Source organism: Streptomyces sp. NPDC054813, assembly GCF_053611365.1.
This window is the reverse complement of the sequence record NZ_JBSHAF010000013.1, coordinates 12946-66272: the sequence shown is the minus strand read 5'-3', so window position 1 is coordinate 66272 and position 53327 is coordinate 12946. Positions and strand designations below refer to the sequence as shown.

Sequence of the window (53327 nt, the reverse complement as noted above, 5' to 3'; positions counted from 1 at the left end):
TCGTGCGCGGCGGGGCGCCCCCCCCCACGCCCCCCGCCCCAGCCGCCGCCCCCCCCCCGCCCCCCCGCCAACCCCCCGTCGCGGCGGAAAAGTGGGGCGGCGGCCGCCGGTTCATGGGGCGGGCGACGGGTGAGTCGGTCGGGCATCTGGACCGGTGTGGCTTGCAGAACAACCGCGGCGCCTCCGGACCTGCGGCGCCTCCGGAACCGCGGTGGACTCAGGTTCCGCTCAGAACAAGCGCAGTTTGTCGTCCTGTACGCCCCGCAGCGCGTCGTAGTCCAGGATCGTGCAGCCGATGCCGCGGTCGGTGGCGAGGACGCGGGCCTGGGGCTTGATCTCCTGGGCCGCGAAGACGCCTCGCACGGGGGCGAGATGGGGGTCGCGGTTGAGCAGGTCCAGGTAGCGGGTGAGCTGCTCCACACCGTCGATCTCGCCCCGGCGCTTGATCTCGACGGCGACGGTCCGGCCGTCGGCGTCCCGGCACAGGATGTCCACCGGCCCGATCGCCGTCATGTACTCGCGGCGGATCAGGGTGTAGCCCTCGCCGAGCGTCTCGATACGGTCGGCCAGCAGCTCCTGCAGGTGCGCTTCCACGCCATCCTTGATCAGGCCCGGGTCCACGCCCAGCTCGTGCGAGGAGTCGTGGAGGACCTCCTCCATCGTGATGATGAGCTTCTCGCCGGCCTTGTTGATGACCGTCCAGACGCCTTCCTCGTCGCCCGCCCCCTCCTTGAGGGTGCACGGCGGCGACATCCAGTTGAGGGGCTTGTAGGCCCGGTCGTCCGCGTGGATCGAGACGCTGCCGTCCGCCTTGACCAGGATCAGACGGGGGGCCGAGGGAAGGTGGGCGGTGAGCCGGCCGGCGTAGTCGACGGAGCACCGGGCGATGACGAGACGCATGGTCGGCAACGCTACTCGACGCCCGGCCCTCCACGCGATTCGCCTGATCGCCCTCGGCCGAGGCCCTGCGGGTCGCGCCTCTTGATCCGTCCTCTCAGCAGGCTCCAGCGACCGATCCTGACGGGTCGCCTGCACACCCCTGTTCAACCCTGGCCGATTGTGTGCCTAAAGGGACCGTCGCATATACGCAATCTCCTGGTGGCGTCACCGTCCGTTGCCTACCGTAGTGAACGGGAGGTCGCTGTGTGTGTACTCAGCGTGTTCGGTATCGCGAACTCCCCATACCTGTCCGGCAACCCCTGCTGTTCGGGGGTGCGAGAGGAGAACCCATGTCGCTCGACGTCTCACCGGCCCTACTCGAACAGGCCGAGCGAGGCGAGGTCGACGAAGCAGATTTCGTCGACTGCGTCCGGACCTCCCTGCCCTATGCATGGGAGATGATCAGCTCCCTGGTGGCCCAGCTGAAGGTGGACGGCGGAGAGTTCGCCGACAACCAGACGCCCCCGCCGGACGAGCAGGCACGCGGTCAGCTGCTGCGTGCGCTCGCGAGTGACGCCATACGCGGCGCCCTGCAGCGGCACTTCGGTGTGCGGCTGGCCTTCCAGAACTGCCATCGTGTGGCGGTGTTCCCGCTGGACGTCTCGGTGGACGCGAGGCTGGCCCGCTTCACCTCGGTGCGCAGTCAGCTCCTGAACCAGTCCCCGGAGCTCCGGGACTGCTGACGCGGAGCTCCGGTACTGCTGACGCAGTGAGCCGCTTGCTTGCCGCTCCACACGCGGGAGGTGCAATAAGTCACTGGGGCGGCAAGCTCCCCGCGGAGGTGTGAGGTCACCGGAGGTGCGGCAGTACCTCGGCACCCAGCCGTCGTACGTTCTCCTCCGTGGCCGCAAGGTCCCCCGAGCCCTCGGTCAGCAGGGCGAATCGGGAGATGCCGGTCCGCTCGGAGGTCGCCGCGAGCCGGTCGGCACACAGCCGCGGGGTCCCCACCGGGTGCAGTCCGCAGAGCAGTTCGGTGTAGGCGAGCGGATCGCGCATCGAGCGGAACCGGCCGTCCACCGTCACATGGGCCTCCAGGCCCTGCTTCAGCCAGCCCGGCATCGCCTTCGTCAGCGTCTCCACGGCGTCGGTGCGCCGGTCGGCGATCTGGCAGACGCCGGCCGAGACATGGGCCGCGCCGAGGATCTCCTCGGCGGGCCGTCCGGCCGCCCGCGCGTGCTGCCGCCACAGCGCGACCATCTCGGCCTTCTCCTCGTCCCCGACATGCATTCCGAGCAGCATCGCCAGACCCTGCTCGGCGGCCAGCCGGACGCTCGCCGGCGAGGTGCACGCGACCACCACCTCCGGCCCCGGCGCCTCCGTCAGCGCCTCCGACGGGCGCGGCACGACCGGGACTTCACGGAACGAGAAGCGCGGCCCGGAGGCCGACACGGCCGGTTCGCGCAGCCAGCGCATCAGCAGTTCGAGTGATTCCGGGAAGCCGCGTTCGTAGGCGTCGAGGCCGCTCCCGAACACCTCCAGATCCACCCAGGGCCCGCCCCGGCCCACGCCGAGTGTGAAGCGACCGCCGCTCGTCACATGCAGCAGCGCGGCCTGTTCGCCGAGTGCCACCGGGTGGACCGTCGGCAGTACGCTCACGGCCGTACCGACCTGGAGACGCCTGGTGCGGCCCAGCAGTAAAGCCGCCAGCGTGACCGCGGACGGGCAGGTGCCGTACGGCACGAAGTGGTGTTCGGCCAGCCAGACCGCGTCCAGACCGGCCTCCTCGGCCACCTCCGCCGTGCGCACCGCCCGGTGCAGCGCCTCCCCCTGGCCCTGGCCCGGGAACTGGGCGGCCAGCACAAAACTACCTACGCGCATCGTTTCTTCCTGCTTTCCTGGCTCCTACCCGGAGCTCCCCCACCGGGCATAACCGTCTGACACGTGCCGAGGACACGGCCTGGCGAAGAGATTTGCGGATTGTCTGGAGAATGGGTCGCCCTGGAGGGGGACTTGTACGGGTTGGTGCCCTACGCGTACCCCCGTGCGCGCGTCGTAGGCTGGACACAGCCCTTGCTTCCTGTATAGCCCCGAGAGGTGTTCCGTGTCCCCGCGTCGCAACCGACCCCAGGGCCCGAATGGAGCCTCCTCCTCCGGACAGAGCTCCGGCCGGAGCGCCGAGGACGACCGCGCGGACCGTTACGGTGGCTGGCAGTCCAGCGAGAGCTGGCAGGGCGAGGAGTGGAGCGTGCGGCATGTGGCGGGTGCCAGCGCACTCGGCAAGACGTACCGCTGCCCGGGCTGTGACCAGCTGATCCCCTCCGGTGTCCCGCACGTGGTGGCGTGGCCGGAGCACTCGGGCGTCGACGAGCGCCGGCACTGGCACAAGGCCTGCTGGAACGCGAAGGACCGCCGCACCACGCGGGTGCAGCGGTCCCGGAACGCGCCGAAGTTCTAGGCCGGAGGCTCTACCGGAGGCTCTGGAGGGACGTCACACGTCCCGCTTCTCCAGGAGCAGGTAGGCGCCGCCGAACGCGACGGCCGTCACGAGCAGGATGATCCACAGCGGGTCCCAGCCCGAAGGGCCGGAGTCGCTGAGGGAGTTGGAGTAGAAGACGCTCAGCTGGTTCGGGATCGAGTACTCGAACAGGGCCGTGCGCACCTTCTCCAGCGACTGCGAGAACATGAACAGCGCGATCACCAGCGGGGCGAGCACCGCGCCGATCATGATGGTGATCGCGCCCGCCGAGTGCCGGATGATCGAACCGATGATCAGCGAGAGCAGCCCGAGCAGCGCGATGTAGAGGCTGACGCCGACGGTGCCCTTCAGCCATTCCCCGCCGGTCGGCGTCCGGGCGACGTCGTTCAGCATCGACACCTGGGTCATGGCCACGAACGCGCTGGCCGCGAGGGTGACCACGAACGCGACCGCGAAGAAGACGATCGCCTTGGCCGCGAGCACGCGCGCGCGGGAGGGGCAGGCGACCATCGTCGTACGGATCATTCCGGTGCCGTACTCGGAGGCCGTGGTCAGCACGCCCAGCGTGATGATGCACATGCTGCCGAGCAGCAGCCCGAAGAAGCCGAGCGACAGCGCGTTCTCGCCGGACAGGTCGTCGGACGAGGAGGAACTGCTGACGACCGAGGCGGTGAGGAGGCCGATGCCGACGACGAGCAGGACGAAGACGCCGAGCGTCCAGATCGTCGAACGCACCGAGCGGATCTTCGTCCACTCGGAGGTGACGGCGTGCCCGAGGTGGGTGCGCACCACCGGGATCGGCGAGGTGTAACCGGGGTACGGACCGCCGGGCGCCGCCTGCCGGTCGGACGCGGCCGGGGCTGCCTGCGGCATCGGGGGCTGGTGGGTGCTCATCGGGCGTCCTCGGGCTTGGTCAGGTCGGCGGGGGCGGAAGCGGGAGCGGGCGCGGGCGCGGGAGCCTGCTGTGACGATTCAGCGGGCACCGGCGCCGGGGCGGCGTAGGGGTTGGGAGGGGCCTGAGGTGCCCCGTAAGGGGCCTGCGGGGCGCCGTACGCGCCTGCGGGCACCCCCTGCGCGCCGTAGGGCCCTGCGAACGGCTGGCCGCCCTGCTGGGGCGGCGGCGGGGCGTACCAGCCCGGCTGGCCCTGCCCGGGCACCGGCATCGGCGGCTGCGCGCCGGGCGGCAGCGGCTGCTGGAGGCCGGCCTTCTGGTCGATGCTGGACCGGTAGTCGACGGCGCCCTGCGTCATCCGCATGTACGCCTCCTCCAGGGAGGCCTGGTGCGGGGAGAGCTCCCACAGCCGTACGTCCGCCTCGTGCGCGAGGTCGCTGATCTGCGGCAGCGGCAGGCCGGTCACCCGGAGCGCCCCGTCCTGCTCGGGCATGACATGGCCACCGGCCTCGGTCAGCGCCGAGCTGAGCTTCTCGCGCAGCTGCGGGTCGCTGTCCGGGGTGCGCACCCGCGCGAAGTCGGCGGAGTTGGCCGAAATGAAGTCCGTCACACTCATGTCGGCGAGCAGCTGGCCCCGCCCGATGACGATGAGGTGGTCGGCGGTCAGCGCCATCTCGCTCATCAGATGGGAGGAGACGAAGACCGTGCGGCCCTCGGCGGCGAGCGACTTCATCAGGTTGCGCACCCAGAGGATGCCCTCCGGGTCGAGGCCGTTGACCGGCTCGTCGAAGAGCAGCACCTGCGGGTCGCCGAGCAGCGCGGCGGCGATGCCGAGGCGCTGGCCCATGCCGAGCGAGAAGCCCTTGGAACGCTTGCCGGCCACGTCCTGGAGGCCGACCACCCCGAGCACCTCGTCGACCCGGCGGGCCGGGATGGCGGACAGCTGGGCCAGGGAGAGCAGGTGGTTGCGGGCGGACCGGCCGCCGTGCACCGCCTTGGCGTCGAGCAGTGCGCCGACCTGGCGGGCGGCGTTGGGCAGCCGGCGGTAGGGGTAGCCGCCGATCGTCACCGCGCCCGCGGTCGGGTTGTCCAGACCCAGGATCATCCGCATGGTCGTCGACTTGCCCGAGCCGTTGGGCCCGAGGAAGCCGGTGACGGCGCCGGGCCGCACCTGGAAGGAAAGGTTGTAGACGGCGGTCTTGTCGCCGTAGCGCTTGGTCAGGCCGACAGCCTCGATCATGCTCCGCACCCATCGAAAGGATCAGGACAGCAGGGCAGACGCCCCCGTAAGGGTTAGGAGGATATCCGGGCGCTGACGGTTCCCATCAAGAGCTGGCAAAGCCGGTCCGTATCGGTCCGGTCACTGGGCATCCCGTTTCTTCAGCAGGACATACCCGCCGGCGAGCACGGCGACCACCCACAGCCCCATGATCCCGAGCCCGCCCCAGGGCCCGTACGGGACGTCGTCGCCGACCCTCGGCACCACCTGCATGATGTGGCCGCCCGCCTGGTCCGGCAGGAACCGGCCGATCTTCTTGGTCGCGTCGACGTTGCCGAGGATGTTGGAGATCAGGAAGAAGAACGGCATCAGGATGCCGAGCGACAGCATCGGCGAGCGCAGCATCGTGGCCACACCCATGGAGAACATCGCGATGAGGGCCATGTAGAGCCCGCCGCCGATGACCGCGCGCAGCACCCCGGTGTCGCCGAGGTACGCCCGGTGGGAGCCGAGCATGGCCTGCCCGAGGAAGAACGCGGCGAAGCTGGTCACCATGCCGACGACCAGCGCCAGGCCCGTCGCCACCGCGATCTTGCTGAAGAGGAAGGTGGCGCGCTGCGGTACGGCGGCCAGCGAGGTGCGGATCATGCCGGTGCTGTACTCGTTCGACACCACCAGCACCCCGAACACGATCATCGCGAGCTGCCCCAGCGTCAGCCCGGCGAAGCTGATGTTCGTCGGGTCGAAGGAGAGCCGTTCCCGGGCGGGCATGTTGCCGAACTGGCTGTTCGCCAGCGCGGAGAGCAGCATCCCGAGCGCCACGCTGACGACCACGGCCAGCGACAGGGTCCACACGGTCGAGGAGACCGACCGGATCTTGGTCCACTCGGACCGTACGACCTGCGTGACGACCGCCATCACGCCCCCTTGTCCCAGCCGGAACCCCAGGCCTGCGGCACCGGGGCCGAGTCGGCGTGCGCGTGGTACTCCACGGACTCCGCCGTCAACTGCATGAACGCCTCTTCCAGCGAGGCCTGCTGGATGCTCAGCTCGTGCAGCACGATCCCGTGCTGCGCGGCCAGCTCCCCGACCGGCTCGGACTTCCCGCCCTCCACCTCCAGCGCCCCGGTCCCCGTCTCCACGACGGTGATCCCGGCCCCGTGCAGCACGTCGAGCAGCCGCTCGCGCTGGGGGGAACGGATCCGGACGTACGACCGCGAGTTCGTCCGGATGAAGTCCGCCATGGAGGTGTCGGCGAGCAGCCGCCCCTGCCCGATGACGACGAGGTGATCGGCGGTCAGCGCCATCTCGCTCATCAGGTGCGAGGAGACGAACACGGTCCGGCCCTGGGCGGCCAGCGATTTCATCAGATTCCGGATCCAGTGGATCCCTTCCGGGTCGAGTCCGTTCACCGGCTCGTCGAACATCAGGATCCGTGGATCCCCGAGCAGCGCCCCGGCGATCCCGAGCCGCTGCCCCATGCCCAGCGAGAACCCCTTGGCCTTCTTGCGTGCCACCGCCGTGAGTCCGACGGTGTCAAGGACCTCGGCCACTTTGGCCTGCGGAATCCCGTTGCTCTGCGCGAGGCACAGCAGATGGTTGAAGGCACTGCGCCCGCCATGCACGGCCTTGGCGTCGAGCAGCGCCCCCATGTACGTCAGCGGGTCCTTGAGCTGCTCGTACCGCTTGCCGTCGATCCGCACCTGGCCGGCCGTGGGGTGGTCGAGCCCGAGGATCATCCGCATGGTGGTGGACTTCCCGGCGCCGTTGGGCCCGAGGAAGCCGGTCACGATGCCGGGCCGCACGGCGAAGGTGAGGTCGTCGACCGCGGTCTTGTCGCCGTAACGCTTGGTCAGGCCCGCCAGCTCGATCATGCGGTCACGCTAAGACCGGCCCACGGGGGCTGCCACCGGAGGGGGCCGGGGGAGCGCCGTCGTCGGGTGCGGCGCCGTGGGGGCTGGTCGCGCAGTTCCCCGCGCCCCTGAAGGGGCGTCAGGTGCGGCGCCCAGGAAAGGGGCGCGGGAACTGCGCGAGCAACCACATCCCACCCGCACTCGCACGACAAAGGCCCGCACCCCCCGAAGGGAATGCGGGTCTTTGAACGTCGGTCGTTACCAGTCCGCGCTTACCGGGACTGCTGGGCCGGAACCCCACGGGAGATCGGCTCGTCCTCCGCCGGAGAGCTCGCGGCGGCGACCGCCGCACCCGTCAGCGTGGCCAGCATCTCGCGGACGTTGGTCAGCTGGGCGTTGATGCTGTCGCGGCGGTTGGTCAGCGCGGCCAGCTCACGCTCGGATTCCGAGCGGATCCGGTCGGCCTTGGCGTTCGCGTCCGCGACGATGTCCTCGGCCTGACGCTGAGCCGTCTCGACGGTCTGACGCGCCCGGCGCTCGGCGTCGGTGCGCAGCTTCTCCGCCTCGAGGCGCAGCTGCTCCGCGCGGTGCTCGATCTCGGCGAGGCGCTTCTCGGCCTTCTGCTGACGCGAGGCCAGGTCACGCTCGGACTGCTCACGCCGCTTGGCGAGGTTCGTCTCGAAGTCGGCGGCGGCCTGCGCGGCCTTCGCACGGGTCTCCTCGAAGAGCGCGTCCGCTTCCTCACGCTTGGACTGCGCGTCCTTCTGGGCCTCGGAGCGCAGCTGCGACGCGTCGCTCTTGGCCTTCTCGACGATCCGGACGCCCTCGTCCTCGGCCTTCGCCTTGCGCTCCGCAGCGAACGATTCTGCGTCGTTGCGCACCTGCTGGGCCGCCGACTCGGCGAGCTCACGGTGCTGCTCGGCCGCCCGGCGGGCCTCCTCGCGCAGGTCCTTCGCCTCCTCCTCGGCGAGGCGAAGGATCTTCTCGACACGCGCGCCGAGGCCGGCGTACGACGGCTCTGCGTCGGTGACCTGGGCCTGGGCGTTCTGCGTCTCGAGGTGGAGCTCCTCGATGCGCTTTTCCAGAGCGGTGATGCGGGCGAGAGCGCTGTCACGGTCGGAGACGAGCTTGGAGATGCGTTCGTCCACCTGAGCGCGGTCGTACCCACGCCGCACAAGCTCGAAGCCGTAGGGGGAAGTGTCGCTCATGGGGTTCCTGTCGAGTGAGACCGGTGAGGTGATAGGTGGAATCCTAGGGGCCGAAGCGGTGTGTCATCGAGCGGATACGTGTTTGATCTGGAGAATGACACCCCTTTTGGGTGGCTAGCTGTGAGATCGCTTGCCAAAGCCTCTGTCAAATGTTCGGTCAAAAGCCCCAGAAGACTACAGAACCGACACTGTTCTCTAACCTTCTGACGACTTGCCACCCGATCGAGGGGCGCCCACCGTGCTGCCCGCCTTGACTCCGCCGTCCTTGTTGGACGACGGGGTCTCGAAGGATTCCAACGCCTCCAGAACGTCCTGGACACGGGAGATCTCGCCGTTGATGTTCTCGCGGCGGCGCTCCAGGATCTCCAGCTCGCGCTTGCCGGCGTCGACCGTGGCCCGGGCCTCGCGGATCGCCTCGGCCTTGAGCTCCTCGGCCTCCCGGACGAGCGTGGCCTTCTTCTGCTCGGCCTCCTTGAGCAGCCCCTCGGCCTTCTTGACCGCGGCGATCCGGACCTTGCCCGCCTCGGAGCTGGCCTCCGAGACCAGGTCCTTGGCCTTGGCCTGGGCCTTGGCGAGCTGCTCCTCGGCGGCCTTGATGAGCGCGTCGCAGCGGTCGCCGGTGGACTTCATGGTCTCGGCGGCCTCGCGGCGGGCGCGCTCGTGCAGATCCTCGATCTCGCTGGTGATGCGGTCGCGCAGCTCCTCCGCCCGCTCCCTTATGGCGGTGGCGTCCCGGCGGGCGCCGACGAGCAGCTCGTCCGCGTCCGTGCGGGCCTTCTCCACCAGCGAGTTGCCCTCGACCGTGGCCTCGGACACCAGCCGGTCGGCCTCCTTGCGGGACGCGCCCACCATGCTGTCGGCCTGCGCCTCGGCGTCCGCGGTGGTCTGGTGGGCCTGCTGCTGCGCCTCGGTGAGCAGCTTGTCGGCCTCGGCGGCCGTCTCGTTGATGAGGGTGTCGACCTGCTCGGCCACGTCCTGACGTCGCTTGTTGGCGTCCTTGCGGGCCTCGTCGAGCGTCCGCTCGGCCTCCTCGCGGGCGGAGTTGAGCATGCGCTCGACCGCCGCCTCCGCGTCGGCCTTGAGCCGCTCCGCGTCGTTTCGGGTCCGCTCGGCGTGCAGCTGGGCGGAACCGACCGTCTCGGCGGCCTCGGCCCGCAGCCGCTCCGCGTCCCCGGAGGCGTCCGCGATCAGCTTCTCCGCCTTGGCGATGGCGTCCGCGCGGACGCGGTCGGCCTCGGTGATGGTCTCGTTCTGCAGCCGCTCGGCCTCGTTGCGTGCCTCGGTGATGAGGGTGTCCGCCTGGGTCGCCGCGTCCGAGCGCAGGCGGTTGGCGTCCTCACGGGCCTCGGCACGGGTGCGCGTGGCGTCCTGCTCGGCCTGCGCGGTGGTGTCGGAGGCCTCGGTGCGCACCTGCTGGGCGTGCGCCGCCGCCTCCGAACGCAGCCGCTCCGACTCCGTCATGGCGTCGGTCACGGTCCGCTCGGCCAGCGCCTTCGCCGCCTCGGACGCCTCGGCGGCCTCACGGCGGATCCGGGCCGCGTCCTCACTGGCCCGCTCCCGTTCGGCGTAGGCGTCCGCGCGGACCCGGTCCGACTCCTCCTCGGCCTCCCGGCGCGTGCGGTCCGCGACATGCTCGGCGGCCGAACGCAGCCCGGCGATCTCGTCCTGCGCCTGCTCGTGCAGCCCGGAGACCGAGTCCCGTACCTGCTGGGCGTGGAGCTCGGCGGCCGACACCATCTCGGTGGCCCGCCGGTCCGCCTCCTCGACCAGTCGTACGGCTTCGGCCTGCGCCTCCTCGACCCGGTTGCGCGCCTGAGCCAGCAGGTCCTCGCTCTGCTCGCGGGCCCGCTCGCGCTCCTGGTCGGCCTCCTGGCGGGCGGAACCGAGCAGCTCCTCGGCCTCCCGGCGCCGCCGGGTGGCCTCCTCCTGGGCGGCCGCCAGCGTCTCGGACGCCTCGGTGGACAGCCGTTCGGCCGCCGCCTGCGCCTCGGCGCGGACCCGGTCGGCGGTGTCCTGGGCCTCCTGCTTGAGCCGCTCCGCCTCGGCCGCGGCCTCGGACCGCAGCCGTACGGCGATGGACTCGCCCTCCGCGCGGGAGGCGGACGCGTCGGCGGCGGCCTCGTCGCGCAGCCGCTGCGCCTCGGTCTCGGCCTGCTGCTGCAGCGTGCGGATGCGTTCGGCGGCCTCGGAGCGCAGCCGGTCGGTCTCCTCGCCGGCCTCCCGGCGGATCCGGCCTGCCTCCTCACGGGCCTCGGTGAGCGACTGCTCGGCGTTCGCGAACCGCTCCTCGGCCTCGGTGTGCAGCCGGGTCAGCTCCTCGGCGGCCTCCGCGCGCCGGGCCTCGACGCCCCGCTCGGTCTCCTCGCGCAGCTCGCGCGCGGCCCGCTCGGCGTCCTCCTTGAGAGCCTCGGACTGCTCCAGGACCTCGGTGCGGTGCCGGTCGGCCTCCTGGCGGGTGCGCTCCAGGGTCTCCTCGGCCTGCCGGCGCAGCGTGGTCGCGCGCTCGATGGCCTCGGTGCGGACCTTCTCGCTGTCCGTGGTGGCGGTCTGCCGCAGCTCGTCCGCGTCGGCCTTGGCCTTGGCGAGCAGCTCCTCGGCGGACCTGGCCCCCTCCTCGATCTGCTGTACGGCCTCGCGCCGGGCCTCGGCGCGGATCGACTCGCCCTCGGCGACCGCCTCGGAACGCAGCTGCTCGGCCTCGCCGCGCAGCCGGCGGGCCTCCTCCTGCAGCTCGACCGTCTTGGCGCGGTACTCCTTGGTGTCGTCCTTCGCCGTGCCCTTGAGCTGCTCGGCGATGTCGTGCGCCTCGGCGCGCAGCCGGTCCGCCTCGGTCTCCGCCTCGGTGCGGATCCGCTCGGCCTCCTCGGCGGCGGCCTTGGTGGTGTTCCTGGCCTCCTCGGCCGCCCTGTTCAGGACGTCCTCGGCGGTCTTGGCGGCCTTGGACAGCTGGGAGGCGCTCTCCTCGGCGGTCAGGGTGCGGGCCTTCTCGGAGGCCTCCGCGATGATCTTCTCGGCCTCGGCCCTGGCGTCCGCGACGACCTGCTCGGCGCTCGCCTTGGTGGCCTCGGCGTCCTTGGTGGCCTCGCTGACCAGCCGGGCGACCTGCTCTTTTGCCGTACGGGTGCGCTGCTCGTTGGTGGCCTCGGCGCTGGAGAGGGCCTTCGTGGCGTTCGCCTCGGCCTCGGTGACCAGCTTCTCGGCCTCGGACTGCGCCTTGCGCAGCGCCTCCTCGGCCTCCGCCATCCGCTGCTCGGCGGCCCGGCTCAGCTCACTGGCCTGCCGGCGGGCCGTGTCCGACTCCGTCGCGGTGGAGCTGCGCAGCTGCTCCGCGTGGTCGGTGGCCTCCTGGGCCTGCGTGGACGCGGCGTTCAGCAGCCGCTCGGCGTCCCGGCGGGCGCGCAGCAGCAGCTGCTCGGCCTCCCCGCGGGCCGCCTCGGCGTCGCTGGTGACCCGCTGCCGGGCCTCGGTGGCCAGCCGCTCGGCCTCGGCGCGGGCGGCGGCCATGGCCTGCTCGGCCTCGGCCCGCGACTCGTCGAGCAGCCGCCGGGCCTGGGACTCGGTCCGGGCCCGCAGCTGCTCGGCCCACGCCACGTTCTCGTTGACGTGCGACTCGACGGTCTGCCGGCGCTCGGCCAGCTCCTGGTCCAGCTGCTGGCGGCGGGTCACCGCCTCCTGGTGCAGCTCGGCCTGGAGCCGGGCGGCCTGCTCGGCATGCTCCTGGAGGATGCGCTGGGTCTGCGCCCGGGCCTCCGCGGCCACCCGCTCCGCCTCCTGGCGGATCTGGTCGGCCTGCACCTGGGCGTTCCGTAGCAGCTGCTCGGCGTGGTAGCCGATGTCACCGCCGTCGAACGCGGGCCGGGACATGATGGTGCGGCGCGCCTCGTGCAACTTGGCGCGCAGCACCTCGACCTGGTAGCCGAGGTCCTCGGCATGCTGGATCGCCTTTTCCCGCTCGGTCTTCAGCCGTTTCATCTCGGCCTCGAACCGAGAGAGGTGGTCGACGTCAGCCGCCGGCTCTCGCTCCTGGCTCTCGTAGCCCCGCACTGCGCGGTCCCATCCGTCCCCTGGTCGCAACCTTCTCCGAACGAGCTCCGTCCATCCGCCGAACGGGGCCCCCGGGGAATGGTGTCAGATCAACGGCGGAGCACGGGCTGCTGCCCCGACGCTCGTCCCCCGAAACCCGGACCCCGGCATGCGGCCGCCCCGGCCCTGCGAACGTGCGAAGGGACGACCGGCCCCAACCCTACCGGCCCATATGTACGAGAGTCAGTGCTCAGGTGACTCAACAGCCGCCGATGTGACCAGTTCTGTCAGTACTCCGTGGCAATCCTTCGGATGCAGGAAGGTGATCCGCGACCCCATGGAGCCGATCCGTGGCTCCTCGTACAGAACGCGTACGCCCTTGGAACGGATGTCCGCGGCGTCACCGTCCACATCCGCCGTACCGAAGGCGATGTGGTGCACCCCCTCGCCGTTCTTCGCGAGCCACTTGCCGACCGCCGAGTCCTCCCGGGTCGGCTCCAGAAGCTGCAGGTAGGAGGCGCCTCCGTCGGACGTCTCGTTGATCTTGAGCATGGCCTCCCGCACGCCCTGCTCCTCGTTGACCTCGGTGTGGAACACCTCGAAGCCGTACGTGGCCCGGTAGAACTCGACGGTCGCGTCGAGGTCGTGGCAGGCGATCCCGATGTGGTCGATTCGCGTCAGCATGGATTCAGTGCAGCGCCACCGCGATGGTTACGCAACGTGCCAGCGATCACACTGACGGCCCGATGACGGCACGGAGTGCCACGCAATACATTCGAAGTAAACCCTCGTTCACTCCTCGGCAGTGCAGCCGGTAAGGGGATTCGCAGCTCATGACTTCTGGAACCACCGGAACCACCTCAGTGATCGTCGCGGGCGCGCGGACGCCCATGGGACGACTGCTGGGCTCGCTGAAGTCCTTCTCCGGAGCCGACCTGGGCGGCTTCGCGATCAAGGCCGCCCTCGACCGCGCGGGGATCGGCGGCGACCAGGTGCAGTACGTGATCATGGGTCAGGTGCTGCAGGCCGGCGCGGGCCAGATCCCGGCCCGCCAGGCCGCCGTGAAGGCCGGCATCCCGATGAGCGTCCCGGCGCTCACCATCAACAAGGTCTGCCTCTCCGGCCTCGACGCCATCGCCCTGGCCGACCAGCTGATCCGCGCCGGCGAGTTCGACATCGTGGTCGCGGGCGGCCAGGAGTCCATGACCAACGCCCCGCACCTGCTCCCCAAGTCCCGCGAGGGCTTCAAGTACGGCGCCATCGAGATGCTCGACGCGATGGCGTACGACGGCCTGACCGACGCCTGGGAGAACATCCCCATGGGCGAGTCGACCGAGAAGCACAACACCCGCCTCGGCCTCGGGCGCGAGGAGCAGGACGCGGTGGCCGCCCTGTCCCACCAGCGGGCCGCCGCCGCACAGAAGAACGGCGTCTTCGAGGCCGAGATCACCCCGGTCGAGATCCCGCAGCGCAAGGGCGAGCCGGTCGTCTTCAGCAAGGACGAGGGCATCCGCGGCGACACCACGGTCGAGTCGCTGGGCCGGCTGCGCCCCGCGTTCACCCGCGACGGCACGATCACGGCCGGCACCTCCTCGCAGATCTCCGACGGTGCGGCGGCCGTGGTCGTGATGAGCAAGGCCAAGGCCGAGGAGCTGGGCCTGGCCTGGCTCGCCGAGATCGGCGCCCACGGCAACGTGGCGGGACCGGACAACTCCCTGCAGTCCCAGCCGTCCAACGCCATCCAGCACGCCCTGAAGAAGGAGGGCCTGGAGGTCGGCGACCTGGACCTCATCGAGATCAACGAGGCCTTCGCCGCGGTCGCCGTCCAGTCAATGAAGGACCTCGGGGTGTCCACCGAAACGGTGAACGTCAACGGCGGTGCCATCGCCCTGGGCCACCCCATCGGCATGTCCGGCGCCCGTCTCGTCCTGCACCTCGCCCTGGAGCTCAGGCGGCGCGGCGGCGGGGTCGGCGCGGCCGCGCTGTGCGGTGGCGGCGGCCAGGGTGACGCGCTGATCGTGCGGGTGCCGAAGGCCTGAGCACGTTTCTCTGAGCAGGCGGAAGCGAACGGAAGCGAACGGAGCTGTGATGCAGGACGTCTCCTCACTGGTGGCCCAGGCCAGGGAGGGCCGACCGCGTGCGGTGGCCCGGCTGATCTCCCTGGTGGAGGGGGCGTCTCCGCAGCTCAGGGAGGTCATGGCGGCACTCGCGCCGTTGACGGGCAATGCGTATGTCGTCGGCCTGACGGGCTCCCCGGGGGTCGGCAAGTCGACCTCCACCTCGGCCCTGGTGACCGCCTACCGCAAACAGGGCAAACGGGTCGGCGTGCTGGCCGTCGACCCGTCCTCGCCCTTCTCCGGAGGCGCCCTGCTCGGTGACCGCGTCCGCATGTCCGACCACGCCTCGGACCCCGGCGTCTACATCCGCTCGATGGCCACGCGAGGCCACCTCGGCGGCCTCGCCTGGGCCGCCCCGCAGGCCATCCGCGTCCTGGACGCGGCGGGCTGCGACGTGATCATCGTCGAGACGGTCGGGGTGGGCCAGTCGGAGGTGGAGATCGCCTCCCAGGCGGACACGTCCGTCGTCCTGCTGGCCCCGGGGATGGGCGACGGCATCCAGGCGGCCAAGGCCGGAATCCTGGAGATCGGCGACGTGTACGTGGTCAACAAGGCCGACCGGGACGGCGCGGACGCCACCGCCCGCGAACTGAACCACATGCTCGGGCTCGGCGAGTCCCGGGGCCCCGGCGACTGGCGCCCCCCGATCGTCAAGACGGTCGCGGCCCGCGCCGAGGGCATCGACGAGCTGGTGGAGGCCCTGGAGAAGCACCGCGCGTGGATGGAGGAGCGGGGCGTCCTGGCGGAACGCCGACTGGCCCGCGCCGCCCGCGAGGTCGAGACCATCGCCGTGACGGCGCTGCGCGCACGCATCGGCGACCTTCACGGAGACCGCCACATCGACGCACTCGCGGAACGCATCGTCACCGGCGAACTGGACCCGTACCGCGCGGCGGACGAACTGGTCGCGGGGCTGACGGAGAACTGATCCCGACCGTCCGACGGCTCCGGCTGCTATTTTGACCGCATGTTCCTCTCCTTGGCGTAAGCGGGCACCCCGCGCCCCCGGCACCTTCATGTCCCGTGCCGTGGCGCGCACAGGTGTCCCCTCTTCCGCCTCCGACCGAGGAACCGACCCATGTCCGCGCTGACTTCATCGCGCCCTTCACCTGCCCGGCGACCGTCGTACGCCGCCGTCCTGCGCGTCCCGCACGCGCGCCACACCTTCCTCGCCGCCCTCGCGGCCCGCCTCGCCTACGGGACCGTCTCCCTGTCCGTCCTGCTGTCCGTGACCCGCGCGACCGGTTCCTACGCCGTGACGGGGCTGGTGATGGCCCTCTTCGGCGGCTTCGCGGTCGTCCTGCTGCCGGTCCGGGCGACCTTGGTGGACCGATACGGCCCCCGGCGGGCCCTGCCGCCCATGGCGGCCCTCTACAGCGCCGTGCTCTGCCTGCTCGCGGTCCTGACCTGGCGCCCGGGCGCCCCGCCGACGGCGCTCGCCGTCACCGCCGCCCTCTCCGGCTGCGTCGCGCCACCCCTCGGCCCCACCATGCGGGCGGTGTGGGGCCGCCTGGTCGACGACCCGGCGCTGCTCCAGCGGGCCTACAGCCTGGACGGGGTCGCCGAGGAACTGCTGTTCGTGTCCGGCCCGGCGCTGGTCGGCCTGCTGCTGCGCTTCGGTCCGCCGCCGGCCGGGCTCCTGCTGAGCGCGGTGCTCATGCTGGCCGGCACCTGCGCGTTCGTGATGTCACCGGCGGTGCGGGGCGCGACTCCCCCGAAGCGTGCGGCCGGCGGCCCGCCCGCGCGTTTCCCGGCGGCCCCCGTGGTCGCGGCCGCCGGCCTGGGGCTCGCCCTGAGCGGTGCCGACCTGCTGGTGATGGCCTTCGCCGAGCAGCGGTCGTACGGCACGGAGGTCGTCGCCTGGGTCCTGGCCGCGCTCTCGGTGGGCAGCGCGGTGGGAGGCCTGCTGAACGGGGCGGTGGACTGGCGCCTCCCGGCCGCCGAACGGCTGGCATGGCTGACGGTGGCCCTGGGGTCGGCGCTGGCCCTCGCCGGGCTGGCCCCCGGTGGCTGGACCCTGGCCCTGGCCATGACGGCCACGGGCGTGTTCGTGGCACCCACCCTGACGACGGCGTACCTGCTGGCCGACGAGATGGCGGGCGAGTCCGCACGGACCCGGGCCGGCGCGTGGGTGAACGCGGCGGTGAACGCCGGAAGTTCGGGGGGCTCGGTGGCGGCCGGGCTGGCCCTCGGACACCTGCCGGTGGGACTCTGCTTCGCCCTGGCAGGAGCCACGGCCCTGACCTCCGCGGCAGCAGTGGCGGCGGTCACCCGGCTACGCCCCTGACGAGGGACGGCGGACGAGACCTGAACCCTCGTCCGCCGTCGTCAGGTGCCGTTCGCCGTCACGGGCGCCCGCGTTGTCCCCGCAGGTGTTCGGCGATCGGCTTCAGGCCCTTGTCGAGCTCTATGAGTGCCTCCGGCGACAGCAGGTCGATGAAGTGCCGTCGCACGGAGGCGACATGATGTGGCGCCACCTTCTTCATCGTCTCCATGCCGTGGTCGGTGAGGACGGCGAACAGTCCGCGGCGGTCGGACTCGCAGTTCTCGCGGCGTACCAGGTTCGCGTTCTCCATACGGGTGATCTGGTGCGAGAGCCGGCTCTTGGACTGGAGCGTCGCCGCCGCGAGGTCGCTCATCCGCAGCCGGTAGTCCTCGGACTCGGACAGATTCACCAGGATCTCGTAGTCGTTCATTGTCAGGCCGAACGGCTGCAGATCCTTTTCGAGCTGGTACGTCAACAGCCTGTTGACCTCCAGGTGGGTGCGCCAGGCGCACTGCTCCGCATCGGTCAGCCAGCGCGTGGCCGTCTCGGTCTCCATGTATGAAGTCTACCTAAAATGTTGAAAGGCGAACTAGTGAGGGTGGTGTGACTGCGCGCACGCGTTCGATGTCACACTCCGCAGACTACCGCTCACAGCCCGAAGCGACGTTGCAGGTCCCCCAGCTGTCCGGGAAGGCGCGGTGCGCCCGGCTGCTGTGAATGACCTGTGAAAGGCCCTCCTCCGCCGGGTACTCCGGGCTGGTGTGGAACCGCTCCCGTCGCCTGCTCCGCCATCAGGGTCTCGGTGGACTGGAGCAGCACCGTGCCGGCCCCTACGAACTCGAACTGATGCTCCTCCCCGGAGGCCCCGCCGAGGCCTGTCATCGCACGTAGACCGCCCATGACCCCGGTCATGTAACCGTGGTCGTAGTGGTGGCACGGGGAGGGGCAGTCGGCCCATCCCACGAGCGCCTGCGGGTCCACCCGGATCGGGGGTTCCATGAACACCACCGGACCGTTGGACGCGGCCACAAACTTTCCGGTTCCGATAAGGGTCAGAAAACCCGGCACGATCGACTGTTTGAGCGCGAGACTTGGCTGAAAAGCGAGTAGGTTGCCAGAGCGAATGGTCAGGTTGCCCTCGTCCAGATCGTACGAATTGACGTCGAAGGCCCGGTCGGCGAGGAGCATCTTGCCCGAGCCCTCCGCCACCACCCAGTCGCTCGCGTGCAGAGGCGAATGGAACGAAGTGCGCACCAGACGGTCCAGACGGCCGTGTCCGACGCCGTTGAAGTCGATCGAGCCGTAGTAGGCGATCATCTTCCCCTTCTGCAGGAACCACTGGCCGCTCTTGAGCTCCACGCAGAAGGTGTACTTGTTGACGTTGTCGTCGACGGGGAGGGTCATGGGGTCGTGGACGACCGGCCCGGCGGCACCGTACGCGCTCACAGCTTCTCCTCCGACGCCTGGACGTACACCGTGCCGTTTCCGCTGAGCTCCAGCTGGAACGCCTCGCCGGAGCCGCGGCCCACCATGTCCCGCCAGCCGAGTGCGGTCGACAGCTTGTTGCGGACGTCGCCGTGGTGGGCGACGTAGGCCTGCGGGTCGACATGGACCGGGCGCTGCGGGGTGATCGGGATCTCGAAGACCCCGCCGTGGGCCATCACGGCGACCGCGCCCTGGCCCTTGAGAGTGGTCGTGAACAGGCCCTGGCCGGTGACCTGGCCGCGCACCATGCCCATCACACCGCCCTGGGCGCCCATGAACATCGTGCCCTGCTGGAGCGTGCCCTCGAAGGCGAGCAGCCGGTCCGCCTCGACGTAGAGGGTGTCGCCGGTGAGGGTGATGACCTGGACGTGATGGCCGCCGTGCCCGAAGAAGACCGTCCCGCTGCCCTCGACGGTCATCAGCGGGGTGGCCTCGCCCGCCACCCGGCGGCCGATCATGGACATCAGGCCGCCCTGGCCGCCCTGGATGTTGGGTGTGAAGGACACCTCGCCCTTGTAGGCGAGCATCGCCCCGCGCTGGCTGTAGAGCCGCTGCCCGGGCAGGACGGTCGCCTCGACCATCTTGGAGTTCACCTCGCGCAGGGCCATCTCACACATCCCCCGCGATCGTGTTGCGCTCGCTCGGCTGCACGTACACCAGGCCGTCCCCCTCGAACCGGATCTGGAAGGCCTCGCCGCCGCCCTCCCCGAGGAGCGTGCGGAATGTCACACCTGACTGGAAGGACTGGCGGAGGTTGCCCTGGTGGGCGATGTAGGCGCCCGGGTCCACGGTCAGCGGGTACTGCGCGCTCACCCGGAGCACCACCGCCGGGCCGTCCGACATGATCGCCGCCTGGCCGTGGCCCTCGACCGTGGTCGTGAACAGGCCGTTGCCCTGGGAGGCGCCGCGCAGGCCCGTGAAGGTCGTGCCGGTGCGCAGGCCGGCGTCGGTCGCGAGCAGGTTGCTCGACTCGACGTACAGCTTGTCGCCCTGGAGGCCGACCAGGTTGATCTCGGACGCCCGGTCCGCGAACCAGCACGTCCCGTGCCCCTTCACCTCCATCACCGTCATCTGCTCGCCGGTGAGCCGCCGGGTCACCATCCCCCGTAGCCCCTCACCGCCGCCGCTCAGTTTCTTGAACGCCATCTGCCCGTCGTACGCGACCATCGAGCCGTTCTTCGCCTTCACGGCGTCCCCGGTCATCTCGACGGCGAGCACCTTGCTGCCCTGGAGTCGGAACATCGCCACGCTGCGAAGGTAGCCGCAGGCCGACGCCACCAACAGGTCCCACGGGTGGACGCCGTCCCGGACCTGACCCCTAGGGGGCCTGCCGTCGATCGCCGGGGACAGGTATGACCGCGGTGCCGGCCGTCAGGTCGACCATGGACCTCGGCGGTGCCCCGTCCTCCTCGTCGTCGCGCATCACCAGCGCGCTCTGCCGCTCCTTGAGCTCGTGCTGCTCGCCCGCGGAGAGGGCCGTGTGCCGCTGCTCGAAGCCGGTCGCGAAGATCCGCCCCTGGGGTCCGGCGTTCCGCCAGGGCAGCACTCCGGCCTGCCCGGCCTCCCACCCCCGCGCGGGGGCCGTGAGACTCCTTTGCCACAATGGGTGAAAGTTTGTGCTTGCGTTCACAAAGAGTGGACGTCTCTCCCACCGAAGGTGACTCGTGGACATCAAGACCGCCACCGCCATCCGCCGCCTGCGTCTGGTCTCCGCCCCGGAGGCCGTCTCCTTCCTGATCCTCCTCGTCTGCTCGGTGCTGAAGCGGACCACGGACTTCAACGCGGTGCCCGTGATGGGCGCGATCCACGGTGTCCTGTTCATCCTGTACGTGATCTTCTGGGCCGATGCCTGGAACCGCACCAAGTGGTCCCCGGGCACCGCCGCCTTCTACTTCGTCCTCTCCGTCCTGCCGACCGGCGGCTTCTTCGCCGAGCGCAAGCTCAAGCGTGCCGCCGAGGACGCGCTCATCGCCGCCCGTGCCCGCCAGGAAGGGGTCGTGAACGCATGATCGTCGCCTTCTCCGTGACGCCGCTGGGCGTCGGCGAGGACGTCGGGGAGTACGTCGCCGACGCCGTCCGGGTGGTCCGCGAGTCCGGGCTGCCCAACCGCACCGACGCCATGTTCACCTCGATCGAAGGCGAGTGGGACGAGGTCATGGACGTCGTCAAGCGCGCCGTCGCCGCCGTCGAGGCGCGTGCCCCGCGCGTCTCCCTGGTCCTGAAGGCGGACATCCGCCCCGGTGTCACCGACGGCCTCACCAGCAAGGTGGAGACGGTCGAGCGGCACCTCGCCCAGTAACCCGTAGTCGCAGCCGGAAGTCGCCCCCCCCGGTCCCTCGGGACCGGGGGTTTTCTTCTCCCTCGTGATTGAGCGATCGCTCAAAAACCGGTACCGTCACCTCGGAGGGATTGAGCGGTCGCTCAAAAAAACTCAAAAGACCAGGTGACGGGGGTACGACACCAATGGGGCTCTACATAGAGGCGCACATCCGCGCCGACCTCGACGAACTGTGGGCACACACCCAGGACCCGGCCCGGCACCAGCGCTGGGACCTCAGGTTCACCGAGATCGACTACCTCGCGCGCGTGCCGGGCGAACCGCAGCGCTTCCGTTACGCCACCCGGGTGCTGCCGTTCCTCACGGTCGCCGGTACCGGGATCTCGGCGGGGGAGAAGGAGCGCCCCGACGGCACCCGCACCTCCGCCCTGCGCTTCGCCTCCCCGCACCCGCTCTCGCTGCTCGCCGAGGGCAGCGGCTACTGGCGTTACGTCCCGGTCGCCGACGGCGTCCGTTTCCTCACCGGCTACGACTACCGGCCCCGCTGGGGCCGCCTCGGCGCGCTGGCCGACCGGCTCGTCCTGCGCCCCCTGATGGGCTGGGCGACCGCCTGGTCCTTCGACCGGCTGCGGCTGTGGCTGGAGCGCGGGATCACCCCGGAGCGGGCGCGGTGGAACTGGCTGGCCGAGATGACGGCCCGGGCGCTGACGGCCGTCGGCTGCGCCGCAGGCCTGAGCCGGGGGCCGGTCCTCGACGCCCTCTCGCCCACCGTCGCCTTCCTGGTCCCGCTGCTCCTCGTGGTCGCCCTCTCCCTGGCCCTCTGCGCGCCTCCGCTCGCCACCACCCCGGCCGCCCGCCGCTGCCGGCGCACCCCGCCGACCCGGGTGACCGCACCCCGGGTCCTGCACACCCTGGAGAGGCAGCCGTGACGTCCATGTTCCGTACCGTGCTGGGCGACGGTTTCGACCGGTTGCATCCGCAGCTCCGACGGCGCTTCTCGGTCGGTCTGGCGAGCGGTGAGGCCTGCACCGGCCGGGGTGTGATGGAACGGATCTGGCACGGACCGGCGTTCGTGAAGCCGTTCCTGGCGCTGGGCACCACCCGCAACATCCTGGTCCCGAAGGCGGGCCGGAACATTCCGTTCGTGATCGAGAACGTGCCCTACGTCGACACCTACGGCCGTGAGACGGTGACCTTCGTGCGCACCTTCGACCTGGCCGGCCGGCCCCGCCGCTTCGACGCCCAGATGGTGCTCAGCCCCAAGGGCGACCGCATCCTCGACTACCTCGGCACCCACCAGCACCTCGCCAGCGAGCTGCACTTCCACGCCGAGCCCGACGGCTCCCTGCTCATCCGCTCCGGCGAACACCGGTTCAGGGAGGGCCCGGTGGACGTCCGTGTCCCGGAACTCGCCGGTGGCACCGCCGAGGTGCGCGAGTCCTACGACGACCGGACAGGCCGCTTCCGTATCCAGGTACGGGTCGTGAACCGGTACTTCGGTCCGCTCTTCGGCTACCAGGGCTCCTTCGAGGCGTCGTACACCGATGTCCGCCGGTGCGGGGTCCGGCCGGGACTGCGGCCGGTCCGTGAGGAGCCGCGCGCGTGAGCCCGGAGACCGCCAAGTCTCTGGAGACGAAGAACAAGCTGCTGGAGGGCGCGTTGCGGACGCTCACCGAGCAGGGGATCGCCAAGACCTCGGCCCGTACGGTGGCGGCGGCCGCCGGGGTCAACCAGGCGCTCGTCTTCTACCACTTCGGCTCCGTGGACGAGCTGCTCGCGGCCGCCTGCCGGTACGGCGCCGCACAGGCCGTCGACCGCTTCCGCCCCCGCCTCGCCGCGGTCGGCTCGCTCTCCGAGCTCCTCGCCGTGGGGCGGCAGATCCACGAGGAGGAACGCGCGGGCGGCCATGTCGCCCTGCTCGGACAGCTGCTGGCCGGCGCCCAGACCCAGGAGGCGCTCCGCCCCGCCACCGCGGCCGGCCTCGACCTGTGGATCGCGGAGATCGAGACGGTGCTCGTCCGGGTCCTCGCGGCCACGCCGTTCGGCGAGTTCGCCGACCCGGCCGGGCTCGCCCGCGCGGTCGCCGCGTCCTTCGTGGGCATCGAGCTCTACGAGGGCGTCGACGCGTCCGGCGCCCACGCGGCCCTGGACGCCCTGGAGCAGCTCGGCGCACTGGTGGCCGCGCTCGAGTCACTGGGCCCGGTCGCCCAACGCGCGGTCCGCCACCATCTACGCCGCCACACCCGCTAGTCGATGGTGCTGCCTTCACGCCGGGACCCTGACGGGCTCCCGGGGCCGGCCCCCAACGTCGCGGCGCGGTGCCCGGTGTCGGCGCGGTGCCGGGCGGCCGGTGCCGGGCGTGTCGGCCGTGGTGGGGCGAGGTGACCGAAAGCCGAGACACGGCTGACCGGTATATGACCGGCCGGTAGGGTCGGTGGCGTGCCGAAGCCTCTCAGTCTCCCCTTCGACCCCATCGCCCGTGCCGACGACCTCTGGAAGCAGCGCTGGGGAAACGTCCCGTCGATGGCCGCGATCACGTCGATCATGCGGGCCCAGCAGATCCTGCTGGCCGAGGTCGACGCGGTGGTCAAGCCGTACGGACTGACGTTCGCGCGTTACGAGGCGCTGGTGCTGCTCACCTTCTCCAAGGCCGGTGAGCTGCCGATGTCGAAGATCGGTGAGCGCCTGATGGTGCACCCGACCTCGGTGACGAACACCGTCGACCGGCTGGTCAGATCCGGTCTGGTCGACAAGCGGCCCAACCCCAACGACGGGCGCGGCACGCTCGCCACGATCACCGAGAAGGGCCGCGAGGTGGTCGAGTCGGCCACCCGGGACCTGATGGCGATGGACTTCGGGCTCGGGGCGTACGACTCCGAGGAGTGCGCGGAGATCTTCGCGATGCTGCGTCCGCTGCGGGTCTCGGCGCACGACTTCGACGAGGCGTGACCCGGCCCTGCCGCGAGGGCCGACCCGGGACAAGATCTCCCGGAACGGGTGGTTACGCTCGTCCCCATGAAAAAGAGCGTGCTGACCCGCTACCGCGTCCTGGCCTATGTCACCGGTGTGCTGCTGGTGCTGCTGTGCCTGAGCATGATCGCCAAGTACGGGCTGGACATCGACGGTGCGGCCGACGTCACGCGGGTTGTCGCCATCGCGCACGGCTGGCTCTACGTCGTCTACCTGGTCTTCGCCTTCGACCTGGGCTCCAAGGCGAAGTGGCCGGTCGGCAAGCAGCTGTGGGTGCTGCTCGCCGGCACCATCCCGACCGCGGCGTTCTTCGTGGAGCGCAAGGTCACCCGCGAGCTCGACGACAGGATCACCGAGGGCGCCCCGGCCGTGGCCAAGGTCTGATCCCACCGCCGTACGGACGACCGTACGGCGGTTCGCCATCGACATTTACTAGGACGTCCTAGTAAATTCGAGCTATGGACGCAGACGCCATCACGGAGGGCCGCCTACGCTGGCAGGCCCGCTACGACGCGGCCCGCAAGCGGGACGCGGACTTCACCACGCTCTCCGGGGATCCCGTGGAGCCGGTGTACGGGCCCCGCCCAGGGGACACCTACGAGGGATTCGAGCGGATCGGCTGGCCGGGGGAGTACCCCTTCACGCGCGGGCTGTATCCGACCGGCTACCGGGGGCGGACCTGGACCATCCGCCAGTTCGCCGGGTTCGGCAACGCCGAGCAGACCAACGAGCGGTACAAGATGATCCTCGCCAACGGCGGCGGGGGTCTGTCCGTGGCCTTCGACATGCCGACCCTCATGGGCCGCGACTCCGACGACCCGCGCTCGCTCGGCGAGGTCGGCCACTGCGGGGTGGCCATCGACTCCGCCGCCGACATGGAGGTCCTGTTCAAGGACATCCCGCTGGGCGACGTCACGACGTCGATGACGATCAGCGGTCCGGCGGTCCCGGTCTTCTGCATGTACCTCGTCGCCGCCGAACGGCAGGGCGTCGACCCGTCGGTCCTCAACGGCACGCTGCAGACCGACATCTTCAAGGAGTACATCGCCCAGAAGGAGTGGCTCTTCCAGCCCGAGCCCCATCTGCGGCTCATCGGCGACCTGATGGAGTACTGCGCGGCGGGCATCCCCGCGTACAAGCCGCTGTCCGTCTCCGGCTACCACATCCGCGAGGCCGGCGCGACGGCCGCGCAGGAGCTGGCGTACACCCTGGCGGACGGCTTCGGGTACGTGGAGCTGGGGCTCAGCCGCGGCCTGGACGTCGACGTCTTCGCGCCCGGACTCTCCTTCTTCTTCGACGCGCACGTCGACTTCTTCGAGGAGATCGCCAAGTTCCGCGCGGCCCGCCGGATCTGGGCGCGCTGGATGCGGGACGTGTACGGGTCCCGGTCGGAGAAGTCCCAGTGGCTGCGCTTCCACACCCAGACCGCGGGCGTCTCGCTGACCGCCCAGCAGCCGTACAACAACGTGGTGCGGACGGCCGTGGAGGCGCTCGCGGCGGTGCTCGGCGGGACCAACTCGCTGCACACCAACGCGCTCGACGAGACCCTCGCGCTGCCGAGCGAGCAGGCCGCCGAGATCGCGCTGCGCACCCAGCAGGTGCTCATGGAGGAGACCGGGGTCGCCAACGTGGCGGACCCGCTGGGCGGTTCCTGGTACGTCGAGCAGCTGACCGACCGGATCGAGGCCGACGCCGAGAAGATCTTCGAGCAGATCAAGGAGCGCGGGCTGCGCGCCCACCCCGACGGACGGCACCCGATCGGGCCGGTCACCTCCGGGATCCTGCGGGGCATCGAGGACGGCTGGTTCACCGGGGAGATCGCCGAGTCCGCCTTCCAGTACCAGCGGTCGCTGGAGAAGGGCGACAAGCGGGTCGTCGGCGTCAACGTGCACACCGGTTCCGTCACCGGGGACCTGGAGATCCTGCGGGTCTCGCACGAGGTGGAGCGGGAGCAGGTGCGGGTGCTGGACGAGCGCAGGACCGCACGCGACGAGGGTGCGGTGCGTGCCGCGCTCGACGCGATGCTCGGCGCCGCCCGCTCCGGGGCCAACATGATCGGGCCGATGCTCGACGCGGTACGCGCCGAGGCGACCCTGGGCGAGATCTGCGGGGTGCTGCGGGACGAGTGGGGGGTGTACACGGAGCCGGCGGGGTTCTGACGGGTCGCGGGCGGCGGGGGCCGCCGCGGCCTTCGACACCCGGGTACGGTGACCGTGATGAGCTACATATTCACGGTCACCGATACCGACGAGGACGTCTGGGAACCGGCGCTCGCCGTCGGTCAGCTCTTCATGGGCGGTGTCGACGCGCTCAGCTCGCGGATCCTCAAGGTGCCCAGCGGACTCCACGACATCCCCGGTGACTGGGTCCAGATGGACACCCGGCTCTACGGCGAGTTCGTGACCGCCGCTCTGCGCAGGCGGGGCAGGACGGGGCACCCGGAGATGATCAAGCTGATGGACGGTCTGCTGCCCGTGATGATCATGCTGGCCGACAAGTCCGGCGCCGTGGTCACCGCGAGCACGCCGACGGAGCGCGTCTACGTGGACTGGGCCCGTGACCAGGACCGCGTCCTCCAAGGGCATGTGGTGGAAATGGGTGACGGCACCGTCGTCGTCCGCTGAAAACGCTCGACGCCGACTTCGCGGTGGCGGCCGCGGTCACGTCCTGGCGTCGTCCGCCGCGCCCGCCAGGCCCAGCAGCAGGATCCGGGTCAGGCCGCGTACCCACTGCTCGTCCGCCGGTTTGCCGCTCACCAGAGCGCGGTGCACCACCGAGCCGGCCACCAGGTCGAAGATGAGGTCCGCCGTGCGGTCCGCCTCGCACGGGTCGGGCTGCTCGGGCAGTTCCCCGCGCCGCTGGGCGCGCTCCCGGCCCTCCAGGACCAGCCGCTTCTGGCGGTCCACGATGGACGCGCGGATACGTTCCCGCAGTGCGTCGTCGCGGGTCGACTCGGCCACCGCCGCCATCAGCCCGCTCTTCGCCTCCGGGCGGTCCAGGATCGCCGCGAACTGCAGCACCACGCCCTCGATGTCGTCGGCGAGGCTGCCCCGGTCGGGGAGTTCGAGTTCGTCGAACAGTTCCGCGACCGCGTCGACGACGAGTTCGTTCTTGCCGGCCCAGCGGCGGTACAGGGTCGTCTTTGCAACCCCGGCCCGCGTCGCCACGTCTCCCAAGGTGAGCTTGGACCAGCCCAGTTCCACCAGCGCCTGCCGCGTCGCCGCCAGGATCGCGGCGTCCGCTTCGGCGCTGCGCGGGCGCCCGGTACGGCTGGCGGGGGTGCGGCTCTGCATCCCACGACCATAACCGGCGGTTCATGTGACGTCGTGAGGGAGATCACCGGGAAGGGGTGTCGCGCGGGGTCCGCATGGCATTACGCTACGACTCGTAGCGAAAGCTCGTGGCTGACCGCACGGGCGACGACCACGGCGCCGGGTGGGGACCCGGCGCCCGCATCAGACGTTTGTTCGGCCTGGCTTTCACAACGCTTTTCACACACGCGCGGGAACGGGGGAGGATAGGCGCATGCAGCCACGGAACATGTCCATGAGCGGCGTCGTCGACCTCGCCGCGGTGAAGGCGGCCCAGGAGGCCAAGGCCAAGGCCGAGCAGACGCGCGCCGAAACGGCCCGGCACGGTGGAACCGGTGCCGTCGCCCCGGCCGACCTGGTCATCGACGTCGACGAAGCCGGCTTCGAGCGCGATGTCCTGCAGCGGTCCGCCGAAGTCCCCGTCGTCATCGACTTCTGGGCCGAGTGGTGTCAGCCCTGCAAGCAGCTGAGCCCGGTCCTGGAGCGGCTCGCCGTCGAGTACAACGGCCGCTTCCTGCTGGCCAAGATCGATGTCGATGCCAACCAGATGCTGATGCAGCAGTTCGGGATCCAGGGGATCCCGGCGGTGTTCGCGGTGGTCGCCGGTCAGGCGCTGCCGCTCTTCCAGGGCGCCGCCGGTGAGGACCAGATCCGGGGCACCCTCGACCAGTTGGTCCAGGTCGCCGAGGAGCGCTTCGGGCTGACCGGCCTGACGGTCGACCCCGACGCGCAGCCGGGCGCCGCCCCGGCGGCCGGGCCCGCGATGCCCGCCGGTCCGTACGACGCCCTCCTCGAAGCCGCCGTCCAGGCGCTGGACGCGGGTGACCTGGGCGGTGCGATCCAGGCGTACCAGAACGTACTGAGCGACGACCCGGGCAACAGCGAGGCCAAACTGGGACTGGCCCAGGCCGAACTGCTCAAGCGCGTGCAGGGGATGGACCCGCAGCGGGTGCGCAAGGACGCGGCCGAGAAGCCGGCCGACGCCGAGGCGCAGATCGCGGCAGCCGACCTGGACCTGGTGGGCGGCCATGTCGAGGACGCCTTCGGGCGGTTGATCGAGACCGTGCGGCGGACGGCCGGCGACGACCGGGACGCCGTACGGCGGCGGCTCCTCGAGCTCTTCGAGGTCGTCGGCACCGACGATCCCCTGGTCGTTGGCGCACGCCGGGCACTGGCGCGGGCGCTGTTCTGAACACGGTCCTGACCAGTCGCTAAACGTCACGTCCTGTGATGCCGGAGTGAAAGATTTGCCGAGGCGAGGTCACAGCGGCCGCTCTTTACCAAATCTTGGTAATCGCGGTCGCTGTTACTCGCAGTAAATCAGGGGCCTTGATCTGTCTGGCTCTGTCCAGGGATCAACTGTTTTGCTCTGCCCCTGGATGCCACCCAGCGTTGCTCTCCGAGACCAGCGGGTCGTCCTTCGGTTATCCGGCCGTTACTACCCAGTAACGAAGCCCCTTGTGCGGGCGGCGAGAATGCACCACGATCGGCGACGCTCGGTCCATTGCCGTACCCCGACAGCCAGTCGGGCCCGCGGGCTCATCTGGGTCCCCACCGAGCAGAGTCGGCGGCAGTGACGCCGGCTCTTGGGCAGGGGGGTCTTCGCCGCAAGGCGGAGCCTGTCCAGCAGGGTTGTGCGTGATGCGTGTCAGGCGCGACCAGTGGTTGTCGCTCGGGGGTGATCGCCGGTGATCGAGGTGCGGTTCGTGCCTCCGAGTGCGGGCGCTCCCCTTCCGAGGACGTAGCACTTCTCCCATCCCTGCCCGGCTGAGCCGCCGTTGGGGGCGATTCCGGGCCAGGAGATGTACGTCCGAGAAGGAGGAAATATGGAGTCCCAGGTGCGTGGCGGGACCAGATGGAAGCGGTTCGCTGTGGTCATGGTGCCCAGCGTGGCCGCCACGGCGTGTATAGGTGTCGCCCTCGCGCAGGGCGCTCTCGCCGCGTCGTTCAGCGTGTCGGGCCAGCAGTTCAAGGTCACGGCCGACCAGCTCGAAGGTGACGGCTTCGTCCAGTACGGTGCCGTCGACTCGGGTGTCACCCTCGCGGGCGACAAGACGATCCACCCGGTGGCGGTCTCGGCGTTCAACACCGCCAAGATCACCAACCTGTGCCAGTCCGTGGTCACCCCGAACGTCCCGATCTTCGGGAATGTCAGCCTGATCCTGAAGGCCGGCGCCGACAGCAGCAAGCCGGTCGAGGCCAGCAAGCTGTACATCGACCTGGACGACCTGAGCGCCGACGCGACGTTCACCAACATCAACATCGGTGTCGCGGCCGGCAGCTCGACCAAGGGTCCCGGCATCAAGTCGGGCGAGGTCGCCAACAAGCAGACGAACCCGAACGGGTTCGCGCAGGAGGCGGACCACGCCTCACTGTCCGGCGTGAAGCAGACGGCGTGGGCCACCACTGCCGGAACCTTCAAGCTGAGCGGTCTGCACATGTCGATCTCGACGAAGGGTGCGGAGTGCTACTAAGCACCCCGTGACGGGCGGGGGCGCCGACGGCACCCCCGCCCTCCCCCTTCTTCCCGCGGTCTTCACAAGCGGTGCACCACAACGACACCGCCCAACCACAGCAACATCACCACAGCAAAGCCGCACCAGGGAGCTGTTTTCCATGAGCGCCGAGACTTCTGCCGCACCCGGCCAGTTCAGCCGCCGGAGGCTGCAGTTCCGCTCCTGGCGGGGCACGCGGCCGTTCTGGGCCGGTCTGTACATCCTGCTCGCCGGTTTCCCGATCATGTACTTCCCGTACGCGCATCTCCAGATCGGCAACCTCACGGTCGCGATGGCGACCACCGCGGGTGCCGGTTCCCTGATCATCGGCGTGCTGCTCGTCGTCCTCGGCATCAGCGTCTGGTTCCAGAAGCACATCCGCACGTTCGCGGGAGTCGCCGCGATCCTGCTGGCGCTGGTGTCCCTCCCTGTGTCCAACTTCGGTGGCTTCATCGTGGGCTTCCTCTTCGCCCTCGTCGGCGGAGCGATGGCCGTGGCCTGGTCGCCGGGTACCCCGCCGCAGCCGGAGGTCGCCTGGGCGCCGGGTACGCCGCAGCCGGAGGGTGACGTTCCGCCGGAGGGTGACGTTCCGCCGGCCGGGCACCACACCCCCGGCGAGGCCACCTACTTCACGGGCTCGGACGGCGTGGGCAAGGCGAATGACCTGTCAGGAACGAGCCCGCTGAACGGGGCGAACGGGAGGCACAGTGCCGGCTGACGAGGTGACCCACGGGACTGATGTGGACGCGTCCCGTGTGAGAACCGGGCCGCGTCACGCGGCACCCAAGAAGCCGCTGTTCACCAGGTTCCACATGCCGGCCGGCAAGGCGATAGCCTCCGTGGCGATGCCGACGGCCGTGATCATGGGCATGGGCTTCACGTCCACGCTCGCGATCGCCGACACCAACAACACGTCGACGTCGTCGTCGAAGAGCCTTGCCGAGGACTACAAGAACTGCGTCTCCGCGCTGGACTCCGCCTCGCCCTCCGCGAGCGCGAGCGACGACTCCAAGGACTCGGCCACGCCGTCCCCCTCGGCGTCGTCCGATGCCAAGGACTCGACGTCGTCGGGCACGGACAAGGACTCGGGCAAGTCCTCGTCGGCGGATTCAGGTTCCGACGACGCGAAGACTCCGACCCCGTCCGCGTCCAAGTCGTCCTCGTCGTCGGACGATTCGGGCTCTTCCTCGGGTTCCTCCGGCTCCGACGGCACGGCCACCCCTTCGCCGTCCGCCTCCGCGAGCAGCAGCGGCGGTGGCCTGCTGGACTCCATCGGGGACGCCGTCAGCGGCATCCTCGGCGGCGGCAGCACGACGGGTTCGTCCTCGTCGGACTCCACCGCGAGCGCCACCCCGTCGCCGTCGGCCTCGGCGTCCTCCGACTCGGCGTCCTCGTCGAGCAAGGACAGCGGCTCCGACACCGTGTCCAAGACCGTCAAGAAGGTCACGGACACCTTGAAGGACACCACCGACACGGCGACCAAGGCGGCCGACGAGGTCACCAAGGACGCCACCAAGGCGGCCGACGACGCCACCTCCAGCACCTCGCCGAGCCCGTCCGCGAGCTCCAGCACGTCGGCCGACGACTGCAAGGTCGCCACCGACGACGTGAGCGGTGTCGACAACAAGGTGGCGGTGGCGGACGACCCCTGGTACCTGAGTGCCAGCTCGCTGCTGCTGAAGAGCGCCGACTACCAGGGTGTCGTGGAGGTGAAGACGGCCAGCGGCAAGACGAAGAAGGTGCTGAAGTACGTCATCTCCGGCGGCACCGACATCGGTGACCTGCACCAGACGGTCAAGGACACGAACATCGACAAGACCTACCACGTGCAGGCCGCGTCCGGTTCGACGTCCACGATCCGCAACGGCGACACCACGATGTACACGGAGTCCATCTCGGGGAACCTGTTCGGTCTGGTCCCGATCACGTTCACCCCGGACAGCCCGCCGCCGCTGAACATCCCGCTGATCTACTTCACCAACGTGAAGGTCGTCCAGGCGGCTCAGTTCGGTGGCACCCTGCACGTACCCGGGATGCACGTCTACACCACCGACGGAACCGGCTGAGCGCCACCCACAGACCCTTTCGGGAGCCGCGCACAGAGCTGTGGCCCGGTCCTCCGCCTAGCGCGGGGACCGGGCCACAGTGCTGGACGACGGAGGTGATGTGCGGATGACCGGGCTCTTCTACGACCTCGGCCGACACTGAGGGCGCCCCCTGCCGCAGGAGGCGCCCTCAGTGTCGTACAAGGCCCTTTACGGGTGCGTCACTTGTTGATGCCGCCGATGTGGTGGACGCGGAGCATGTTGGTGGTGCCGGAGACGCCGGGGGGCGAGCCGGCCGTGATGATGACGGTGTCGCCCGGGTTGAAGCGGTTGATCTTGGCGAGCTCCTGGTCGACCATGTCGACCATCTCGTCCGTGGTGTTCACGAACGGCACCACGTGCGACTCCACGCCCCAGCTGAGGGTGAGCTGGTTGCGGGTGTTCTCGTCGGTGGTGAAGGCGATGATCGGCTGCTGGGCGCGGTAGCGGGAGAGGCGGCGCGCCGTGTCACCGGACTGGGTGAAGGCGACCAGGCCACGACCGCCGAGGAAGTCGGCGATCTCGCACGCGGCACGGGCGACCGAACCGCCCTGGGTGCGCGGCTTCTTGCCCGGGACGAGCGGCTGCAGGCCCTTGCTCAGCAGCTCCTGCTCGGCGGCCGAGACGATCTTCGACATCGTCTTGACGGTCTCCACCGGGTACGCGCCCACGCTGGACTCGGCGGACAGCATGACCGCGTCCGCGCCGTCCAGGATGGCGTTGGCCACGTCGGAGGCCTCGGCGCGGGTCGGCCGGGAGTTGGTGATCATCGACTCCATCATCTGGGTCGCCACGATCACCGGCTTGGCGTTGCGCCGGCACAGCTCGATCAGGCGCTTCTGCACCATGGGGACCCGCTCCAGCGGGTACTCGACGGCGAGGTCGCCACGGGCGACCATCACACCGTCGAACGCCATCACGACGTCCTCCATGTTCTGCACCGCCTGCGGCTTCTCCACCTTGGCGATGACGGGGACCCGGCGGCCCTCCTCGTCCATGACCCGGTGGACGTCGTTGACGTCCTTGGCGTCCCGGACGAAGGACAGGGCGACCAGGTCACAGCCCATCCGCAGCGCGAACCGCAGGTCCTCGATGTCCTTCTCGCTCAGCGCGGGCACGTTGACGGCCGTGCCGGGCAGGTTGATGCCCTTGTGGTCGGAGACGACACCGCCCTCGATGACGATCGTCTTCACCCGCGCGCCCTCGACGTCCAGGACCTTCAGCTCGACGTTGCCGTCGTTGATGAGGATCTGGTCGCCGCGCGAGACGTCGCCCGGCAGGCCCTTGTAGGTCGTACCGCAGATGTGCTTGTCGCCCGGGACGTCCTCGGTCGTGATGACGAACTCGTCACCGCGCTCCAGCTCGACCGGGCCCTCGGCGAAGGTCTCCAGACGGATCTTCGGGCCCTGCAGGTCGGCGAGGACTCCGATGGCCCGGCCGGTCTCCTTGGAGGCGGCCCGGACACGGTCGTAGCGGCCCTGGTGCTCGGCGTGCGAGCCGTGGCTGAAATTGAAACGAGCCACGTTCATGCCGGCCTCGATCATGGCGACGAGCATCTCGTGGGTGTCGACCGCGGGGCCGAGAGTACAGACGATTTTCGAACGGCGCATGGGGCGATCCTATCGGTTTGTTTCGCTGCGGAATATTCCGTCTGGCGGAAGATACAAATGGGCGCCGATATGCTCAGCTGTTATTTCTGCCCGCACAGACCAACGCGTAGGTCTGGGTGGCGATCTCCAGTTCCTCGTCCGTCGGCACCACGGCGACGGCGACACGCGCGTCGGCCGGCGATATCAGCCGCGGCCCGTCCGTCCGTACGGCGTTCAGCTCCGGGTCCACGGCCAGTCCCAGCCCCTCCAGCCCGGCGACGGCAGCCTCCCGCACGGGCGCCGCGTTCTCGCCGACCCCCGCCGTGAACGCCACGGCATCCACCCGGCCGAGCACCGCGTAGTAGGCGCCGATGTACTTCTTCAGACGGTGAATGTAGATGTCGAAGGCGAGCTTCGCCTGTTCGTCGCCCTCGTCGATCCGGCGCCGGATCTCCCGCATGTCGTTGTCACCGCACAGTCCGAACAGACCGCTCCCCTTGTTGAGAAGAGTGTCGATCTCATCCATGGACATTCCGCCAACACGTGCCAAATGGAAAATGACGGCGGGATCCAGATCACCGGAACGCGTACCCATCACCAGCCCCTCCAAAGGCGTCAGACCCATGGAGGTGTCCACGCACCGGCCGCCCTCGACCGCCGAGGCGGACGCCCCGTTGCCGAGATGCAGCACGATGACGTTCACCTCTTCAGGTGTCTTCCCCAGCAGCCGTGCGGTCGCCCGGGAGACATAGGCGTGCGAGGTGCCGTGGAAGCCGTAGCGGCGGATCCGGTGCCGGTCGGCGATCTTCGGGTCGATCGCGTAGCGGGCCGCCGCCTCCGGCATGCTCGTGTGGAACGCCGTGTCGAAGACGGCGACCTGCGGCAGGTCCGGGCGCAGCGCCCGCGCGGTACGGATGCCGGTCAGATTGGCCGGGTTGTGCAGCGGGGCGACCGGGATCAGCCGCTCGATCTCGGTGAGCACCTCGTCGTCGACGACAGTCGGCTCGGTGAAGAACATCCCGCCGTGCACCACCCGGTGCCCGATCGCCGCCAGCTCGGGCGAGTCAAGGCCGAGCCCGTCCTTCGCCAGCTCCTCCGACACGGCCTTCAGGGCCGCGTCGTGGCTGTCGATCGGCCCGCTGTGCTCACGGGCGTCCCCGCTGGTGAGGCAGGTGTGCCTGAGCCGCGAGGTGTGCTCGCCGATGCGCTCGACGAGGCCCACCGCGAGCCGGCTGCTGTCCCGCATGTCCAGCAGTTGGTACTTCAGTGACGAGGAGCCGGAGTTGAGGACGAGGACACGGGTGGGGCTCACAGGGTGGACGCCTTCTCGTCGGAGGAATCGAGGGCCTGGGCCTGGATCGCCGTGATGGCGACGGTCGTGACGATGTCCTGGACGAGGGCGCCCCTGGACAGGTCGTTGACGGGCTTGCGCAGCCCCTGGAGCACCGGTCCGACGGCGATCGCGCCGGCCGACCGCTGCACGGCCTTGTAGGTGTTGTTGCCGGTGTTGAGGTCCGGGAAGATCAGCACGCTGGCCTGCCCGGCGACCTCGGAGCCCGGCAGCTTGGTGGCCGCGACACTCGGCTCCACGGCCGCGTCGTACTGGATCGGCCCCTCGATCTTCAGGTCGGGCCGCCGCGAGCGCGCCAGCTCGGTCGCCTCCCGCACCTTGTCCACGTCCGCCCCCGAACCCGACGTACCCGTGGAGTACGACAGCATCGCGATCCGCGGCTCCACGCCGAACTGGGCGGCGGTGGCGGCCGACTGGATGGCGATGTCGGCGAGCTGCTCGGCGTTCGGGTCCGGGTTGACCGCGCAGTCGCCGTAGACCAGCACCTTGTCGGCGAGGCACATGAAGAACACCGACGAGACGATCGACGAGCCCGGCCTGGTCTTGATGATCTCGAAGGCCGGGCGGATGGTCGTCGCCGTGGAGTGCACGGACCCGGAGACCATGCCGTCCGCCAGGCCCTCCTGGACCATCAGCGTGCCGAAGTAGTTGACGTCGGTGACCACGTCGTACGCCAGCTCCACCGTCACGCCCCGGTGGGCCCGCAGCAGGGCGTACCGCTCGGCGAAGGTGTCGCGCAGTTCGGAGGTGGCCGGGTCGATCAGCTGGGCGTCCGCGAGGTCGATACCGAGGTCGGCGGCCTTCTTGCGGATCTGGTCGACGGGCCCGAGCAGGGTCAGGTCGCAGACGCCCCGGCGCAGCAGCACCTCGGCCGCGTGCAGGACGCGTGCCTCGGTGCCCTCCGGCAGGACGACCCGCCGCTTGTCGGAGCGGGCCTGCTCGAGCAGCTTGTGCTCGAACATCATCGGGGTGAGCCGGCCGCTGCTCGGCGCCGAGACCCGCTTGTTGAGGCCTGCGGTGTCGACGTGCCGTTCGAACAGGCCGAGCGCGGTCTCCGCCTTGCGCGGGGTGGCCGCGTTCAGCTTGCCCTCCAGGGAGAACAGCCGGGCGGCGGTCGGGAAGCTGTTTCCGGGCACCGAGAGGACCGGGGTGCCCGGGGCGAGCCGGGCGGCGAGGGTGAGGATCTCGTCGGAGGGCCGTTCGTTCAGGGTGAGCAGCACGCCGGCTATCGGCGGGGTGCCGGCGCTGTGCGCGGCGAGCGAGCCGACGACCAGGTCGGCGCGGTCACCCGGGGTCACCACCAGGCAGCCCGGGGTCAGCGCGGGCAGGAAGTTCGGCAGCATCGCGCCGCCGAAGACGAAGTCCAGCGTGTCCCGGGCCAGCCCCGAGTCGTCGCCGAGCAGCACCTTCGCACCGAGCGCGTGGCTGATCTGGGCGACCGTCGGCGCGGACAGCGCGGGCTCGTCCGGCAGCACGTACACCGGCACCGGCAGCCGCCCGTCGATCCGCTCGGCTATCTCGTCCCGGTCCTCGCGGGCGACCCGGTTGGCGACCATCGCCAGCACGTCACAGCCGAGACCGTCGTACGCCCGGAACGCGTTCCAGGTCTCCGCGAGCACCGACTCGGCGCTCTGGTCGCGACCGCCGACCACCGGGATCACGGAGGCGCCGAATTCGTTGGCGAGCCGGGCGTTGAGGGACAGCTCGTCCGGGAACTGGGTGTCGGCGAAGTCGGTGCCGAGCACGAGGACGACGTCGTAGTCGCGGGCGACCAGGTGGAACCGGTCGACGAGGGTGGAGACCAGTTCGTCGGCGCCCTGCTCCGCCTGGAGGGCGGACGCCTCGTGGTAGTCCATGCCGTAGACGGTCGCCGGGTCCTGGGAGAGCCGGTATCGCGCACGCAGCAGTTCGAACAGACGGTCGGGGCCGTCGTGGACGAGGGGGCGGAAGACGCCGACCCGGTCGACCTGCCGGGTCAGGAGCTCCATCATGCCCAGCTCCACGACCTGGCGGCCGTCGCCGCGATCGATCCCGGTCACGTACACGCTGCGCGTCACGTGTGCACTCCGTTTCCTGTGTGGTTCCTGTACGGCCGCATAAAAATCGCCCACCGAGGTGAGCAGAACCCTCTTGACAATACCCCCGACGCCGGATAAGGCGCCCGTCAGGACTTCACTCACCCGCGCGGCATGAAACAATCGGATCGGCTCACCGGTAACGACAGCGAGCAGGAGACACACCACCATGCGCATCGGAGTTCTCACCGCAGGCGGCGACTGCCCCGGCCTGAACGCCGTCATCCGATCGGTGGTACACCGCGCAGTCGCACAGTACGACGACGAGGTCATCGGTTTCGAGGACGGCTTCCGGGGTCTGCTCGAGGGCCACTACCGCCCCCTCGACCTGGACGCCGTCGGCGGCATCCTGGCCCGCGGCGGCACCATCCTGGGATCGTCGCGGCTGGAGCGGGACCGCCTCCGCGAGGCCTGCGAGCGGGCCACCGACATGGCGGAGGAGTTCGGCATCGACGTGCTGATCCCGATCGGCGGCGAGGGCACGCTGACGGCGGCTCGCATGCTGTCCGACGCCGGCCTGCCGGTCGTGGGCGTCCCGAAGACCATCGACAACGACATCTCCTCGACCGACCGCACGTTCGGCTTCGACACGGCGGTCGGCGTCGCCGCGGAGGCGATGGACCGGCTGAAAACCACCGCCGAGTCCCACCAGCGGGTCATGGTCGTCGAGGTGATGGGCCGGCACGCCGGGTGGATCGCCCTGGAGTCCGGGATGGCGGCGGGCGCCCACGGCATCTGCCTGCCCGAGCGGCCCTTCGACCCCGCCGACCTGGCCAAGATGGTCGAGGAGCGGTTCGCCCGCGGCAAGAAGTTCGCCGTGGTGTGCGTGGCCGAGGGCGCGCATCCCGCCGAGGGCACGATGGACTACGGCAAGGGCGAGATCGACCTGTACGGCCACGAGCGCTTCCAGGGCATCGGCACGGCACTGGCGTACGAGCTGGAGCGACGGCTCGGCAAGGAGGCCAAGCCGGTCATCCTCGGGCACGTCCAGCGGGGCGGCACGCCGACCGCCTACGACCGGGTCCTCGCGACGCGGTTCGGGTGGCACGCCGTGGAGGCGGCGCACCGGGGCGACTTCGGGAAGATGACGGCGCTGCGGGGAACGGACATCGAGATGGTGCCGCTCGCGGAGGCGGTGACCGAGTTGAAGACGGTGCCGAAGGACCGGATGGACGAGGCGGAGTCGGTCTTCTAGGGCCGGCGGTTTTCTGAGGGCTTCGGTGGCACGACCGGTTGGGAACTGCGGGCCGCGTGTGGCTGGTCGCGCCCACGCGGCGGAGCCGCAAGTTGACACGGCCCCGCGCCCCTTACGGGGCGCTTTCCCTTACGGGGTTGGATCGTCGACCCGGTTCCAGAAGCGCGGGACTATCCCGGTGAGGAAGTCCTCGCCCTTTTCCTTGGCGTCCTCCGCCGCCGTGGTCGTGTTGCCCCAGGCCAGAGTCGCTGTCATCTGGCCCTGGTAGTCCTCGTGCAACTCGCGCAGCACGTTCTCGATCAGACGTCTGTCCAGGGGGACCAACTTGGTCACCGGGCGGACATAGGCCTGCCAGCGGGTGGTGACCGCGCTGCGCAGCAGTTCGGCCAGTTTCTCCTCGCGGCCGGTGACGGTGACGTAGTCCGGCAGGGAGAGCCTGAGCAGGTCGGCGAGGGCGGCGGACTGGCGTTCCGTGCCCTGCCACTGCTCGTCCTCCTCCATCGCCAGGTACACGAGGAGTTCCAGGCCCACGGCCAGGGCCACGTCCTCCGGTGCCAGCCCGCGGGCGACGCGATGATCGCGCAAGGTCCGCGGCCGGCCGATCAGTTCACCCGGAGAGCACCACAACACGCCCGAGAGCGCGGTGAGTTCGGGACTGCTGGGAACCACTGCCCCGCGCTCCCAGGCGAGGACGAGATCAGGGGTGGCGTACGGCAGCCCGTACGAGACCCGCAGATGGTGGGCCACATGTTCGGGACCCATCCCGAGAGCGGCACGGAGTCTGCGGGCGGCGGGAGCGTTGAAGGGGGGACCTGGCTGGTTCGGCAGAGCTGGGGGTCGGCGCACAGCGCACAAGGTAGGCGCGCGCGAGGGCACTGACTACGGTCCGTTCGGCCAGGAACACGGATTGTGGGAACGTACGGATTCGACCGTACGGCCGACCTGTTCATCCCTTGACCGCGCCCCCCAGGGCGAACCCGCCGCCCAGCCGCCGCGCCACCAGGACGTACAGCAGGATCACCGGCGTCGAGTAGATGACGGAGAACGCGGCGAGCTGGCCGTAGGCGACCATGCCACGGTTGCCGAAGAAGTCGTTGATGCTGACCGAGGCGGGCATCTGGTCCGGCGAGAGCAGCAGCATGAAGGGGACGAAGAAGTTGCCCCACATCATCACGAAGGCGAAGACGGTGACGACGGCGAGCCCCGGCCCCATCAGTGGCAGCACGATCCGCACCAGCGACTGTGCGGAGTTGGCGCCGTCCGTCCAGGCGGCCTCCTCCAGCTCCTTCGGCACGCCGTCCATGAAGTTCTTCATCAGCCAGACGGCGAAGGGGAGTTGGGAGGCGGCGAAGAACAGGATGGTGCCCTGCAGGGTGTCGATGAGGTTGATCCGTACGAACAGCGCGTACACCGGCACCATGATCGCGGTGATCGGCAGGCTCGTCGCGAAGAGGATGGACAGCAGGAACGGCCGGTTGAGCCGGGAGCGGTAGCGGGAGAGCGGGTAGGCGGCGAGGGCGGCGCAGACGACGGTGAGCGCGGTGGCGCCGCCGCAGAGGATCAGGCTGTTGAGGAGCGGGGTGTAGGTGATGTCGGGGGTGAGGATCGCGTCGAAGTTGGCGAAGGTGAACCCGTCCGGGATCCGCACCCGGAGACCGGCGTGCGGATCGATGGCGGAGAGCAGCACCCAGGCGAGCGGCAGCACGAAGGCGGCGGCCACGACCAGGAGTCCGAGGTCGGCGGCGAGGCGGCGCGAGCGCCGGCGGTTGCGAGGCATCTGTCTTGTTCACACCTCCGTACGCAGCAGGCGCATATAGACGACGGAGAAGAGCGAACCGACCAGGAGAAGGAGCAGGGCGACCGCCGTCCCGTACCCGATCATGCTGTTCTGGAAGGCCTGTTCGTACATGAACAGGGGGAGCGTCTGGCTCTTGTCGCTGGGCCCCCCTCGGGTCATCACCCAGATCAGCCCGAAGACGGAGAGGGTCTGGAGGGTGTTGAGCATCAGGTTGGTCCCGATGGACCGGCGGATCATCGGCAGCGTGATGTGCCACATCCGCCGCCAGCCACCGGCGCCGTCGACCTCGGCCGACTCCTCGATCTCGTTCGGTATCTCGTCGAGGGCGGCGGAGTAGACGAGCATCGAGAAGGCGGTGCCCCGCCAGACGTTGGCGAACGACACGGCCAGGATGGGAAGGGTGAACAGCCAGTTCTGGGACGGGAGATGGAGAAAGTCCAGGATCGCGTTGAGCGTCCCCTCCCGCCGGAAGAAGGCGTACAGCAGGAACCCGGCGACGACCTCCGGCAGTACCCAGGCCGTGATCACGATCCCGCCGGTCAGCGTCCGTACCGGCTTCGACGCCCGCCGCATCAGCGCGGCGAGCGCCAGCCCCAGCGTGTTCTGCCCGACGAGCGCGGACACCACGGTGAAGACGAGGGTCAGCCAGACGGCGTTCAGGAAGGCGTCGTCGTGGAACGCCGTACGGAAGTTGGCGAAACCGACGAAGGAGGAGTGCGCCTGGCCGGTGAGCTGGAGGTCGGTGAAGGCGATCCAGGCGCAGTAGACGATGGGCCCGCCGAGGAACAGGAGTATCAGGACCAGGGCGGGGGTGAGCGGGAGAGTGCGGACGATGCGACGGGTGATCACTGGGTGACCACTTGGTTGTCGGTGACGTCCTTGAGCGCCGAATCGTAGGTACTCGCCGCCTTGTCGACCGACGCATCGCCGGTGGTCACGCTCTCCATGGCCTCCTGGATGGCGGTGGAGACCTTCGGGTAGGCCAGGTAGGCGGGCCGGTAGTGCGTACTGGCGACGAGATCGGTGAAGAACTTGATGCCGGGCTGGGCGGATGTGTACGACGGATCACTCGCGACGTCTTTCCGCACCGAGATCCCCGAGTTGGCGATGTACCACTTCTGTGCGTTCGCCTTGGTCTGCATGGTCTTGATGAAGTCGAAGGCGAGATCGGGGTTGCCGGCCTTGGCGGGGACGGCCCAGGTCCAGCCGCCGGACATGCTCACCTTGCCGGGGGCCTGACCGTGCTGGGTCGGCATGTAGGCGAGACCGAGTTGCCTGGACCAGTCGGACCACTCACGACCGCTGCCCTTGCCCCAGTTCTGGGGAAGCCAGGACCCGTCGAGGTTGATGCCCAGCTTGCCCTGGGGCATGAGTTCACCCCAGACGGTGTTGCGGTAGTTGGGGTCGAGCGCGTCGGAGACGTCCGGGCCGAGCTTGTCCTTGTACACGGTCTCGACGAAGGACAACGCGTCCTTGAACCCCTGACTCCCGGCGATCCACTTCTTGCTGGTCTTGTCGTACAGGGGGTCGGCGGTCCCGTCGTTGGTGCCGTAGAGCAGCATCTCGAAACCCTGCATGCTGGCGGTCTCGCCTGCGGCCTTGCCGGTGTAGACGTTCAGGGGCGTGACGCCGGGCACCTTGGCCTTGATGGTCCGGGCGGCGGCGAGCACGTCGTCCCAGCTCTTGGGCTGCCAGTCGGTGGGCAGCCCGGCCTTCTTGAACACCCGCTTGTCGAACCAGAGGCCGCGGGTGTCGGTGCCGTCCGGAACGCCGTACGTCTTCCCGTCCTCCCCTCTGGCCGCCGACTTCGCGGTGTCGATGAACTGCCCCCAGTCCTTCCACTTGGCGAGGTAGGAGTCGAGGGGCTTCAGGTAACCGCTGGTGATGTCGGAGTTGATGAGGAAGGTGTCCTCGTAGACGAGGTCGGGGGCGGTTCTGGGCGACCGGAGCATCTGCTGGAGCTTGGTGTAGTAGTCCGCGTCCGAGGCCTTGATGGGGACGAGCTGGACCTTCTTCCCCGGGTACTCCTTCTCGAACTGCTTCTTGATGTCCGCGAGATACGTGTCCGTCACCTTGATGGAGTTGTCCATGGACTGCTTGAAGGAGACCTTCACGGTGTCGGGACTGCTTCCGGATCCGCTGCTGCACCCGGTGAGCGAAGCGGCGGCGGTGACGAGGGAGAGGACAAGGATGCTGACGGCGGTGGGGCGCACGGGCACGACCTCCTCGGCGGCCACTGCGCTGTGGCCTGGGGGTTCGTCTTCTGCCGTGTGAAGGTAAGTGGAGTGGTCTAGTCAGGTCAATGAGTCTGCGGGGGTTTGCTGGGCGAGGGTGGGGGTGAGGATGCCCCCATGTATTCCGTGGACCGGACAGGCACGTTGGACGAGCACGTTCGTGAGCGGCTGCTGGCGCCGAACTTCTGGCATCTCGCGACCGTCGGGCCGGACGGAGCGCCGCAGGTGTCGCCCATGTGGGTCGACCTCGAGGGCGACCACGTCATGGTCAACACGGCGATCGGCCGCGTGAAGGAGGAGAACCTGCGGCGCAACCCCGGCGTCTCGCTCTCGCACCACGACCCGGAGAACCCCTACGACCGGGTGGAGATCCGGGGGCGCGTGGTGCGGTTCGTGGAGGGCGAGGAAGCGGAGCGTTCCATGGACCGGCTGACCCGCAAGTACATCGGGGAGGACCGGTATCCGTGGCTGCTGCCCGGGGAGCGGCGGGTGATGCTGCTGATCGAGCCGGTGAAGGTACGACGGGTGGTCGGGGTGGAGCCGTTCCGGCCGGGCGTGTTGGAGAGCTAGGGGGCTAGAGCAGGGGTCGTCGGCGAGGGTGCGGATGAAGTCGCGGGAGGCGTCGGCGCCACGACGCGTTTCGCCCCGGTGACCGACTGCCTGGCAGACGGCCCCTGGTTTCCCCTCAGAGACCAGGGGCCGTCGAAGTCGGGCAGCAACATCCACTGAGCCAGGGCACCGCCGTCCGAGCTTGCGGCCGGCCAGCAGACCGGGACAGAAGGCAGGTCTGCGCGCTGGACGGGTGAGGCTGCCGGATCTGGCACCAACCACGGTGCTCTACCCGGTCCGGCAGCCCGGGGGCGCGACGCCGACGGCATCTGCGGGCCCTGACGAGGGCTGAAAGCCGTGGTGCGCCGGGCGGTCAGCGAGTTGGATTTCCGGTCGTGCAGGGGCACCAAGTGTCGGCCTCAGCCGGTATGTCCCGACTGCGGAGGTACCAGTGCAGCCTCTGCGGGGGTCGGAGTCTGTGCCCCCCTGACGTCGGCCCACGGGACAACCCGCCGCGACAGCTCTCCCAAGTACCGGTAGAAGCGGTCCGGAAGGAACACGGCGTCCGCGACGATCATCGCGCCGGAGAAGAGCGGCAGGCCCAGGAACACCGCGATACCCACGTGCATGCCCAACAGCGTGGTCAGGACGGGGTACTTGAGCCTGCCGAACAGGACGAACGGGAAGGCCACCTGCAACAGCACCGTCAGGTAGCAGGTGATGGCGATCAGTACGTCGTGTTCGTCCGCCATGGTGGAGAGCGCGGGCCAGGGCTGGAACACGTCGAGATTCAGGGCGTAATGGAGGGCGGTGCCGTTGCCCCAGGAGGCGCCCTGCACCTTGTACAGGCCCGCGGATCCGTAGAGGAAGCAGACCTGGGCGGCGATGACGAGCATGCCGCAGTTGTGCAGCACGGTGATCACTGTCAGGCGCGCGTCGCGGAGGTGGCGTCGCAGTTCGCCGGATGCCCGGTCCAGCGGAAGCAGGACTGTCTTGCCGGCGGATGCTCGGAGCCGGGCCCTGCGCGCGTCGAGGGACCAGCGTCGGCCGCATGCGGTGACGACGAGGTAGAGGGCCATGAGGAGGATGAGGTTGTCCCCCCCGTCCGTCATGAAGATCGCCCTGGCGTGGAACGACGTCACCACGACCGCGAAGAGCACGGACACCGCTCTGGTCCGCCAGCCCAGCATGAACAGTGCGGAGATGACGATGGCTGCCGCGTAGCAGGCCTCGAAGTAGGCCCGGCTGTCGGACAGGGTGAGGATGCTGGCCCAGCCGGTCTGGTCGAAGAGCTGCTTGGCCAGTGCGGGCGTCCACGGTGAGCCGGGACCCCAGATCTCGTCGCGGTGGGGAAACTCGCGCAGCAGGAAGGCGAAGTAGAGGAACCCGTACCCGATGCGCAGAGCCGCCGTGGCGTACAGGGAGATCGGCTGCTCCAGCAGGAGGGTGAGGAGCGTGGCGACGCGGGCCGGCATGTGCCGCGGCGCCTGTGCGCCCGCCCGCTCGGCGCCGTGTCCGGGGCGCGTCGGCGTGGTTGCTGGGGCCGATGTCTGCTCAGCCTGTTGCATGACGGGCCACCTTCCACCAGGGCAGGTAACGGGTGTCGGAGGGCTGTGGTGCGGCCGTGCCGGGACCGGGTCCGCCCGCTGCGGGCGGCGCGGCGATGGGCAGGGTGATCACCCGCAGTTGGATGGACTCGAATGCGCCGTGGCGATGTGCGGCGACGCGATCCGCTGCGATGTTGCGCAGGTACTGCTGGATCATCCATGCGCGTTGCGAGCGCGGATGGTCGTCGCCGCCGTGCGTTTCGAGGTAGGAAATCCAGGCCCGGCGCAGCATGTTCTGTGCTGTGTGGCTCGGGAAGGGGTCGTGTTCCACCGCGGCTGTGTCGACGGCGGTCAGGTCGAACCAGCCGCTGACCTGGGCGGTGCCGTCCGGGGTGGTGTGCGTGGTCCTTGCCGAGATCTGCCGGTTGACCGACTCCGGGTCCGGGGCGAAGAGTCGCCAGTTCTGCTCGAACAACGGGAAGATCCAGGCGTTGACCTGCCGGCTGTACTGCCGGGAGATGGGATTCGGCGGTGCCACCTGCAGGAACACCAGGAGCACGTGTACCAGGGCCGCCGCCAGGCACAGGACCACGGCGACTTGTACTCCGGCCTTAAGAGCGAGGGGCGGCTCTGAAGACGTTTGGAGCGCAGTCGGTCTCCCGCTCCCGTTCTGTGCGGTCGGCCTAGCGCCCGCCTGGTCCGATTCGTCAGCATCTGCTGACGCAATGCCACCCCGCACGGCCCTATCCGGTCCTTCCGTCCCGACTTCTCTCACTTGGTTCTCCTTGGCTTCCGCCTGTGGCGTGCGGCGGAATCGATGACGATCCGCGCCGCACGCCACCCGTCCTACTCGCGCACGCGGGTGGCTGCCTGCGAGCAGTCACCCCGCTGGAGTGGGCCGCGCATGCTAGGCAGGATCACAGCCGTAGCTGTCGTCCTGGCCGGGCTTGTCGCCGTACTCGTCGCCGTACCCGTTGTGTTCGGGTTTGCAGCCATGGCCGTTCCCGCCGGAGGTGCCACCGGTGGTGCCGCCGGTGGCGGTGGTCCCGGTGGTCCCGGTGGTGCCGCCGGTGCCGGTGGTCCCGGTCGTGCCGCCGGTAGCGGTCGTCCCGGTGGTCCCGGTCGTGCCGCCGGTAGCGGTCGTCCCGGTGGTGCCGCCGGTGGCGGTCGTCCCGGTGGTCCCGGTCGTGCCGCCGGTAGCGGTCGTCCCGGTGGTGCCGCCGGTGGCGGTGGTCCCGGTGGTCCCGGTGGTGCCGCCGGTGGCGGTGGTCCCGGTGGTCCCGGTGGTGCCGCCGGTAGCGGTCGTCCCGGTGGTGCCGCCGGTGGCGGTCGTGCCGGTGGTGCCGCCGGTGGCGGTCGTGCCGGTGGTGCCGCCGGTGGCGGTCGTCCCGGTCGTCCCGGTCGTACCGGTCGTCGTGGTGCCACCGGTAGTGCCAGCCGCGCAATCCGGCCGGGTGATCGTGTTGGTGTCCAGCGTCACGGCACCGTTACGGGCCAGCGCCCGTCCCTCGATGGTCGCGCTCGTGGTGGCAGTGATCGAGGTCATGGCCAGGATGTTGCCCACGAAGGCGGTGCTGGTGCCAAGAGTGGCCGAACTACCCACCTTCCAGAACACATTGCACGGCGAGGCGCCGTTGATGAGGGACACGCTGCTGCCGGACGCCGTCGTCAGACCCGAACCGATCTGGAACACCCAGACGGCGTTGGGGTCCCCGTGGGCATTCAGGGTGAGGGTGCCGGTGAGCCCGAGAGTGGTGGAGGCTGTGTAGACGCCCGGATCCAGCGTCAGGCCACCGGCGTCCGGGGGAAGCGCCCCGTCGGAGGGCTGCCCGGCAGCGTCGTCGTACGCCGTGATCAGGTCGGTCTGGGCGTCCTGAGCCACAGTATCCGCAGAGTGCTGGGTCCCGTTCACCACGGCGGGCGGCCCATATCCGGTGATGGACGTTCCCGGAGACACGCCGACATCCCCGGTAATCACCGAGGGGCCGGTGTTGGTGGTTGCCGAACCGGCCAGTACCGCGAAGCTGTCCGCCCTGCCCAGATCTACAAACGTGGCGAGGGCACTTGCCTGGGTCGGCGACACAGCGACTACGACAGCGGAGATCACCACGGCAAGTACCGCCGCGATCCATACCGACAAAGCGCGCCGCAGAGGCGCGACAGGGAAATTGGGCGTCATCGAAGGGCCAGCTCCTGTGAGGGGATGGAGACGTATTCGGCGGTTCTCGGTCACACGGAATCGCCTGTCTCTTCCCCTGGAATATTACGCAGGCGCATGCTCCAACTTGCAACTCATGCGCGTGTTTTCGCCCAACCTGGCGAGCCGATCACAAATGCTCAGAAAATTTTTAATAGGCCGAATGGTCGTTCCTGCTTGGTCGAGACGGGCGACGCGGTGACGTCGCTTCCCAGGTCAGCCCAGGCAGCAAGGAAATTCATGCATCCGTAGCCCCTCGGCCGATACCACCCCCATCCGACACCCGAGGCCTCACCGGCGTGTTGAGTAAATGAGCAGCTCCGCGATTCTCTCCGGAGGAGATTCGTATCACTGGCGGAGCGGAAGGAACACCGCGAAAAGACCATGAAGGCTTTGCGTGAGGCCAGGGAGGGGAACCGACTTCTGCGCGTCACCGGAGCGGTACTTCCCCGCAATCCAGGTGCCCGTGAAGAGGACTTCACCACAGCCTGCACCCATCTTTCGGTGAAGATCGGATCAGTTGACCAGATCACTGGCAGGGATCGCCCTGACGCGCCAAGGTCTTGGCGCATGGAAGCGCCGAGGAATAAGAGCACGGCTGACGTCAGTGATCATTTTGAAGGGCGGCCCATCCACCGGCAGACTGTGGCGTATGAGATCCACGACGCCGCCCTTGGCCTGCTCGGACAAGGACACGTCACGGTGCGCGACATGGTGACCCGGCAGCCCTGGCCCACCGATGGCCCGGACTGTCCCCTGTGCGGCGCCGTGTCTCGTCAGGCGCTGCGCTCGGCGCCCGGCGTTCCGCCCACGGGGTTGGCGTCATGACGACCGCGGTCGTCGTCGGTGGCGGGCCCAACGGGCTCGCCGCTGCGGCCCTCCTCGCGCGGGACGGCCTGGACGTCACGCTGCTGGAGGCCGCCGACGAGGTCGGCGGCGGCACGCGCGGCCACGAGGCGATCCTGCCCGGCCTGCTGCACGACCACTGTTCGGCCATCCACCCCATGGCCGTCACCTCGCCCGCGCTCCGGGCCCTCGGCCTCGAACGCCACGGGCTGCGCTGGCGGCTGCCGGAGATCGACTGTGTGCACCCGCTGGACGACGGGACGGCCGGGGTCCTGCTGCGCTCCGTCACGGAGACCGCCGCCGGGCTCGGCCCGGACGGCCGCCGCTACCGGGCCCTGGTGGAGCCCTTGGTGCGGCGCTGGGACGCCCTCGCGCACGACGTGATGGGTCCGCTGCTGCGGATCCCGGCGCACCCGCTGCTGCTCGCCCGGTTCGGCCTCCCGGCCGTGCTGCCTCCCGCAGTCCTCGCGCGCCTCTTCCGGACCCCGCAGGCCCAGGCCCTGTGGGCCGGGGTGGCGGCGCACGCGTTCCGGCCGTTCTGGGACCCGCTCGTCTCGGCGATCGGGCTCGGCATCCTCACCTCCGGCCACGCCGCCGGGTGGGCCGTCGCCGAGGGCGGCTCGCAGTCCATCGCCCGCAGCATGGCCGCGGCTCTCCTCGCCGCCGGCGGCACGATCGAGACCGGCGTGCGGATCACCGCCCGGCGGCAGATCCCGCCCGCTGACGTGACTCTGCTCGACCTCGACCCCGGTCAGGTCGCCGCCCTCTACGGCGACAGGCTGCCCGCCCGCGTGACGGGCGCGTACCGGCGTTTCCGCCGTGGCCCTGGCGCCTTCAAGGTGGACCTGGCCGTCGAGGGCGGCGTGCCTTGGAGGGACGAGCGGGCGCGACGGGCCGGGACCGTGCACCTCGGCGGTCCGCTCGCCGAAGTGGCCCGGGCGGAACGGGACGTGACGCAGGGCCGGATGCCCGAGCGGCCCTTCGTCCTGGTCGGCCAGCAGTACCTTGCCGACCCCTCCCGGTCGGTCGGCGACGTCCACCCCGTCTGGACGTACGCCCATGTCCCGCACGGCTACGACGGGGACGCCACGGAGGCGATCCTCCGGCAGCTCGAACGCTTCGCCCCCGGCGTACACGAACGCATCGTGGGCCGACACGTCACCCGTCCCGCCGACTTCGCAGCGGCCAACCCCAACTTCGCCGGCGGCGACATCCTCACCGGAGCGAAGACGGCCTCCCAGCTCCTCCTGGGCGCCCGCCCGGCGCTGGACCCGTACGCCACTGGCCTGCCCGGAGTGTTCCTGTGCTCAGCGGCCACCCCACCCGGCCCTGGGGTGCACGGCATGTGCGGCGCCGGGGCGGCGGCATCAGCACTGCGCCACCTGGGGGGCCGCCCGACCTGGCAGGCTCAGGAGCGCTTCCAGGACTCGCGCACGTAGAAGCGCTCCTCGCTCGTGCTTCCCAGGCCATCGGAGACCTGCTCGGACCCCAGGTTCCAGCCCGCGGCGCCGTTGACCTTGCGGCCGAGTTCGATCAGACGGCTGCACTCCGTCCACGTGCCGTAGGTGCCCCGGCCCGCGACGAGCGATGCCCCCGCCCTCCCAACGGGCCGAACATCTGCTGCTCGATCGACCGGCACGTGAGGCCCCGGACGTCCATTGGTGCGGCAACGGCGGTCGCGGTGGCAGTTCTAGAGTTGCGTCGCACAGCTGTCGGCATGTGCGAGTCGCCGTAGGTCGCACAGGGGGAGAGGCACCGTATGCCGGAACGAGACGTGACCGTGGGGCAGTTGCTGCTCGCCGAGTATCAGACGATCAAGGACGAGCAGAAGGCGCGGATCGGGTTCCGGGACAATCTGCTGTACGTGACGCTCGCGGTCGTGGCCGCCGTCATCGCGGCGGCTGCGCAGGCCAAGCAGGCGTCGATGCTGCTGGCGTTGCCGCCGGTGTGTGTGGTGCTCGGGTGGACGTACCTGGTCAACGACGAGAAGATCTCGGCGATCGGCCACTATGTGCGGGACCAGTTGGGGCCTCGGCTCGCCCGACTGACTCCGGGTGAAGGGGATTTCACCACCTTCGGCTGGGAGGCGTCCCACCGGACCGATGTCCGGCGACGGACCCGCAAGACGATCCAGGCCGTGATCGATCTGACGGCGTTCTGCGCGGTGCCGCTGGCGGCGCTGGTGGTGTTCTGGGCCGGTGGGGACGGCGGTGGGTTGCTGGTCGGGCTGTCGGTGGTGGAGGCGCTCGCGGTGGTGGGGCTCGGGGTGCAGGTCCTGCTGTACATGAGGCCGGCGAGACCGGCACGGACCCCGGCCTGACGCCGTACCGTTGATGCCCACGCATCTGGGGGCATCGGGGGACGGAACGGCGCATGAGAGCGGCTTTACCGGCTTTGCCCCCGCCCCCACCGGTAAACCAGCTCCGGCCTCCCCACCTGCCCGTACAACGGACTCCGTCCCGCCGTCCCCGCCTCCACCAGGTGCTCCAGGTACCGCCGTGCCGTGATCCGGGAGATCCCGACGCTCTCCGCCAGTGCCGCCGCGGTCAGTCCCTCCTCCGACTCCCGCAACGCGACCGTCACCCGCTCCAGGGTCGGTGCGCTGAGTCCCTTCGGAAGCGCCGCAGGCGACGACGGCGCCCGAAGCGCGGCCAGCGCCCGGTCCACCTCGTCCTGGCCGCTCGCCTCGCCCGCCGCCGCCCGGAACTCCGCGTACCGGGTCAGCCGGTCCCGGAGCGTGGCGAAGGTGAACGGCTTCAGGACGTACTGGACGACCCCCAGTGAGACGCCCTCCCGCACCACCGCCAGGTCCCGCGCCGACGTCACCGCTATGACGTCGGCCTGATGGCCGGCCGCCCGCAGCGAGCGGGCGAACTGCAGGCCGTGCACGTCCGGCAGGTGCAGGTCCAGCAGGAGCAGATCCACCGGCGTACGGTCCAGGATCCGCCGTGCCTCCGCCCCGCTGTGCGCCTTCCCCACCGCCACGAACCCCGGCACCCGGCCCACGTACATGACGTGCGCGTCCGCGGCCACCGGATCGTCCTCGACGACCAGGACTCTGATCGGCTCCCCGGTCATCGGGCCTCGCCCCCCGCCAGCGACGCCCGCAACGGCAACCGCACCTCGAACACCGCCCCGCCCTCGGGCGCCTCCGTCACGGTCAGCGTGCCCTCCAGCCGGGTCACCGCCTGGCGGACCAGCGCCAGCCCGAGCCCTCGTCCGCCCGGCCCCGCCGGCTTCGTCGAGAAGCCGCGCTGGAAGACCAGTTCGGCATGTGCGGGGTCGACCCCCGCACCCGTGTCCGCCACCCTCATCACCAGCTCGGCATCGTCATCGGCATCGTCCGCGTACGCGGTCACCGTCACGCGCGCCCGGACCGTCCCCTGAGCCGCGTCCACCGCGTTGTCGATCAGGTTGCCGAGGATGGTGACCAGATCGCGCGCCGACAGGCTCTCCGGTAGCAAACCGTCATCCAGCCGGCTCTCGTCCGAGACCACCAGCTCCACGCCCCGCTCGTTCGCCTGGGCCGTCTTGCCCAGCAGCAGCGCGGCGAGGACCGGCTCGCTGACCGCCGCCACCACCTGGTCCGTCAGCGCCTGCGCCAGTTCCAGCTCGGCTGTGGCGAAGTCGACGGCCTCCGAGGCCCTCCCCAGCTCGATGAGCGAGACGACCGTGTGCAACCGGTTCGCCGCCTCGTGCGCCTGGGAGCGCAGCGCCTGCGTGAAGCCCCGCTCCGAGTCCAGCTCGCCCATCAGGGCCTGGAGTTCGGTGACGTCCCGGAGGGTGACCACCGTGCCGCGGCGCTCGCCGCCGGACACCGGCGAGGTGTTCAGCACCAGCACCCGGTCCGCCGTCAGATGCACCTCGTCCACCCGGGGCTCCGAGGCCAGCAGCGCGCCGGTCAGCGGCACCGGCAGGCCCAGTTCCGCCACCGAGCGGCCCACGACCTCCCCCTCCGGGCCCACCCCCAGCAGCTCCCGGCCCCCGTCGTTGATCAGTGCCACCCGGAACTGGCCGTCCAGCATCAGCAGGCCCTCGCGGACCGCGTGCAGCGCCGCCTGGTGGTAGTCGTGCATCCGGCTCAGCTCCGCCGCGTTCATGTTGTGCGTGTGGCGGCGCAGGCGCGCGTTGACGACGTAGGTGCCGAGCGCGCCCAGCAGCAGCGCGCCGGCCGCCACCCCCAGCAGCGCCGTCACCTGTTCCTGGACCCGCTTGCTGATCGCCTCCACCTTGATGCCGGCGCTAACCAGCCCGATCACATGGCCGTTCTCCAGGACCGGCGTCACCGTGCGCACGGACGCGCCGAGCGTGCCCTTGTACGTCTCGCTTCGGGTGTGGCCGTGCTGGGCCGCCTCGATATGGCCCAGGTAGTGCCTGCCGATCTCGTTCTTGTCGGGGTGGGTCCAGCGGATGCCGCCCGGGGTCATGATCGTGATGAAGTCGACCTCGGTGTCCCGCATGACCTGGAGGGCGTACGGCTGCAGCAGGGCGCTCGGATCGGACGTGTGGATCGCCGAACGCACCGAGGGCGCGTCCGCCACCGACCGTGCCACCGCCGTCGCCTGCCGGGTCGCCGCCTCCTGCGCCTGGTGGCGGTCGCTCACGTAGGTGAACAGCGCGTACCCGGCGACCAGCACCGCTATCAGCACGGCCTGCATGGCGAACAACTGGCCGGCCAGGCTGCGGGGGCGGGGGACGGACGGGAGGCGCATGGCAGCAGTGTGCCTCTCGGGTGAAGCGTGAACGAAATGAACGGAAGGGTGACCGGACTCACAGACCAGGAGATAGTCACGGCAACCCCCATATCCCCCGGACGTGAGCCGCACGCCGGTGATACCGACGAAGACGTCAAGGAGGGCAGCCGTGGCCGCCGCAAGCTCCCCCAGTACGGCACCTGCCGCACCCGCTGTGAAGCGGGACCGTACCCATTACCTGTACATCGCCGTGATCGTCGCGGTCGCGCTGGGCATCGCCGTGGGGCTCATCTGGCCCGACGCCGGCGTTGAGCTCAAGCCCCTCGGTACCGGTTTCGTCAACCTGATCAAGATGATGATCTCGCCGATCATCTTCTGCACGATCGTGCTCGGGATCGGGTCCGTGCGGAAGGCCGCCAAGGTCGGTGCCGTGGGCGGTATCGCACTCGGCTACTTCCTGGTGATGTCGTTGGTCGCGCTCACCATCGGGCTGGTGGTCGGCAACATCCTGCACCCCGGTGACGGGCTGCACATCACCAACGCCCTCAAGGCCTCCGGCCACGCCCAGGTGGACTCCGAGGCGCTCGGCGGCGTCGACTTCGTGCTGTCGATCATTCCGACCACGTTCGTCTCCGCCTTCACCGAGGGCCAGGTACTGCAGACGCTGCTGATCGCGCTGCTCGCCGGGTTCGCGTTGCAGGCCATGGGGTCGGCCGGGCAGCCGGTGCTGCGGGGCATCGAGCACATCCAGCGGCTCGTCTTCCGCATCCTGGGCATGATCATGTGGGCCGCGCCGATCGGTGCGTTCGGTGCCATCGCGGCCGTCGTCGGGTCCGCCGGGCTCGACGCGCTCAAGAGCCTCGCCGTGCTGATGCTCGGCTTCTACATCACCTGTGTGCTGTTCGTCTTCGTGGTGCTGGGCGCGATGCTCCGGGCCATCGCCGGGCTGAACATCTTCTCCCTGTTCAAGTACCTCGCCCGCGAGTTCCTGCTGATCCTGTCCACCTCCTCCTCCGAGTCCGCGCTGCCGCGGCTCATCGCGAAGATGGAGCACCTGGGCGTCAGCAAGCCGGTCGTCGGTATCACCGTTCCGACGGGGTACTCCTTCAACCTCGACGGCACGATGATCTACATGACGATGGCGTCGCTGTACATCGCCGACGCCCTCGGTACGCCGATGTCGATCGGTGAGCAGATCCCGCTGCTGCTCTTCCTGCTGCTGGCCTCGAAGGGCGCGGCGGGTGTCAGCGGCGCCGGTCTGGCCACGCTGGCCGGCGGTCTGCAGTCGCACAAGCCCGCGCTGGTGGACGGTGTCGGTCTGATCGTCGGCATCGACCGGTTCATGAGCGAGGCCCGCGCGCTGACGAACTTCGCCGGCAACGCGGTCGCGACGGTGCTGATCGGCACGTGGACGAAGGAGATCGACAAGGGTCGCGTGCAGCAGGTGCTCGCGGGTGAGCTGCCGTTCGACGAGAAGACGCTGCTGGACGACGGGGAGCCGGGCACGCCCGAGCTTCCTGAGCAGCGCGAGGAGTTGGCGAAGGCCTGAGCGTCTGCCGGGTTGCTGTGCATGCGCGGCTACCGGTCGCGTGTGGCTGGTCGCGCCCACGCGGCGGAGCCGCACATCGATACGGCCCGCGCCCCTTTGGGGCGCTTCCGAACCGTCGGACGTCCGGCCCCGCCTGAACCGGGGCCG

51 protein-coding genes are annotated in these 53327 nt (G+C 69.9%); 24 read left to right on the top strand and 27 right to left on the bottom strand.

Features of this window, described 5'->3' with window-relative positions; genetic code table 11:
• Positions 1 to 228 precede the first annotated feature (228 nt).
• The gene (nucS, locus tag ACWGJB_RS26100) at positions 229 to 900 is read right to left on the bottom strand and encodes an endonuclease NucS (RefSeq protein ID WP_453382518.1); all 672 of its coding nucleotides are present in this window, start codon (positions 898 to 900) and stop codon (positions 229 to 231) included.
• 329 nt (positions 901 to 1229) lie between these two features.
• On the opposite strand from nucS, the gene ACWGJB_RS26095 reads away from it, so the two are divergent.
• Positions 1230 to 1622, top strand: a complete 393-nt coding sequence (locus ACWGJB_RS26095) for an SCO5389 family protein (RefSeq protein WP_351710524.1) — start codon at positions 1230 to 1232, stop codon at positions 1620 to 1622.
• A gap of 106 nt (positions 1623 to 1728) precedes the next feature.
• Here ACWGJB_RS26095 and ACWGJB_RS26090 read toward each other — a convergent pair whose 3' ends face one another.
• On the bottom strand, positions 1729 to 2757 hold the full coding sequence (locus tag ACWGJB_RS26090) for an LLM class flavin-dependent oxidoreductase (protein ID WP_453382517.1): 1029 nt from the start codon (positions 2755 to 2757) through the stop codon (positions 1729 to 1731).
• A gap of 223 nt (positions 2758 to 2980) precedes the next feature.
• Between ACWGJB_RS26090 and ACWGJB_RS26085 the strand changes: the two genes are divergently transcribed.
• Entirely contained in the window at positions 2981 to 3334 is a 354-nt protein-coding gene (locus ACWGJB_RS26085; RefSeq protein WP_453382516.1) for an ATP/GTP-binding protein, read from the top strand.
• Positions 3335 to 3367: 33 nt separating this feature from the next.
• Here the strand turns inward: ACWGJB_RS26085 and ACWGJB_RS26080 are convergent, their stop codons facing one another.
• From ACWGJB_RS26080 to mce, 7 genes are all read right to left on the bottom strand, one after another.
• Positions 3368 to 4249 carry an ABC transporter permease gene (locus tag ACWGJB_RS26080; protein ID WP_453382515.1) on the bottom strand — a complete coding sequence of 294 codons (882 nt, stop codon included), beginning with the start codon at positions 4247 to 4249 and terminating at the stop codon, positions 3368 to 3370.
• Positions 4246 to 5487: an ABC transporter ATP-binding protein gene (locus ACWGJB_RS26075; RefSeq protein WP_453382514.1), complete on the bottom strand. Its 1242-nt coding sequence runs from the start codon at positions 5485 to 5487 to the stop codon at positions 4246 to 4248. The genes ACWGJB_RS26080 and ACWGJB_RS26075 overlap by 4 nt, the downstream gene beginning before the upstream one ends.
• Positions 5488 to 5607: 120 nt before the next feature.
• Positions 5608 to 6384 (bottom strand): ABC transporter permease, encoded by a 777-nt coding sequence (locus tag ACWGJB_RS26070; protein WP_453382513.1) that lies wholly within the window; start codon positions 6382 to 6384, stop codon positions 5608 to 5610.
• Positions 6384 to 7340 carry an ABC transporter ATP-binding protein gene (locus tag ACWGJB_RS26065; protein WP_453382512.1) on the bottom strand — a complete coding sequence of 319 codons (957 nt, stop codon included), beginning with the start codon at positions 7338 to 7340 and terminating at the stop codon, positions 6384 to 6386. The genes ACWGJB_RS26070 and ACWGJB_RS26065 overlap by 1 nt, the downstream gene beginning before the upstream one ends.
• Before the next feature lie 251 nt (positions 7341 to 7591).
• Positions 7592 to 8527, bottom strand: coding sequence for a coiled-coil domain-containing protein (locus ACWGJB_RS26060; protein WP_089098739.1), 936 nt, complete (start codon positions 8525 to 8527; stop codon positions 7592 to 7594).
• Between the two features lie 195 nt (positions 8528 to 8722).
• On the bottom strand, positions 8723 to 12571 hold the full coding sequence (gene scy / locus ACWGJB_RS26055) for a polarized growth protein Scy (RefSeq protein WP_453382511.1): 3849 nt from the start codon (positions 12569 to 12571) through the stop codon (positions 8723 to 8725).
• Positions 12572 to 12793: 222 nt separating this feature from the next.
• Positions 12794 to 13234 (bottom strand): methylmalonyl-CoA epimerase, encoded by a 441-nt coding sequence (mce, locus tag ACWGJB_RS26050; RefSeq protein ID WP_093499037.1) that lies wholly within the window; start codon positions 13232 to 13234, stop codon positions 12794 to 12796.
• A gap of 149 nt (positions 13235 to 13383) precedes the next feature.
• On the opposite strand from mce, the gene ACWGJB_RS26045 reads away from it, so the two are divergent.
• The 3 genes from ACWGJB_RS26045 (at position 13384) to ACWGJB_RS26035 (ending at position 16954) form a co-directional block, all read left to right on the top strand.
• The gene (locus ACWGJB_RS26045; protein ID WP_453382510.1) at positions 13384 to 14589 is read left to right on the top strand and encodes an acetyl-CoA C-acetyltransferase; all 1206 of its coding nucleotides are present in this window, start codon (positions 13384 to 13386) and stop codon (positions 14587 to 14589) included.
• A gap of 49 nt (positions 14590 to 14638) precedes the next feature.
• Entirely contained in the window at positions 14639 to 15595 is a 957-nt protein-coding gene (meaB, locus tag ACWGJB_RS26040; RefSeq protein WP_453382509.1) for a methylmalonyl Co-A mutase-associated GTPase MeaB, read from the top strand.
• A gap of 150 nt (positions 15596 to 15745) precedes the next feature.
• Positions 15746 to 16954, top strand: coding sequence for an MFS transporter (locus ACWGJB_RS26035; protein ID WP_453382508.1), 1209 nt, complete (start codon positions 15746 to 15748; stop codon positions 16952 to 16954).
• Positions 16955 to 17012: 58 nt separating this feature from the next.
• Here the strand turns inward: ACWGJB_RS26035 and ACWGJB_RS26030 are convergent, their stop codons facing one another.
• The 5 genes from ACWGJB_RS26030 to ACWGJB_RS26010 all read right to left on the bottom strand — a co-directional run bounded on the left by ACWGJB_RS26030 (position 17013) and on the right by ACWGJB_RS26010 (position 20021).
• Positions 17013 to 17489, bottom strand: a complete 477-nt coding sequence (locus ACWGJB_RS26030; RefSeq protein WP_453382507.1) for a MarR family winged helix-turn-helix transcriptional regulator — start codon at positions 17487 to 17489, stop codon at positions 17013 to 17015.
• Positions 17490 to 17581: 92 nt separating this feature from the next.
• Positions 17582 to 18337, bottom strand: coding sequence for an AIM24 family protein (locus ACWGJB_RS26025; protein WP_453382506.1), 756 nt, complete (start codon positions 18335 to 18337; stop codon positions 17582 to 17584).
• A 38-nt stretch (positions 18338 to 18375) separates the two neighbouring features.
• Positions 18376 to 19026: an AIM24 family protein gene (locus ACWGJB_RS26020; protein ID WP_453382684.1), complete on the bottom strand. Its 651-nt coding sequence runs from the start codon at positions 19024 to 19026 to the stop codon at positions 18376 to 18378.
• 1 nt (position 19027) lies between these two features.
• On the bottom strand, positions 19028 to 19660 hold the full coding sequence (locus tag ACWGJB_RS26015) for an AIM24 family protein (RefSeq protein ID WP_360477636.1): 633 nt from the start codon (positions 19658 to 19660) through the stop codon (positions 19028 to 19030).
• 76 nt (positions 19661 to 19736) lie between these two features.
• Positions 19737 to 20021 (bottom strand): DUF6191 domain-containing protein, encoded by a 285-nt coding sequence (locus tag ACWGJB_RS26010; protein WP_453382505.1) that lies wholly within the window; start codon positions 20019 to 20021, stop codon positions 19737 to 19739.
• Between the two features lie 61 nt (positions 20022 to 20082).
• On the opposite strand from ACWGJB_RS26010, the gene ACWGJB_RS26005 reads away from it, so the two are divergent.
• The 9 genes from ACWGJB_RS26005 (at position 20083) to ACWGJB_RS25965 (ending at position 26290) form a co-directional block, all read left to right on the top strand.
• Positions 20083 to 20427 carry a DUF3817 domain-containing protein gene (locus ACWGJB_RS26005; protein WP_453382504.1) on the top strand — a complete coding sequence of 115 codons (345 nt, stop codon included), beginning with the start codon at positions 20083 to 20085 and terminating at the stop codon, positions 20425 to 20427.
• Entirely contained in the window at positions 20424 to 20717 is a 294-nt protein-coding gene (locus ACWGJB_RS26000) for an MTH1187 family thiamine-binding protein (RefSeq protein WP_014675047.1), read from the top strand. The genes ACWGJB_RS26005 and ACWGJB_RS26000 overlap by 4 nt, the downstream gene beginning before the upstream one ends.
• A gap of 164 nt (positions 20718 to 20881) precedes the next feature.
• Positions 20882 to 21625, top strand: a complete 744-nt coding sequence (locus ACWGJB_RS25995; protein WP_453382503.1) for a hypothetical protein — start codon at positions 20882 to 20884, stop codon at positions 21623 to 21625.
• The gene (locus tag ACWGJB_RS25990) at positions 21622 to 22302 is read left to right on the top strand and encodes a DUF4166 domain-containing protein (protein WP_453382502.1); all 681 of its coding nucleotides are present in this window, start codon (positions 21622 to 21624) and stop codon (positions 22300 to 22302) included. The genes ACWGJB_RS25995 and ACWGJB_RS25990 overlap by 4 nt, the downstream gene beginning before the upstream one ends.
• The gene (locus ACWGJB_RS25985) at positions 22299 to 22946 is read left to right on the top strand and encodes a TetR/AcrR family transcriptional regulator (RefSeq protein ID WP_453382501.1); all 648 of its coding nucleotides are present in this window, start codon (positions 22299 to 22301) and stop codon (positions 22944 to 22946) included. The genes ACWGJB_RS25990 and ACWGJB_RS25985 overlap by 4 nt, the downstream gene beginning before the upstream one ends.
• Positions 22947 to 23135: 189 nt before the next feature.
• Positions 23136 to 23645, top strand: a complete 510-nt coding sequence (locus ACWGJB_RS25980; protein ID WP_453382500.1) for a MarR family winged helix-turn-helix transcriptional regulator — start codon at positions 23136 to 23138, stop codon at positions 23643 to 23645.
• Positions 23646 to 23711: 66 nt separating this feature from the next.
• Entirely contained in the window at positions 23712 to 24050 is a 339-nt protein-coding gene (locus ACWGJB_RS25975; RefSeq protein WP_453382499.1) for a DUF3817 domain-containing protein, read from the top strand.
• A gap of 74 nt (positions 24051 to 24124) precedes the next feature.
• Positions 24125 to 25825, top strand: coding sequence for an acyl-CoA mutase large subunit family protein (locus ACWGJB_RS25970; RefSeq protein ID WP_453382498.1), 1701 nt, complete (start codon positions 24125 to 24127; stop codon positions 25823 to 25825).
• A gap of 57 nt (positions 25826 to 25882) precedes the next feature.
• Positions 25883 to 26290 carry a DUF6086 family protein gene (locus ACWGJB_RS25965; RefSeq protein WP_453382497.1) on the top strand — a complete coding sequence of 136 codons (408 nt, stop codon included), beginning with the start codon at positions 25883 to 25885 and terminating at the stop codon, positions 26288 to 26290.
• Between the two features lie 36 nt (positions 26291 to 26326).
• On the opposite strand, the gene ACWGJB_RS25960 is transcribed toward ACWGJB_RS25965, so the two are convergent.
• On the bottom strand, positions 26327 to 26959 hold the full coding sequence (locus ACWGJB_RS25960) for a TetR/AcrR family transcriptional regulator (RefSeq protein WP_453382496.1): 633 nt from the start codon (positions 26957 to 26959) through the stop codon (positions 26327 to 26329).
• A gap of 232 nt (positions 26960 to 27191) precedes the next feature.
• Between ACWGJB_RS25960 and ACWGJB_RS25955 the strand changes: the two genes are divergently transcribed.
• The 4 genes from ACWGJB_RS25955 to ACWGJB_RS25940 all read left to right on the top strand — a co-directional run bounded on the left by ACWGJB_RS25955 (position 27192) and on the right by ACWGJB_RS25940 (position 31538).
• Positions 27192 to 28169, top strand: a complete 978-nt coding sequence (locus ACWGJB_RS25955) for a tetratricopeptide repeat protein (RefSeq protein ID WP_453382495.1) — start codon at positions 27192 to 27194, stop codon at positions 28167 to 28169.
• Between the two features lie 634 nt (positions 28170 to 28803).
• Entirely contained in the window at positions 28804 to 29451 is a 648-nt protein-coding gene (locus ACWGJB_RS25950; protein ID WP_453382494.1) for a DUF6230 family protein, read from the top strand.
• Between the two features lie 142 nt (positions 29452 to 29593).
• A complete protein-coding gene (locus ACWGJB_RS25945) occupies positions 29594 to 30190 on the top strand; it encodes a DUF6114 domain-containing protein (RefSeq protein WP_453382493.1) in 597 nt (198 codons plus the stop codon).
• Entirely contained in the window at positions 30180 to 31538 is a 1359-nt protein-coding gene (locus ACWGJB_RS25940) for a hypothetical protein (RefSeq protein ID WP_453382492.1), read from the top strand. The genes ACWGJB_RS25945 and ACWGJB_RS25940 overlap by 11 nt, the downstream gene beginning before the upstream one ends.
• Positions 31539 to 31738: 200 nt before the next feature.
• On the opposite strand, the gene pyk is transcribed toward ACWGJB_RS25940, so the two are convergent.
• The 3 genes from pyk to pta form a co-directional block, all read right to left on the bottom strand.
• Positions 31739 to 33166: a pyruvate kinase gene (pyk, locus tag ACWGJB_RS25935; protein WP_360477511.1), complete on the bottom strand. Its 1428-nt coding sequence runs from the start codon at positions 33164 to 33166 to the stop codon at positions 31739 to 31741.
• Positions 33167 to 33239: 73 nt separating this feature from the next.
• On the bottom strand, positions 33240 to 34457 hold the full coding sequence (locus ACWGJB_RS25930) for an acetate kinase (RefSeq protein ID WP_453382491.1): 1218 nt from the start codon (positions 34455 to 34457) through the stop codon (positions 33240 to 33242).
• Entirely contained in the window at positions 34454 to 36553 is a 2100-nt protein-coding gene (pta, locus tag ACWGJB_RS25925; RefSeq protein WP_453382490.1) for a phosphate acetyltransferase, read from the bottom strand. The genes ACWGJB_RS25930 and pta overlap by 4 nt, the downstream gene beginning before the upstream one ends.
• A gap of 187 nt (positions 36554 to 36740) precedes the next feature.
• On the opposite strand from pta, the gene ACWGJB_RS25920 reads away from it, so the two are divergent.
• Positions 36741 to 37766, top strand: coding sequence for an ATP-dependent 6-phosphofructokinase (locus ACWGJB_RS25920; RefSeq protein WP_453382489.1), 1026 nt, complete (start codon positions 36741 to 36743; stop codon positions 37764 to 37766).
• A 129-nt stretch (positions 37767 to 37895) separates the two neighbouring features.
• Here ACWGJB_RS25920 and ACWGJB_RS25915 read toward each other — a convergent pair whose 3' ends face one another.
• The 4 genes from ACWGJB_RS25915 to ACWGJB_RS25900 form a co-directional block, all read right to left on the bottom strand.
• Positions 37896 to 38612 carry an XRE family transcriptional regulator gene (locus ACWGJB_RS25915; protein ID WP_453382488.1) on the bottom strand — a complete coding sequence of 239 codons (717 nt, stop codon included), beginning with the start codon at positions 38610 to 38612 and terminating at the stop codon, positions 37896 to 37898.
• 100 nt (positions 38613 to 38712) lie between these two features.
• Positions 38713 to 39543 carry a carbohydrate ABC transporter permease gene (locus ACWGJB_RS25910; protein WP_453382487.1) on the bottom strand — a complete coding sequence of 277 codons (831 nt, stop codon included), beginning with the start codon at positions 39541 to 39543 and terminating at the stop codon, positions 38713 to 38715.
• 9 nt (positions 39544 to 39552) lie between these two features.
• A complete protein-coding gene (locus tag ACWGJB_RS25905) occupies positions 39553 to 40413 on the bottom strand; it encodes a carbohydrate ABC transporter permease (protein ID WP_453382486.1) in 861 nt (286 codons plus the stop codon).
• Entirely contained in the window at positions 40410 to 41783 is a 1374-nt protein-coding gene (locus tag ACWGJB_RS25900; RefSeq protein ID WP_453382485.1) for an extracellular solute-binding protein, read from the bottom strand. Before ACWGJB_RS25900 ends, ACWGJB_RS25905 begins: the two co-directional genes overlap by 4 nt.
• 132 nt (positions 41784 to 41915) lie before the next feature.
• Between ACWGJB_RS25900 and ACWGJB_RS25895 the strand changes: the two genes are divergently transcribed.
• Positions 41916 to 42368: a PPOX class F420-dependent oxidoreductase gene (locus tag ACWGJB_RS25895; protein ID WP_453382484.1), complete on the top strand. Its 453-nt coding sequence runs from the start codon at positions 41916 to 41918 to the stop codon at positions 42366 to 42368.
• Between the two features lie 398 nt (positions 42369 to 42766).
• Here ACWGJB_RS25895 and ACWGJB_RS25890 read toward each other — a convergent pair whose 3' ends face one another.
• The 3 genes from ACWGJB_RS25890 to ACWGJB_RS25880 all read right to left on the bottom strand — a co-directional run bounded on the left by ACWGJB_RS25890 (position 42767) and on the right by ACWGJB_RS25880 (position 45977).
• Positions 42767 to 43915, bottom strand: a complete 1149-nt coding sequence (locus tag ACWGJB_RS25890; RefSeq protein ID WP_453382483.1) for an HTTM domain-containing protein — start codon at positions 43913 to 43915, stop codon at positions 42767 to 42769.
• A complete protein-coding gene (locus tag ACWGJB_RS25885; RefSeq protein WP_453382482.1) occupies positions 43902 to 44486 on the bottom strand; it encodes a DUF5819 family protein in 585 nt (194 codons plus the stop codon). The genes ACWGJB_RS25890 and ACWGJB_RS25885 overlap by 14 nt, the downstream gene beginning before the upstream one ends.
• Before the next feature lie 315 nt (positions 44487 to 44801).
• Positions 44802 to 45977 carry an ice-binding family protein gene (locus ACWGJB_RS25880; RefSeq protein WP_453382481.1) on the bottom strand — a complete coding sequence of 392 codons (1176 nt, stop codon included), beginning with the start codon at positions 45975 to 45977 and terminating at the stop codon, positions 44802 to 44804.
• Positions 45978 to 46475: 498 nt separating this feature from the next.
• On the opposite strand from ACWGJB_RS25880, the gene ACWGJB_RS25875 reads away from it, so the two are divergent.
• From ACWGJB_RS25875 to ACWGJB_RS25865, 3 genes are all read left to right on the top strand, one after another.
• Positions 46476 to 46919, top strand: coding sequence for a DUF3556 domain-containing protein (locus ACWGJB_RS25875; protein ID WP_453382480.1), 444 nt, complete (start codon positions 46476 to 46478; stop codon positions 46917 to 46919).
• A complete protein-coding gene (locus ACWGJB_RS25870; RefSeq protein WP_453382479.1) occupies positions 46916 to 48376 on the top strand; it encodes a phytoene desaturase family protein in 1461 nt (486 codons plus the stop codon). The genes ACWGJB_RS25875 and ACWGJB_RS25870 overlap by 4 nt, the downstream gene beginning before the upstream one ends.
• Positions 48377 to 48696: 320 nt before the next feature.
• Positions 48697 to 49257, top strand: coding sequence for a hypothetical protein (locus tag ACWGJB_RS25865; RefSeq protein WP_453382478.1), 561 nt, complete (start codon positions 48697 to 48699; stop codon positions 49255 to 49257).
• A gap of 65 nt (positions 49258 to 49322) precedes the next feature.
• Here ACWGJB_RS25865 and ACWGJB_RS25860 read toward each other — a convergent pair whose 3' ends face one another.
• Positions 49323 to 50015 (bottom strand): response regulator, encoded by a 693-nt coding sequence (locus ACWGJB_RS25860; protein WP_453382477.1) that lies wholly within the window; start codon positions 50013 to 50015, stop codon positions 49323 to 49325.
• On the bottom strand, positions 50012 to 51649 hold the full coding sequence (locus ACWGJB_RS25855; RefSeq protein ID WP_453382476.1) for a sensor histidine kinase: 1638 nt from the start codon (positions 51647 to 51649) through the stop codon (positions 50012 to 50014). The genes ACWGJB_RS25860 and ACWGJB_RS25855 overlap by 4 nt, the downstream gene beginning before the upstream one ends.
• Before the next feature lie 151 nt (positions 51650 to 51800).
• Here ACWGJB_RS25855 and ACWGJB_RS25850 point away from each other — a divergent pair, with 151 nt between their 5' ends.
• The gene (locus ACWGJB_RS25850; RefSeq protein WP_453382475.1) at positions 51801 to 53180 is read left to right on the top strand and encodes a cation:dicarboxylate symporter family transporter; all 1380 of its coding nucleotides are present in this window, start codon (positions 51801 to 51803) and stop codon (positions 53178 to 53180) included.
• Positions 53181 to 53327: the final 147 nt, after the last annotated feature.

What these genes read in the sequence shown, in the direction of transcription:
- ACWGJB_RS25860 (WP_453382477.1), bottom strand. Translation starts at nt 50,015, where the DNA reads ATGACCGGGGAGCCGATCAGAGTCCTGGTCGTCGAGGACGATCCGGTG.
- ACWGJB_RS25895 (WP_453382484.1), top strand. Translation starts at nt 41,916, where the DNA reads ATGTATTCCGTGGACCGGACAGGCACGTTGGACGAGCACGTTCGTGAG.
- ACWGJB_RS25865 (WP_453382478.1), top strand. Translation starts at nt 48,697, where the DNA reads ATGCCGGAACGAGACGTGACCGTGGGGCAGTTGCTGCTCGCCGAGTAT.
- meaB (WP_453382509.1), top strand. Translation starts at nt 14,639, where the DNA reads ATGCAGGACGTCTCCTCACTGGTGGCCCAGGCCAGGGAGGGCCGACCG.
- ACWGJB_RS26065 (WP_453382512.1), bottom strand. Translation starts at nt 7,340, where the DNA reads ATGATCGAGCTGGCGGGCCTGACCAAGCGTTACGGCGACAAGACCGCG.
- ACWGJB_RS25890 (WP_453382483.1), bottom strand. Translation starts at nt 43,915, where the DNA reads ATGCAACAGGCTGAGCAGACATCGGCCCCAGCAACCACGCCGACGCGC.
- mce (WP_093499037.1), bottom strand. Translation starts at nt 13,234, where the DNA reads ATGCTGACGCGAATCGACCACATCGGGATCGCCTGCCACGACCTCGAC.
- ACWGJB_RS25950 (WP_453382494.1), top strand. Translation starts at nt 28,804, where the DNA reads ATGGAGTCCCAGGTGCGTGGCGGGACCAGATGGAAGCGGTTCGCTGTG.
- ACWGJB_RS26060 (WP_089098739.1), bottom strand. Translation starts at nt 8,527, where the DNA reads ATGAGCGACACTTCCCCCTACGGCTTCGAGCTTGTGCGGCGTGGGTAC.
- ACWGJB_RS26030 (WP_453382507.1), bottom strand. Translation starts at nt 17,489, where the DNA reads ATGGAGACCGAGACGGCCACGCGCTGGCTGACCGATGCGGAGCAGTGC.
- ACWGJB_RS26080 (WP_453382515.1), bottom strand. Translation starts at nt 4,249, where the DNA reads ATGAGCACCCACCAGCCCCCGATGCCGCAGGCAGCCCCGGCCGCGTCC.
- ACWGJB_RS25965 (WP_453382497.1), top strand. Translation starts at nt 25,883, where the DNA reads ATGAGCTACATATTCACGGTCACCGATACCGACGAGGACGTCTGGGAA.
- ACWGJB_RS26000 (WP_014675047.1), top strand. Translation starts at nt 20,424, where the DNA reads ATGATCGTCGCCTTCTCCGTGACGCCGCTGGGCGTCGGCGAGGACGTC.
- ACWGJB_RS25970 (WP_453382498.1), top strand. Translation starts at nt 24,125, where the DNA reads ATGGACGCAGACGCCATCACGGAGGGCCGCCTACGCTGGCAGGCCCGC.
- ACWGJB_RS25975 (WP_453382499.1), top strand. Translation starts at nt 23,712, where the DNA reads ATGAAAAAGAGCGTGCTGACCCGCTACCGCGTCCTGGCCTATGTCACC.
- ACWGJB_RS26025 (WP_453382506.1), bottom strand. Translation starts at nt 18,337, where the DNA reads ATGACCCTCCCCGTCGACGACAACGTCAACAAGTACACCTTCTGCGTG.
- ACWGJB_RS25920 (WP_453382489.1), top strand. Translation starts at nt 36,741, where the DNA reads ATGCGCATCGGAGTTCTCACCGCAGGCGGCGACTGCCCCGGCCTGAAC.
- ACWGJB_RS26095 (WP_351710524.1), top strand. Translation starts at nt 1,230, where the DNA reads ATGTCGCTCGACGTCTCACCGGCCCTACTCGAACAGGCCGAGCGAGGC.
- ACWGJB_RS26075 (WP_453382514.1), bottom strand. Translation starts at nt 5,487, where the DNA reads ATGATCGAGGCTGTCGGCCTGACCAAGCGCTACGGCGACAAGACCGCC.
- ACWGJB_RS25945 (WP_453382493.1), top strand. Translation starts at nt 29,594, where the DNA reads ATGAGCGCCGAGACTTCTGCCGCACCCGGCCAGTTCAGCCGCCGGAGG.
- ACWGJB_RS26015 (WP_360477636.1), bottom strand. Translation starts at nt 19,660, where the DNA reads ATGTTCCGACTCCAGGGCAGCAAGGTGCTCGCCGTCGAGATGACCGGG.
- ACWGJB_RS26020 (WP_453382684.1), bottom strand. Translation starts at nt 19,026, where the DNA reads ATGGCCCTGCGCGAGGTGAACTCCAAGATGGTCGAGGCGACCGTCCTG.
- ACWGJB_RS25955 (WP_453382495.1), top strand. Translation starts at nt 27,192, where the DNA reads ATGCAGCCACGGAACATGTCCATGAGCGGCGTCGTCGACCTCGCCGCG.
- ACWGJB_RS26035 (WP_453382508.1), top strand. Translation starts at nt 15,746, where the DNA reads ATGTCCGCGCTGACTTCATCGCGCCCTTCACCTGCCCGGCGACCGTCG.
- ACWGJB_RS25910 (WP_453382487.1), bottom strand. Translation starts at nt 39,543, where the DNA reads ATGCCTCGCAACCGCCGGCGCTCGCGCCGCCTCGCCGCCGACCTCGGA.
- ACWGJB_RS25855 (WP_453382476.1), bottom strand. Translation starts at nt 51,649, where the DNA reads ATGCGCCTCCCGTCCGTCCCCCGCCCCCGCAGCCTGGCCGGCCAGTTG.
- ACWGJB_RS26045 (WP_453382510.1), top strand. Translation starts at nt 13,384, where the DNA reads ATGACTTCTGGAACCACCGGAACCACCTCAGTGATCGTCGCGGGCGCG.
- ACWGJB_RS25960 (WP_453382496.1), bottom strand. Translation starts at nt 26,959, where the DNA reads ATGCAGAGCCGCACCCCCGCCAGCCGTACCGGGCGCCCGCGCAGCGCC.
- ACWGJB_RS25870 (WP_453382479.1), top strand. Translation starts at nt 46,916, where the DNA reads ATGACGACCGCGGTCGTCGTCGGTGGCGGGCCCAACGGGCTCGCCGCT.
- ACWGJB_RS25995 (WP_453382503.1), top strand. Translation starts at nt 20,882, where the DNA reads ATGGGGCTCTACATAGAGGCGCACATCCGCGCCGACCTCGACGAACTG.
- ACWGJB_RS26090 (WP_453382517.1), bottom strand. Translation starts at nt 2,757, where the DNA reads ATGCGCGTAGGTAGTTTTGTGCTGGCCGCCCAGTTCCCGGGCCAGGGC.
- ACWGJB_RS25875 (WP_453382480.1), top strand. Translation starts at nt 46,476, where the DNA reads ATGAAGGCTTTGCGTGAGGCCAGGGAGGGGAACCGACTTCTGCGCGTC.
- ACWGJB_RS26070 (WP_453382513.1), bottom strand. Translation starts at nt 6,384, where the DNA reads ATGGCGGTCGTCACGCAGGTCGTACGGTCCGAGTGGACCAAGATCCGG.
- nucS (WP_453382518.1), bottom strand. Translation starts at nt 900, where the DNA reads ATGCGTCTCGTCATCGCCCGGTGCTCCGTCGACTACGCCGGCCGGCTC.
- pyk (WP_360477511.1), bottom strand. Translation starts at nt 33,166, where the DNA reads ATGCGCCGTTCGAAAATCGTCTGTACTCTCGGCCCCGCGGTCGACACC.